This is a genomic window from Pseudonocardia lutea, assembly GCF_042658055.1.
In the GTDB taxonomy this organism is placed as follows: Bacteria; Actinomycetota; Actinomycetes; order Mycobacteriales; family Pseudonocardiaceae; genus Pseudonocardia; species Pseudonocardia lutea.
On record NZ_JBHSQK010000002.1, the window covers coordinates 1 to 56,362 of the forward strand.

52 protein-coding genes, 1 tRNA gene and 2 pseudogenes (1 of these 55 cut by a window edge) are annotated in these 56,362 nt (G+C 74.9%); 28 read left to right on the forward strand and 27 right to left on the reverse strand.

The features are described 5' to 3' along the window. From ACFQH9_RS00610 to ACFQH9_RS00665, 12 genes and pseudogenes are all read right to left on the reverse strand, one after another. A pseudogene (locus ACFQH9_RS00610) lies at positions 1-577 on the reverse strand (hypothetical protein); the annotation flags it as partial. 34 nt (positions 578-611) lie between these two features. After that, positions 612-1,490 carry a LytR/AlgR family response regulator transcription factor gene (locus ACFQH9_RS00615; RefSeq protein ID WP_379562993.1) on the reverse strand — a complete coding sequence of 293 codons (879 nt, stop codon included), beginning with the start codon at positions 1,488-1,490 and terminating at the stop codon, positions 612-614. 192 nt (positions 1,491-1,682) lie between these two features. After that, on the reverse strand, positions 1,683-2,579 hold the full coding sequence (locus tag ACFQH9_RS00620; protein ID WP_379562995.1) for a S49 family peptidase: 897 nt from the start codon (positions 2,577-2,579) through the stop codon (positions 1,683-1,685). A gap of 75 nt (positions 2,580-2,654) precedes the next feature. Then, on the reverse strand, positions 2,655-3,386 hold the full coding sequence (locus tag ACFQH9_RS00625) for an anti-sigma factor (RefSeq protein ID WP_379562997.1): 732 nt from the start codon (positions 3,384-3,386) through the stop codon (positions 2,655-2,657). Beyond that, positions 3,367-4,017 carry an RNA polymerase sigma factor gene (locus ACFQH9_RS00630; protein WP_379562999.1) on the reverse strand — a complete coding sequence of 217 codons (651 nt, stop codon included), beginning with the start codon at positions 4,015-4,017 and terminating at the stop codon, positions 3,367-3,369. Before ACFQH9_RS00630 ends, ACFQH9_RS00625 begins: the two co-directional genes overlap by 20 nt. Before the next feature lie 83 nt (positions 4,018-4,100). After that, positions 4,101-4,814: a class F sortase gene (locus ACFQH9_RS00635; RefSeq protein WP_379563001.1), complete on the reverse strand. Its 714-nt coding sequence runs from the start codon at positions 4,812-4,814 to the stop codon at positions 4,101-4,103. Between the two features lie 2 nt (positions 4,815-4,816). After that, entirely contained in the window at positions 4,817-5,635 is an 819-nt protein-coding gene (locus ACFQH9_RS00640; RefSeq protein WP_379563003.1) for a DUF4397 domain-containing protein, read from the reverse strand. Between the two features lie 172 nt (positions 5,636-5,807). Next, complete coding sequence (locus ACFQH9_RS00645; protein WP_379563005.1) at positions 5,808-7,013, reverse strand: sensor histidine kinase; 1,206 nt, start codon at positions 7,011-7,013, stop codon at positions 5,808-5,810. Between the two features lie 5 nt (positions 7,014-7,018). After that, positions 7,019-7,900 carry an Fpg/Nei family DNA glycosylase gene (locus ACFQH9_RS00650; RefSeq protein WP_379563007.1) on the reverse strand — a complete coding sequence of 294 codons (882 nt, stop codon included), beginning with the start codon at positions 7,898-7,900 and terminating at the stop codon, positions 7,019-7,021. Next, positions 7,900-8,355, reverse strand: coding sequence for a hypothetical protein (locus ACFQH9_RS00655; RefSeq protein WP_379563009.1), 456 nt, complete (start codon positions 8,353-8,355; stop codon positions 7,900-7,902). Before ACFQH9_RS00655 ends, ACFQH9_RS00650 begins: the two co-directional genes overlap by 1 nt. Before the next feature lie 145 nt (positions 8,356-8,500). Then, complete coding sequence (locus ACFQH9_RS00660) at positions 8,501-9,049, reverse strand: cupin domain-containing protein (RefSeq protein WP_379563011.1); 549 nt, start codon at positions 9,047-9,049, stop codon at positions 8,501-8,503. 38 nt (positions 9,050-9,087) lie between these two features. Further along, positions 9,088-10,335, reverse strand: coding sequence for a cytochrome P450 (locus ACFQH9_RS00665; protein ID WP_379563013.1), 1,248 nt, complete (start codon positions 10,333-10,335; stop codon positions 9,088-9,090). 152 nt (positions 10,336-10,487) lie between these two features. On the opposite strand from ACFQH9_RS00665, the gene ACFQH9_RS00670 reads away from it, so the two are divergent. The 4 genes from ACFQH9_RS00670 to ACFQH9_RS00685 all read left to right on the forward strand — a co-directional run bounded on the left by ACFQH9_RS00670 (position 10,488) and on the right by ACFQH9_RS00685 (position 16,017). Next, positions 10,488-11,000 carry a MarR family winged helix-turn-helix transcriptional regulator gene (locus ACFQH9_RS00670; protein ID WP_379563015.1) on the forward strand — a complete coding sequence of 171 codons (513 nt, stop codon included), beginning with the start codon at positions 10,488-10,490 and terminating at the stop codon, positions 10,998-11,000. Beyond that, on the forward strand, positions 10,997-13,864 hold the full coding sequence (locus ACFQH9_RS00675) for an MFS transporter (RefSeq protein WP_379563017.1): 2,868 nt from the start codon (positions 10,997-10,999) through the stop codon (positions 13,862-13,864). Before ACFQH9_RS00670 ends, ACFQH9_RS00675 begins: the two co-directional genes overlap by 4 nt. After that, positions 13,861-14,658: a YceI family protein gene (locus ACFQH9_RS00680; protein ID WP_379563019.1), complete on the forward strand. Its 798-nt coding sequence runs from the start codon at positions 13,861-13,863 to the stop codon at positions 14,656-14,658. Before ACFQH9_RS00675 ends, ACFQH9_RS00680 begins: the two co-directional genes overlap by 4 nt. A 258-nt stretch (positions 14,659-14,916) precedes the next feature. Continuing rightward, a complete protein-coding gene (locus ACFQH9_RS00685; RefSeq protein ID WP_379563021.1) occupies positions 14,917-16,017 on the forward strand; it encodes an IS110 family RNA-guided transposase in 1,101 nt (366 codons plus the stop codon). 164 nt (positions 16,018-16,181) lie between these two features. Here the strand turns inward: ACFQH9_RS00685 and ACFQH9_RS00690 are convergent, their stop codons facing one another. From ACFQH9_RS00690 to ACFQH9_RS00700, 3 genes are all read right to left on the reverse strand, one after another. Then, a complete protein-coding gene (locus tag ACFQH9_RS00690; protein WP_379563023.1) occupies positions 16,182-18,017 on the reverse strand; it encodes a gamma-glutamyltransferase family protein in 1,836 nt (611 codons plus the stop codon). Positions 18,018-18,861: 844 nt separating this feature from the next. Next, complete coding sequence (locus ACFQH9_RS00695) at positions 18,862-19,392, reverse strand: methylated-DNA--[protein]-cysteine S-methyltransferase (RefSeq protein ID WP_379563025.1); 531 nt, start codon at positions 19,390-19,392, stop codon at positions 18,862-18,864. 53 nt (positions 19,393-19,445) lie between these two features. Continuing rightward, on the reverse strand, positions 19,446-21,140 hold the full coding sequence (locus ACFQH9_RS00700) for a TM0106 family RecB-like putative nuclease (protein WP_379563117.1): 1,695 nt from the start codon (positions 21,138-21,140) through the stop codon (positions 19,446-19,448). Positions 21,141-21,339: 199 nt separating this feature from the next. Here ACFQH9_RS00700 and ACFQH9_RS00705 point away from each other — a divergent pair, with 199 nt between their 5' ends. From ACFQH9_RS00705 to ACFQH9_RS00725, 5 genes are all read left to right on the forward strand, one after another. Next, positions 21,340-22,047 (forward strand): DUF6474 family protein, encoded by a 708-nt coding sequence (locus ACFQH9_RS00705; protein WP_379563027.1) that lies wholly within the window; start codon positions 21,340-21,342, stop codon positions 22,045-22,047. An 80-nt stretch (positions 22,048-22,127) separates the two neighbouring features. Then, positions 22,128-22,697, forward strand: coding sequence for a hypothetical protein (locus ACFQH9_RS00710; RefSeq protein WP_379563029.1), 570 nt, complete (start codon positions 22,128-22,130; stop codon positions 22,695-22,697). Positions 22,698-22,770: 73 nt separating this feature from the next. Beyond that, positions 22,771-23,538, forward strand: coding sequence for a YcnI family copper-binding membrane protein (locus tag ACFQH9_RS00715; protein ID WP_379563031.1), 768 nt, complete (start codon positions 22,771-22,773; stop codon positions 23,536-23,538). Continuing rightward, positions 23,535-24,092, forward strand: a complete 558-nt coding sequence (locus ACFQH9_RS00720) for a copper resistance CopC family protein (RefSeq protein WP_379563033.1) — start codon at positions 23,535-23,537, stop codon at positions 24,090-24,092. Before ACFQH9_RS00715 ends, ACFQH9_RS00720 begins: the two co-directional genes overlap by 4 nt. A gap of 25 nt (positions 24,093-24,117) precedes the next feature. Beyond that, the gene (locus ACFQH9_RS00725) at positions 24,118-25,086 is read left to right on the forward strand and encodes a copper resistance D family protein (protein WP_379563035.1); all 969 of its coding nucleotides are present in this window, start codon (positions 24,118-24,120) and stop codon (positions 25,084-25,086) included. 57 nt (positions 25,087-25,143) lie between these two features. Here ACFQH9_RS00725 and ACFQH9_RS00730 read toward each other — a convergent pair whose 3' ends face one another. The 3 genes from ACFQH9_RS00730 to ACFQH9_RS00740 all read right to left on the reverse strand — a co-directional run bounded on the left by ACFQH9_RS00730 (position 25,144) and on the right by ACFQH9_RS00740 (position 28,146). Beyond that, positions 25,144-25,980, reverse strand: a complete 837-nt coding sequence (locus ACFQH9_RS00730) for a pentapeptide repeat-containing protein (protein ID WP_379563037.1) — start codon at positions 25,978-25,980, stop codon at positions 25,144-25,146. Between the two features lie 11 nt (positions 25,981-25,991). After that, entirely contained in the window at positions 25,992-27,395 is a 1,404-nt protein-coding gene (locus tag ACFQH9_RS00735; RefSeq protein ID WP_379563040.1) for a dihydrolipoyl dehydrogenase family protein, read from the reverse strand. Positions 27,396-27,483: 88 nt separating this feature from the next. Continuing rightward, complete coding sequence (locus ACFQH9_RS00740; protein WP_379563042.1) at positions 27,484-28,146, reverse strand: NAD(P)H-binding protein; 663 nt, start codon at positions 28,144-28,146, stop codon at positions 27,484-27,486. Between the two features lie 350 nt (positions 28,147-28,496). On the opposite strand from ACFQH9_RS00740, the gene ACFQH9_RS00745 reads away from it, so the two are divergent. The 5 genes from ACFQH9_RS00745 (at position 28,497) to ACFQH9_RS00765 (ending at position 33,236) form a co-directional block, all read left to right on the forward strand. Continuing rightward, the gene (locus tag ACFQH9_RS00745; protein ID WP_379563044.1) at positions 28,497-29,525 is read left to right on the forward strand and encodes an NAD(P)-dependent alcohol dehydrogenase; all 1,029 of its coding nucleotides are present in this window, start codon (positions 28,497-28,499) and stop codon (positions 29,523-29,525) included. 60 nt (positions 29,526-29,585) lie between these two features. Then, positions 29,586-30,650 (forward strand): amidohydrolase family protein, encoded by a 1,065-nt coding sequence (locus ACFQH9_RS00750; RefSeq protein ID WP_379563046.1) that lies wholly within the window; start codon positions 29,586-29,588, stop codon positions 30,648-30,650. Then, the gene (locus ACFQH9_RS00755) at positions 30,647-31,339 is read left to right on the forward strand and encodes an iron-sulfur cluster assembly protein (RefSeq protein ID WP_379563048.1); all 693 of its coding nucleotides are present in this window, start codon (positions 30,647-30,649) and stop codon (positions 31,337-31,339) included. The genes ACFQH9_RS00750 and ACFQH9_RS00755 overlap by 4 nt, the downstream gene beginning before the upstream one ends. 119 nt (positions 31,340-31,458) lie before the next feature. Next, positions 31,459-32,307: a MaoC family dehydratase gene (locus tag ACFQH9_RS00760; protein ID WP_379563050.1), complete on the forward strand. Its 849-nt coding sequence runs from the start codon at positions 31,459-31,461 to the stop codon at positions 32,305-32,307. Beyond that, positions 32,307-33,236, forward strand: a complete 930-nt coding sequence (locus ACFQH9_RS00765; RefSeq protein ID WP_379563052.1) for an SDR family NAD(P)-dependent oxidoreductase — start codon at positions 32,307-32,309, stop codon at positions 33,234-33,236. The genes ACFQH9_RS00760 and ACFQH9_RS00765 overlap by 1 nt, the downstream gene beginning before the upstream one ends. Before the next feature lie 206 nt (positions 33,237-33,442). Here ACFQH9_RS00765 and ACFQH9_RS00770 read toward each other — a convergent pair whose 3' ends face one another. The 4 genes from ACFQH9_RS00770 to ACFQH9_RS00785 all read right to left on the reverse strand — a co-directional run bounded on the left by ACFQH9_RS00770 (position 33,443) and on the right by ACFQH9_RS00785 (position 38,127). Next, positions 33,443-34,951, reverse strand: coding sequence for an MFS transporter (locus tag ACFQH9_RS00770; protein ID WP_379563054.1), 1,509 nt, complete (start codon positions 34,949-34,951; stop codon positions 33,443-33,445). Between the two features lie 557 nt (positions 34,952-35,508). Then, on the reverse strand, positions 35,509-36,222 hold the full coding sequence (locus tag ACFQH9_RS00775) for a class I SAM-dependent methyltransferase (RefSeq protein ID WP_379563056.1): 714 nt from the start codon (positions 36,220-36,222) through the stop codon (positions 35,509-35,511). A 207-nt stretch (positions 36,223-36,429) separates the two neighbouring features. Continuing rightward, positions 36,430-36,771 carry a TfoX/Sxy family protein gene (locus ACFQH9_RS00780; RefSeq protein WP_379563058.1) on the reverse strand — a complete coding sequence of 114 codons (342 nt, stop codon included), beginning with the start codon at positions 36,769-36,771 and terminating at the stop codon, positions 36,430-36,432. Positions 36,772-37,023: 252 nt separating this feature from the next. Next, positions 37,024-38,127 carry a 5-methyltetrahydropteroyltriglutamate--homocysteine S-methyltransferase gene (locus ACFQH9_RS00785; protein ID WP_379563060.1) on the reverse strand — a complete coding sequence of 368 codons (1,104 nt, stop codon included), beginning with the start codon at positions 38,125-38,127 and terminating at the stop codon, positions 37,024-37,026. Between the two features lie 349 nt (positions 38,128-38,476). Between ACFQH9_RS00785 and ACFQH9_RS00790 the strand changes: the two genes are divergently transcribed. Beyond that, complete coding sequence (locus ACFQH9_RS00790; RefSeq protein WP_379563062.1) at positions 38,477-39,343, forward strand: LLM class F420-dependent oxidoreductase; 867 nt, start codon at positions 38,477-38,479, stop codon at positions 39,341-39,343. Here ACFQH9_RS00790 and ACFQH9_RS00795 read toward each other — a convergent pair. Then, positions 39,333-40,079, reverse strand: a complete 747-nt coding sequence (locus ACFQH9_RS00795) for an IclR family transcriptional regulator (RefSeq protein WP_379563064.1) — start codon at positions 40,077-40,079, stop codon at positions 39,333-39,335. The two genes, ACFQH9_RS00790 and ACFQH9_RS00795, sit on opposite strands and share 11 nt — an antisense overlap. A gap of 59 nt (positions 40,080-40,138) precedes the next feature. On the opposite strand from ACFQH9_RS00795, the gene ACFQH9_RS00800 reads away from it, so the two are divergent. Further along, a complete protein-coding gene (locus tag ACFQH9_RS00800; RefSeq protein ID WP_379563066.1) occupies positions 40,139-40,384 on the forward strand; it encodes a DUF2630 family protein in 246 nt (81 codons plus the stop codon). Continuing rightward, a complete protein-coding gene (locus ACFQH9_RS00805) occupies positions 40,381-41,010 on the forward strand; it encodes a nucleoside/nucleotide kinase family protein (protein ID WP_379563068.1) in 630 nt (209 codons plus the stop codon). Before ACFQH9_RS00800 ends, ACFQH9_RS00805 begins: the two co-directional genes overlap by 4 nt. A 159-nt stretch (positions 41,011-41,169) precedes the next feature. On the opposite strand, the gene ACFQH9_RS00810 is transcribed toward ACFQH9_RS00805, so the two are convergent. Continuing rightward, positions 41,170-41,255 (reverse strand) — tRNA-Leu (locus tag ACFQH9_RS00810). A gap of 196 nt (positions 41,256-41,451) precedes the next feature. On the opposite strand from ACFQH9_RS00810, the gene ACFQH9_RS00815 reads away from it, so the two are divergent. From ACFQH9_RS00815 to ACFQH9_RS00860, 10 genes and pseudogenes are all read left to right on the forward strand, one after another. Then, entirely contained in the window at positions 41,452-42,648 is a 1,197-nt protein-coding gene (locus ACFQH9_RS00815; RefSeq protein WP_379563070.1) for a DUF3662 and FHA domain-containing protein, read from the forward strand. A gap of 103 nt (positions 42,649-42,751) precedes the next feature. Beyond that, positions 42,752-43,210 carry an FHA domain-containing protein FhaB/FipA gene (locus tag ACFQH9_RS00820; RefSeq protein WP_345380624.1) on the forward strand — a complete coding sequence of 153 codons (459 nt, stop codon included), beginning with the start codon at positions 42,752-42,754 and terminating at the stop codon, positions 43,208-43,210. After that, positions 43,207-44,583: a PP2C family protein-serine/threonine phosphatase gene (locus tag ACFQH9_RS00825; protein ID WP_379563073.1), complete on the forward strand. Its 1,377-nt coding sequence runs from the start codon at positions 43,207-43,209 to the stop codon at positions 44,581-44,583. Before ACFQH9_RS00820 ends, ACFQH9_RS00825 begins: the two co-directional genes overlap by 4 nt. Further along, complete coding sequence (locus ACFQH9_RS00830) at positions 44,583-46,073, forward strand: FtsW/RodA/SpoVE family cell cycle protein (RefSeq protein WP_379563075.1); 1,491 nt, start codon at positions 44,583-44,585, stop codon at positions 46,071-46,073. The genes ACFQH9_RS00825 and ACFQH9_RS00830 overlap by 1 nt, the downstream gene beginning before the upstream one ends. Continuing rightward, entirely contained in the window at positions 46,070-47,539 is a 1,470-nt protein-coding gene (locus tag ACFQH9_RS00835) for a peptidoglycan D,D-transpeptidase FtsI family protein (protein ID WP_379563077.1), read from the forward strand. The genes ACFQH9_RS00830 and ACFQH9_RS00835 overlap by 4 nt, the downstream gene beginning before the upstream one ends. Further along, positions 47,536-48,654, forward strand: a pseudogene (locus ACFQH9_RS00840) (serine/threonine-protein kinase); the annotation flags it as partial. The gene ACFQH9_RS00835 and the pseudogene ACFQH9_RS00840, both read left to right, overlap by 4 nt. A 1,081-nt stretch (positions 48,655-49,735) precedes the next feature. Then, entirely contained in the window at positions 49,736-51,661 is a 1,926-nt protein-coding gene (pknB, locus tag ACFQH9_RS00845; protein ID WP_379563079.1) for a Stk1 family PASTA domain-containing Ser/Thr kinase, read from the forward strand. Beyond that, positions 51,661-52,302 (forward strand): aminodeoxychorismate/anthranilate synthase component II, encoded by a 642-nt coding sequence (locus ACFQH9_RS00850; protein WP_379563081.1) that lies wholly within the window; start codon positions 51,661-51,663, stop codon positions 52,300-52,302. The genes pknB and ACFQH9_RS00850 overlap by 1 nt, the downstream gene beginning before the upstream one ends. A 124-nt stretch (positions 52,303-52,426) precedes the next feature. After that, positions 52,427-52,687 carry a cell division protein CrgA gene (locus tag ACFQH9_RS00855; protein ID WP_379563083.1) on the forward strand — a complete coding sequence of 87 codons (261 nt, stop codon included), beginning with the start codon at positions 52,427-52,429 and terminating at the stop codon, positions 52,685-52,687. Positions 52,688-52,815: 128 nt separating this feature from the next. Continuing rightward, entirely contained in the window at positions 52,816-53,250 is a 435-nt protein-coding gene (locus ACFQH9_RS00860; RefSeq protein WP_379563085.1) for a PH domain-containing protein, read from the forward strand. Between the two features lie 363 nt (positions 53,251-53,613). On the opposite strand, the gene ACFQH9_RS00865 is transcribed toward ACFQH9_RS00860, so the two are convergent. After that, positions 53,614-54,498, reverse strand: coding sequence for a rhomboid family intramembrane serine protease (locus tag ACFQH9_RS00865; RefSeq protein WP_379563087.1), 885 nt, complete (start codon positions 54,496-54,498; stop codon positions 53,614-53,616). A gap of 7 nt (positions 54,499-54,505) precedes the next feature. Then, on the reverse strand, positions 54,506-55,045 hold the full coding sequence (locus ACFQH9_RS00870; protein ID WP_379563089.1) for a peptidylprolyl isomerase: 540 nt from the start codon (positions 55,043-55,045) through the stop codon (positions 54,506-54,508). 53 nt (positions 55,046-55,098) lie between these two features. On the opposite strand from ACFQH9_RS00870, the gene ACFQH9_RS00875 reads away from it, so the two are divergent. Beyond that, entirely contained in the window at positions 55,099-55,590 is a 492-nt protein-coding gene (locus tag ACFQH9_RS00875; RefSeq protein ID WP_379563091.1) for a hypothetical protein, read from the forward strand. Here ACFQH9_RS00875 and ACFQH9_RS00880 read toward each other — a convergent pair. Beyond that, positions 55,581-56,362: the 3' portion of an alpha/beta hydrolase family protein gene (locus ACFQH9_RS00880; RefSeq protein WP_379563093.1), read on the reverse strand. It continues 334 nt past the right edge of the window; 782 of the gene's 1,116 nt are visible here — the last part of the coding sequence; the start codon falls outside the window, past its right edge — the gene reads right to left on this strand; it ends in the stop codon at positions 55,581-55,583. The two genes, ACFQH9_RS00875 and ACFQH9_RS00880, sit on opposite strands and share 10 nt — an antisense overlap.

Sequence of the window (56,362 nt, forward strand, 5' to 3'; positions counted from 1 at the left end):
CCAGCGCGGGCCGGCCCGCGCGCGACAGCGGGCTGCCGGGGCCGCCGTTCTGCCGCATGCCGCCGGGCCCGGCCGGTGGGCCCTGCAGATCGCGGTACCCCGACGCACCGGAGCCCGGACCGCCCGCAGGACCGGACGCCGGGTCGGGCCCGCCGCGCCCGTCGTCGTAGGCCTCGGGCGCGGGCACCCGCAGCGGCACGCTGGCCGGGCCCAGGACCCGCTCGAACCGCTCGACCTCCGGGCCGCCGAACGGCTCGTCGTCGTCGTCGGGGTGGTCGTCCTCGTAGTCCGGGTAGGAGGTGTAGTCCGGGCCGGCCGACGGGCCCGCGTCACCGCGGGCCACCCTGGCCCGCAGCTCGCTCACCCCGAACTGCTCGGTGTCCGCCTCGTCCCGCGCGTGCCGGCCCCGACCGGAGCGGGCGTTGGCGTCCATCCGGCGGCGCATCTCCTCCTGCAGCCACAGCGGCCCGGAGTCCTCGACGCCGGCGGGGGCCGCGCGGCGCCGACGAGGGGACCCGTCGTCGTTCCCGGGACCGGGGCTCATCGACGGCGGGGAGCCGTCGACGGCAGCGCTCATGCCTCCTCCGCGGGAAGGAGTGCGTCGTCGGGGCTCATCTCTGGCTCCACGCCTGCTTCGTCGCGCGGACCAGGCGGTCCTTCAGCTCACGGGTGTGCCGGCGGGAGACGGGCAGCTCCGCGGTGTCGGGGCCGGACCCGACCCGCACCACGTAGCCGGACCCGGACAGCCGCAGCTCGGTGACCAGCGGCAGCGCCACCAGGAACGAGCGGTGGATGCGCACGAACCCGGCGTCCCGCCAGCGGTCCTCGAGCACCGACAGCGGGATGCGGACCAGGTGGCTGCCCTCGGTGGTGTGGAGCCGGGCGTAGTCGCCCTGGGCCTCGACGTACCGGACCGCGGAGCGCGGCACCAGCTTGGTGGTGCCGGCGAGCTCGACGGGGATGACCTCGTCCTCGTCCCGCTCCTGCGGGACGGGCTCGACGGGGGTGGCGGTGGCCCGGTTCGCGATGATCCGGTCCAGGGCCGCGGCGAGCCGCTCCTCGCGCAGCGGCTTGAGCAGGTAGTCCTTGGCACCGACCTCGTAGGCGTCGACCGCGCGGTCGTCGTGCGCGGTGACGAACACGACCTCCGGCGGCTGCGCCATGGAGGAGAAGACCCGGGCCAGCTCGAGCCCGTCCAGCCCCGGCATGCGGATGTCGAGGAAGACGACGTCGACGTCCGTCTTCTCGGCCACGCGCGTCCCGGCGGCCGGGTGCGGGGCCCCCGCGGCGCGGGCGGCGTTCGCGGCGTGCACGCTCTCCCGGGAACTGCGGGCGTTGAGGATGCGGAGGGCCTCGGTCGCGTCCGAGGCCTTGAGCACCTCGCCGACCCGCGGGTCCTCGTTCAGCAGGAACGCCAGTTCTTCGAGAGCCGGTTGTTCGTCGTCCACTGCGAGGACGACCAGACCTCCGGAGCTGTCGGTGCTGTCCACGATCTCCTCATCCTGCGTTCCCGGTGCGCGGCCGGGCGCGCACCTCGTCGGTGGCGGCTCCCGGCCCTGCCGACCATGGTGACGGTGATCGGTGCGGGATGCCAGGGCATCCCATCAATCTGCGACCGATCGGCTACGGATCGAACGGGTGAGGACCGGGGGGTCCCTCGGGCTCGCCCACCGCCGGCGAGGCTACAGACCGTAGCGCGCCCACGTCGCCCTGATGTCGGCCGCCTGGACCAGCCCCAGCGCGGCGTCCGTCGCACCGCCGCCGCTGAGAGAGCCGGGCAGGGCCGCGGCGGGGGCGTTGAGGCCGAGCCGCGCGAGCAGCGGCTTGCGTCCCTCGACCGGGGCGAGCTTCGCGTCCGGGAAGCGCTCCGTGAGCACGGACCGGGCCGTGCCCAGCCCGTCGACCAGGCCGAGCTCCACGGCCCGGGCCCCGGTCCACACCTCGCCGGTGAACAGCTCCTCGCCGCCGGTCAGGCGGTCGCCGCGGCGCTCGGTGACCCACTGCCGGAACAGCTCGTGCAGCTCGTCCTGCAGGCCGCGCAGCCAGGCGACGTCCTCCTCCTTCTCCGGGAGGAACGGGTCGAGCCGGGACTTGGACTTCCCGGCGGTGTGCAGCCGGCGCTCGATCCCGAACCGCTGGATGAAGCCCTCCAGCCCGAAGCCGGAGCTGATCACGCCGATCGAGCCGACGATCGAGGTCGGGTGCGCGTAGATCTCGTCCGCCGCGCAGGCCAGCCAGTACCCGCCGGAGGCCGCCACGTCCTCGCAGAACGCCAGCACCGGGACCTCGTGCTCCGCCGCCAGCCCCCGGATCCGGTCCGCGACCAGCGCGGACTGGGTCGGCGAGCCGCCGGGCGAGTTCACCAGCAGCCCCACGGCGACGACCCGCTCGGCGCCGAACGCCCGCTCCAGGACCTTCTCCGTGGACGCCGCGTTGATCACCGCGCGGGGCACCGGGCCGGGCTGCGGCGAGATCACGCCGTGCAGCCGCACGAGCGGGACGACCGGGGTGTCGCCCTTCTCGCCGAGCCGTCCGGGAAGGCGCGAGGTCAGGCTTTCGGGCAGGCGGAGGGCGTCCATGCCGCCAGCCTATGACCACTCGCGGGTCGCCCGCCGCGACGACGGCCGCGGGGGATCCGCGACGGGCGGTGGGGATCACGCGGTGCGGCCCCGGACCAGGCTCTCGCCGGAGTGGCCGGGGTCGCCGTCGAAGTGCTCGACCGACACGTCGACGGTGTCCAGGACGTCGAGCGGGAGGTCCGGGGGCAGCACGAACCGGCCCGTCCAGCGGCCCGGGCCGTCGGCGGTGAGCCCGCCCAGCGCGTAGAGCCGCGTGGCGCCCTCGTCCATCAGCCAGGCCTCCAGGTAGCCGCCGGCCGGGACCGCCCCGCGCTCCAGCGCCACCGTCAGCACCAGGCGCCCGCCGCTCTCGGCGAGGCCGGTGCTGCCGGTCGTCCCCGAGCCGGGGTCCAGCGCGACCAGCGGCACGGCGCCGGACGCGTCGGGGCCCTCCGGGTCGCCGGGGCCCAGCGTCAGCCCGAGGCCCACCCCGCCCGCGAGCCCCACGACCAGCGCGGCCGCGGCGAGGAGCAGGGGACCGCGGCGCCGGAGGGGAAGCATGGTGACGGTGCCGGGCCCGTCCCGGGGCGCCGCGGGGCCGCCGGTCAGCTCGGGGCCGAGCTCGCCGACGACGCGTTCCCACACGGCGGGCGGCGGGTCCTGCAGCGGCCGGTCGGCACCCTCGCGGGCCAGCTGCGCGGTGCCCCGCAGCGCCTCGACCTCGGCACGGCAGGTGGGGCACCCGCGCAGGTGCGCCTCGGTCCCCGGATCCGGCTCCCGGGTCGACAGGGCGGCGTCGACGAGCTCGTCAGGCCCCGGGTGCCGCACCGCCCGCCTCCCATCGTCGTCGCATCCGGTCCACCCCGCGTCGGAGGTGGCTCTTCACCGTGCCCAGCGGGAGTCCGGTCACCGAGGAGATCTGCTGCTGGGTGAGGTCGTCGTAGAAGGCCAGCCGGACCACCCTACGTTGGGTCTCGGGCAGCCGGTCCAGCTCGTCGGCCACGACGACGACGTCGACGACCTGCTCGGGCCGCGGCCCGACCGGGGGTGGCGGCCCCGCTCGCACCGCCCCCTCGGCGGCCGCCCGCTCCCGCGCGCGCAGGGCCAGGCGGTCGGCGATCTGTCGCCGGGTGATCCCGATCAGCCAAGGGCCGAGCCCGCCGCGCTCCGGGTCGAGGCCGCCGCGACCCCGCCAGGCGCGTACGAAGACCTGCTGGGTGACGTCCTCGGCGTCGTGGTGGCTCTGCAGCACCCGCAGCGCGACCGTGTGGACCACCCGCGCGTGCCGGTCGTAGGCCAGGCGCAGCGCCTCCGGGTCCCCGGCGCGCAGGCGCAGGGCGATCTCCCCGTCCGGGCCCTCCGCCGCTGCCGACCCGGTCGCCCCGGTCGCCGGCGGCCGCCCGGGATCCGTGGCGCTGCGCGGTTCCCGCGGGGGGCCCGGCGGCAGGATCTCCGTCATCCCGGAGCCCGTCGGCGTGTCACCGGACGAGCATCGCAGGGCCGGACGAACCGGGCATCCCGACGACGACGCGGCCGGGGTGCTCACGACGTCCCCGCCGGCTGTGCAGGCGGCGCAGGGAGCGGGTCGAGCGGTGCGGCCGTGACCACGACGTTGTCCCGGTACGACCGGGTCCCCCGGTCGAACGGCCCGCCGCACGTCACCAGGGTCAGCCGGGGCGGACCGTCCCGGGCGAACAGCTCGCCCGCCGGGAGCGCCTGCTTGTCCACCGCCCGCACCTCGCGCACCTCGTACCGGACCGCCGGGGCCGCGGAGCGGTGGACCGTGACCACGTCGCCCGGTGTGAGCCCGGCGAGATCGTGGAACGCGCCGGGCCCCTGCTCCCGGTCGTCGACGTGCCCGGCCAGCACCGCCGAGCCGGTGCCGGCGCCCGGGGCCGGGCCGAAGCGGTACCAGCCGACCGTCGCGACCTCCGCCGGCACGCCCATCGCCCCGGTGGCGTCCACCCCGACCGGCCGCACCGGCCCGGCCAGCAGCACCCGCCCGGCCCGGTCGACCGTGAGCCCCACCGGTTCGGCAGCGGCCGGTGCGGCTGCTCCGGGGTCCCCCGCCGGGACCGCGACCGGACCCGGAACGACCGGGCCCGCCGGCGGGGGCACCGGAGCGGGGGCGGCCCGCAGCGCCCGGGCCACCCCCGTCCCGGTGAGCAGCGCGAGCCCCGCGACCAGCGCGAACAGGGCCGCGACCCCTCTCGCGACCCGACCCTCGACCGGACCCGGGGCTCGCGTGCGCGCCACGGTCAGGAGCGCGCGGCGCGCGTGCGGCGCAGGCCGATCGCGCCGGCCCCGACCAGCACCAGGCCGGCCGCCGCGCCGATCGCCGGCCCTCCGCCGTCGTCCGCCGGGGCGCCCGACGGGGCTCCGGCCGGGACGCCGGCCGGAGCGCTGTGCAGGCCGTCGACGGTGAAGGTCACCAGCCGGAGGTTGTTCGCCTGCAGCGAGCCGGTCGCGTGCACGAAGGTCGCCGTGCCCTCGGCCAGGGTCAGGTCGGCCGGCCCGAGCACGGGCTCGGTCGTGCCCGCGGCGGCGACCGCGGCGGACAGGGTGCCCGCCGGGACCTCGGCCGCGGCCTGGTTCGGGTTCGTCAGCCCGGTGAGCGCCGGGGTGCCGTTCGCCAGCACGTCGACGGCCGGCGCGGCGGCCGTGTGCCGGACGACCAGCCGGGCCTGCCCGGCCGGCACGGCCGAGACGTCGTCGACGAACGGGGTGACCGTCGGGGCGCCGTTCGCGTCGAGGTGGGCCGCGAGGGTGACGTCGCCGCCGGCCGGGACCTCCGCCTGCGCGGACAGCAGCGGCGCGCCGGAGCCGTCGGCCGCGTCGGCCGGGAAGAGGGCCACGCTCCTGGTCCCGGCCGGCAGGTCGACCGGGCCCGCCACGGTGCCGGGGGCGAAGTCGTCGAGCGCGCGCTGCCCGTCGACGTAGACGTCCACCGGGGTGTCCGGGATGCCGTGCACGACGTGCACGGTGCCGGTCTCCTGGGCGGTCGCGGTCGGGGCGGTCGCGACGGCGGCGGCGCACGCCGTGAGCAGTCCGCCGAGGGCGAGGGTGAGGCGTCGCATCGGATCTCCTCGTGAGGGGGTCGAACCACGGGCCCTCGTCGACGAGGCCCGGCCGGCTCCTGACACCCCGCACTACCGGTGCACGTCCATCCGCGGATGCACCTCGGTTGAAGAAAGTCTGGCGCGATTCTGTGCGGTGCCGGGAAACGCCCGTCCGGCTCGGGTCGCGGGTTCAGACCCGGATGCCCGCCCGGAACTTCGGCACCCGCAGCGTGATCTTCATGCCCGCGCCGACGGCGGTGTCCACGACCAGGCCGAAGTCGTCCCCGAAGGCCGAGCGCATCCGGTCGTCGACGTTGCCGAGGCCGACGTGCGCGCCGGAGAGGTGGGCGTCGTCGAGGTCCTCGGTGAGCCGGGCGGGATCCATGCCCACGCCGTCGTCCTCCACGATGATCACGCACTCGGCGCCGGCGTTCTCGGCGGTGATCGTGATCGTGCCGCCGTTGGGCTTGCCGGACAGGCCGTGCCGCACCGCGTTCTCCACCAGCGGCTGCAGCGCGAGGAACGGCAGCACCACGTTGAGCACCTCGGGCGCGATCTGCAGCTTGATGTTCAGGCGGTTGCCGAAGCGGGCCTTCTCGAGCGCGATGTAGCGCTCGATGTTGGTCAGCTCGTCCGACAGCGTCGTGTACTCGCCGGCGGTGCGGAAGGAGTACCGGGTGAAGTCGGCGAACTCGATCAGCAGGTCGCGGGCGCGCACCGGGTCCGTGCGGATGAAGCTCGCGATCGTGGTGAGCGCGTTGTAGACGAAGTGCGGCGAGATCTGCGCGCGCAGCGCCCGCACCTCGGCGCGGTTCAGCCGGGCGCGCGACTCGTCGAGCTCGGCCAGCTCGAGCTGGCTGGAGACGTAGCGCGCGACCTCGGCGGTGGCCCGCAGCAGCACCGGGCCCGCGGTCGCGGTGGTGAGCGCGGCGAGCGTGCCGATGATCGCGCCGTCGCTCTCCAGCGGCACGACGACGATGCCGCGGACGTCGCAGCTCGGGTACTGGCAGGCGATGGCCGAGTGCGAGAGCACCTGCTGGCGGCCGGTGGAGATCACCTGGTCGGCGAGGGACACCACGTCCGGCTTGTGCTGGTCCGCCTCCCCGTCCCAGGCCAGGACCTCGCCGCGGGCGTCCGTCATGGTGAGCGCGCAGGTGTCCAACAGGGTGCGCAGGTAGGGCAACGCGTACGCCGCGGAGTTCGGGTTCAGCCCCTCGCGCAGGGCGGGCGCGGCGAGCGCGACCGTGTGCAGCGTGGAGAAGGTGGCCCGCTCGAGCGGGCTCGCGAAGGTGTGCCGGCGGGCGCGGCGCACCAGCAGCACCACGATCACGGCGACGAGCGCCACGATGACCACCCCGAGGACGAGCACCAGCGGCGACGAGAGCACGTCCGCCACGGGTGTCACCTCACCAGTCTGGAGAGCCGCCGGTCGGCCAGGGGTTTGCCGCCGGTCTGGCAGGTCGGACAGTACTGGAACGACCGATCGGCGAACGACACCTCCCGCACGGTGTCGCCGCACACCGGGCACGGCAGCCCGGTGCGCGCGTGCACCCGCAGCCCGGAGCGCTTCTCGCCCTTGAGGGAGGCGGCGCGCTGCCCCACGGAGCGGTCCACCGCGTCCGTGAGCACGGTCCGCATCGCCTCGTACAGGACGTCGACCTTGTCCTCGGTGAGCCGCCCGGAGACGGCGTACGGGGACAGCCGGGCGGTGTGCAGGATCTCGTCGCTGTAGGCGTTGCCGATACCGGCGAGCACCTTCTGGTCGGTGATCAGGTTCTTGATCCGCTCGGAGCGCCCTGCGAGCAGCGCGCCGAACCCGGCCCGGTCGACGTCCAGCGCGTCGGGCCCGAGCTTCGCGATGCCCGGCACCTCCTGCGGGTCGCGCACGAGGTACACCGCGAGCCGTTTCTGGGTGCCGGCCTCGGTGAGGTCGAACCCCGGCCCGCCGACCGTGTCGAGGTGCACCCGGAGGGCCAGCGGGCCGCGCCCGCTGGGCCTGGGCGGGGTGGCGGCGGCCTGGTCGTGCCAGCGCAGCCAGCCGGCCCGGGACAGGTGCGTGACCAGGTGCAGGCCCGGCTCGTCGGGCCGGTCCTCGAAGTCCACCGACAGGAACTTGCCGAACCGGCTCGCGCCCGTGACCACCCGGCCGGCCAGCGCCGACACCGGCGGGTCGAAGGTCTTGAGCACACTCATGCTGGCCACGTCGACGCGCGCGACCGGGCGGTAGAGGGCGTGGTCGCGCAGGTGCTGGGCGAGCGCCTCGACCTCGGGGAGCTCGGGCATCAGTTGACCGGCTGCAGGGGACTGTCGGCGTGGCCGGGGGTGCCGCGCTGGCGCAGCGACAGCACCACCACGCGCATCTCCTCCTGGGCGCGGCCGATCCCGCGGACCTTGCCCACCCAGTGCTCGCGGCCGGCGTCGGAGCCGTAGTGCCCGTCCGTCTCCGCGACGATCTTCCAGGGCCGGCGCAGGTACCAGCGGACCGGGAAGAACCCGAGGATCACGATCGCGGCGAACCAGTAGGCCGCCGGCACGTACACCTGGGAACGGGCGAGCAGCGGCCAGGCCACGATGGCGACGCCGAACACGATCAGCGCGCAGACGACCATCACGACGGCCCCGCGGCCGCCGTCGACGTCGTGCTCGAACTCGTCGCCGACCGCGGGCGGCGACCAGTCGATGCGCCTGCTGACCTCCCACGTCCGCCCGTCGTTGGCGGTCACGGTCTTCCTCGCCATGCACTCCGCCCGGTCGAAAGAAAAGGGTCCCCGACTGGAGGCCATCGTTCCACATCGGCGGGTCCGGGCGCCCCCTCTTCCACCCCGGTGGCGGACTGCGCCGGGCGGCGGCACACCGGAGCTCCGGCCGCCGGTGACGTCGGAGTTACGGCGCCGGCGCGGCGGCCGGGGGCTCCTCGGGGCAGGCCGGCGGCACCTGGGTCGCCTCCGGCACGCCCTGCGCGAGGAAGGTGGTGACGACCAGCCGCGCCGGGGCGGTGCCGGTGTTGCGCACGACGTGCGCCACCCCCTCGCCGACGGCTGCGACCTCCCCCGGCGCGAGGACCCGCGGCGCGCACGCCCCGGCCTCCTGCACGGCGGCCTGCCCGGCCGCGAGCAGGGTCAGCTCGGTGCCCGGGTGGGTCTCCCAGCCCAGGGCCGCGCCCGGGGCGAGGTCGAGGGTGCGCACGGCGTAGTCGGCGGGCGCCGGGGTGCGGAAGCGCAGCGGGACGTCGACGACCCCGCGCCCGACCGTCTGCGGTCCGGCCGGGGCGGAGGCGGCGGTGATCGGCGCGGCGTCCGGCGCGGCGGGGGCGGCCTCCGGGGCCGGCGCGGGATGGCCCAGCTGCCCGGGCTGCGCGCAGCCGGCGAGCGCCAGGACGAACGCGAACCCGGTGACCACACGCCCGACCCGGCCCGTCCGACCCACTGGCACGCCTCCCGTGATCGCGTGCGGCGGAGACTAGCCGGGGGTCACCAGCGCAGCGGCAGCCGGGTGAGGCCGTTGATGAAGTTCGAGGTCAGCCGGCGCGGCTCGCCCGCGAGCTCCACCTGCGGCAGCCGGGTGAGGAACTCCTCCAGGAACTCGCGCATCTGCAGCCGGGCGAACGCGGCGCCCAGGCACAGGTGCGGGCCCTGCCCGAAGGCGAGATGGTCGTTGGGCGTGCGATCGGGGTCGAAGCGGTGCGGATCGGGGAAGCGGCGCTCGTCGTGGTGCGCGGAGACGTGGTAGACGACGACCTTGTCCCCCGCCGCGATCGCCTGCCCGCCGAGCTCGAGGTCCCGGGTCGCGGTGCGGCGGAAGGTCAGCACCGGCGGGTGCCAGCGCAGCATCTCCTCGATCGCCGCGGGCAGCAGGCCGGGATCGGCGCGCAGCCGCGCGTACTCCCCCGGGTGCTCCACCAGCGCGAGCACGCCGCCCGGCAGGGCGCTGCGGACGGTGTCGTTGCCGGCGACCACCAGCAGGAAGAAGAACATCTTCAGCTCGGCGTCGGTGAGCCGCTCGCCGTCGACCTCCGCCTGGACCAGGGCGGTCATCACGTCGTCGCCGGGGTGCCGGCGCTTGGCCTCGGCGAGCTCCTCGGCGTAGCCGAACATGTCGGCGAGCTGCGCGGGCGAGCGCGGGTTGACCGGCCGGCCGTCGGCGTCGAGCACGACCTGGGCGTGCTCGGGGTCCTGGTAGCCGATCACGCGGTTCGTCCAGTGCAGCAGCTGCGCGCGGTCCGCGGCGGGCACGCCGAGCAGGTCGGCGAGGTTCTGCAGCGGGAAGTCGTCCGTGACCTCGGCGGGCAGGTCGCAGCCGCCCCGCTCCGCCACCGCGTCGAGCAGGGTGGCGGCCCGCTCGCGGACGGTCGCGGCGAACCGCTCCAGCCGGCGCCGGGTGAACGCGCCGGTCACGAGCGTGCGCAGCCGGACCTGCTCGGGCGGGTCCATGTTGAGGATCATCCGGCGGATGAAGGGCAGGTCGGCGGGGTCGGGGTCGCGGATCTGCGTGGCCCCGAGCGACGACGAGAAGTCGGCCGGGCTGCGCAGCACGTGCCGGACGTCGTCGTAGCGGGTCACCGCCCAGTAGCCGGGGCCGGCGGGCCAGATGCCGACCTCGTGCTCCTCCTGCCAGGACACCGGGTTCTCGTCCCGCAGCCGGCGCAGCGCCTCGTGCGGCACGCCGCGGGCGAACACCCGGGGATCGAAGACGTTCTCCACCACCGTCGGCCGGGCCACGGGGGCACCGTATCCCGCCGAGGTGGTGGGGATCACCGTCCTCGAGGGGGTAATCGCTTTGCGCGCGTCCCCGGGACGGGTTCATGCTTGCGTACAGCAACTCGTTGCGTGATACACGCAAAGTACAGGTAAAGAGACCACCAGGAGCATGCATGACCGCCGAGATCGAGGGCGCGCCCGCGCTCCCCGACGGCGTCCTCGACCCCCGGGCCCTCGACGACCGGGACATCGACGTCGCCGACCGGCTGGTGCACCAGATCGTCATGCTGATGCGTCTGGTCAAGCGGGTGGGCCCGACCTACCGCGCGGAGCTCGAGACGGCGGCGTTCCCGCTGCTCGCGAAGCTCGCGACGGAGGGCCCGCAGCGCTCGGGGGAGATCGCGGCCGCGATGTGCGCGGACCCGTCGACCATCAGCCGGCAGGTCGCCGGCCTGGTCCGGGCCGGGCTCGTCGAGCGGCGCGCCGACCCCGAGGACGGGCGGGCGAGCCTGCTCGCCGCCACCGCCGAGGGCCACCGGGTCCTCGACTCCGAACGACGGCGCCGGGCCGCCCAGCTCGTCGACGCCCTGGCCGACTGGACCCCCGAGGCCCGCGGCCAGTTCGCCGACCTGCTCGGCCGCTTCGTCGCCGATCTCCACCGCACGACCGAGGGGGACCCCCGATGACCAGCCCAGCCGCCGCCGCGCCCGCGCGGCCGGCCCCGCCGATCGACCGGGGCGGTGAGCTGTCGCACAAGCAAATCGTGACCATCCTGGTCGGGCTCATGCTCGGGATGTTCCTGGCGGCGCTCGACCAGACCGTCGTCTCGACCGCGATCCGCACCATCGCCGACGACCTGGGCGGACTGTCCCAGCAGGCCTGGGCCACCACCGCGTTCCTGATCACCGGCACGATCAGCACGCCGCTCTACGGCAAGCTGTCGGACATCTTCGGCCGCAAGCCGCTGTTCCTCACCGCGATCTCGATCTTCGTCGTGGGGTCGGTGCTGTGCACCTTCGCCACGTCGATGTACATGCTGGCAGGCTTCCGCGCGGTGCAGGGCCTCGGCGCCGGCGGCCTGTTCTCGCTGGCCCTGACGATCCTCGGCGACATCGTGCCGCCGCGGGAGCGGGCCCGGTACCAGGGCTACATGCTCGCCGTGTTCGGCACGTCGAGCGTGCTCGGCCCGGTCATCGGCGGCGTGCTCTCCGGGCAGGCCTCCATCGCGGGGATCGACGGCTGGCGGTGGATCTTCCTGGTCAACGTGCCGCTCGGGCTGCTCGCCCTGGTCGTCGTGGCCAAGGTCCTCAACGTGCCGCACACGCCGCGGCCGCACCGCATCGACTGGCCCGGCGCGCTCACGCTCGCCGTCGGCCTGGTCCCGCTGCTCATCGTGGCCGAGCAGGGCCGCGAGTGGGGCTGGGGCTCCACCTCGGCGATCGTCTGCTACGTCATCGGCGTCGTCGGCCTGGTCGCGTTCGTGTTCTGCGAGCGCGGCTACGGCGACGACGCGCTGCTCCCGCTGCGGCTGTTCCGCAACGGCGTGTTCAGCCTGACCAGTGTCGTCGGCATCGTGATCGGTCTCGGCATGTTCGGCGGCATCGCACTGCTGCCGCAGTTCCTGCAGATCGTGCACGGGGCCAGCCCGACCGAGTCCGGCTTCCTCATGCTGCCGATGGTCGCCGGGATCATGACGGCCTCCGTCGTCTCCGGCCAGGTCACGGCCCGCACGGGCCGGTACAAGATCTTCCCGATCGTCGGCACCGCGCTGATGGTCGGCGCGATGCTGCTGCTGCACTTCCGGGTCACCGTCGACATCCCGCTGTGGGAGCTCGACCTCTACATGGCGATGTTCGGCCTCGGCCTCGGCAGCTGCATGCAGACCCTGGTCCTCGCGGTGCAGAACGCGGTCCCCGCGCGGGACATGGGTGTGGCGACGGCGTCGGCGACCTTCTTCCGGCAGATGGGCGGCACGCTCGGCACGGCGATCGTGCTCTCGATCGTCTTCTCCACGGTCGGGGAGAGGATCACCAGCGCCTTCCGGGGGGACGCGGGCCAGACCTTCCGTGCCGCGCTCGCCGATCCCTCGGTCGTCGCGAACCCGGTGAACCAGCAGATCGTGCAGGGCGCACGGTCCGGCGACCTGTCCGCCGCCTCCGGCGTGCTGAACGACTCGGCCTTCCTCCAGCAGATCGACCCCCGGCTGGCCCGGCCCTTCCTGGTCGGCTTCACCGACTCGATGACGCTGGCCTTCCTGATCGTCGCGTTCGTGATCTTCGTGGCGTTCGTCCTGCTGCTGTTCCTGAAGGAGCTGCCGTTGCGCACCATGTCCGGCGCCCAGGCCCGGCTGGCCGAGGAGGCGGGCACCCCGCCCGCCCCCGCGGCCGTGACCGCGGCCGTGGAGCCGATCGAGGAGTACCGGGCCACCCACCCCGCGCCCCAGCCCGGCAACGGGCACCTCGGCAACGGGCACGCCGTGCGCCCGGGCACGGTCGCCGCGGCCGTGGCCGCGCGCGACGGTGCCGGACCGGCGGGCGACGCGCCGGGGGACGGCGGCCGGCACCACCTCGCCGGCGAGCCCGGCCCGGCACCGACCGGGCCGTCCACGCCGACCGCGCCGCAGGAGGCCGCGGGGCCGGCCGGGTACGGCCCGGGCCCCGAGGTCAACGGCATCGTGCACCGCGCCGACGGTGCCGGGCTGCCCGACGCGGTCGTCACCGTGACCGACCCGGGCGGCCGCCAGGAGGGCCGCGCCATGACCGGGCCGGACGGCGGGTACCGGATCCCGCTGGCCCACGGCGGCACCTATCTCGTCGTCGCCACCTCCGGCGCCTTCCAGCCCCACGCGGCGATGGTGGCGGTGGCGGACGGACCCCGCCGGCACGCCGTCCCGCTCGCCGGCACCTGCGCGGTGCGCGGCGCGGTGCGGGACGCCGAGGGCACGCCGGTCGACGACGCCACGATCACCCTGATCGACGCGCGGGGCGACGTCGCCGCGACCGGCCGGCCCGACGCCGCCGGGCGCTACCGGCTCGACGGCGTGCCCGAGGGGCGGTACACGCTGACCGTGACCGGGTCGTCCTTCGCGCCGGTCGCCGCGGCGGTCGAGCTGCGGACCGGCATGGTGACCGACCACGACGTCGAGCTGCCCCGGCGGGCCCGGCTCGTCGGCACCGTCGTGGCCGCCAGCGACGGCCGCGGGGTCGCCGAGGCGCTCGCCACCCTGATCGACGGACGGGGCACCGTGGTCGCGTCGACCGTGACCGGCCCGGACGGCTCGTTCGTCTTCGAGAACCTGCCCGGCGGGACCTACACGCTCACGGCCAGCGGCTACGCGCCGGTGGCGACGGTGGTGCAGGTGGGCTCCGGCGGGGTGACCACGACCGACGTCGAGTTCCCGGCCCCCGCGCAGCACGGCACCGCTAACGGCACCGCGAACGGCGCTCCGAACGGCACCGCGCAGTTCGGAGCCGCCCGCAACGGCCTCGGGCAGAACGGGACGGTGGGGACCGGCGCGGCACACAACGGAACGACGGAGGGACTCCGATGAGCGACGTGACCGGACGGCTGATGACCCCGGACGGCTGGCCCGTCACCGGGGGCACGCTGACGGCCGTCGACGCGACGGGCGTGCAGCGCGGCCGGGCGGCCAGCCGCGAGGACGGCGGGTTCGTGATCGAGGGCCTCGAGACGGGCCCGTACACGGTGATCGCCGCCGCGGCCGGGCACGAGCCCGCCGCGCGCACGGTCCAGGTGGCCGGCGAGCGCTCCACGATGGGCGTGCTGGAGCTGGCCAAGGTGGGCGGGGACGTCCTGCCCGCCCCCGGGACCTGGACGATCGACCCGCACCACTCGAGCATCCGCGCCACCGCCCTGCACCTGGGCATGAGCCGGATCCACGGGCGGCTGCGCGGCTTCGGCGGCCGGATCCAGGTCGCCGACCCCCTGGAGAACAGCTCGGTGGAGGTCTCCATCGACCCGGCCAGCGTCGACTCCGACGACGCCGACCGGGACGCGCACCTGCGCAGCGCCGACTTCCTCGACGTCGACGTCCACCCGGAGATCGGCTACAAGTCCGACGGGCTCGTCCGGATCGACACCCGGCACTGGCGGGTCGACGGGCTGCTCACGCTCAAGGGCGTGAGCGCGCCGGTCGCGCTCGACGTCCGGTACCGCGGCACGGGCCCCGACCTGTGGGGCGGCACCCGGGCGGCCTTCTCGGCCACCACCGAGATCTCCCGGGACGACTTCGCGATCTCCTGGAACCAGAGCGTCCTCGCGGGCGTGCTGGCGATCGGGCGCACCCTGCGCATCGACATCGACATCCAGGCCGTCCTGGGCTGACTGTGAGGCTGGCGGTACCGGCCCGGTGATGATGGGGTTGGTGTACGGCGGCAGTGGGTGTGGCCCTTGGTCTGACTGGCCCTTCGGGTGTCTTTGACCGGACTTGCCCGCCTGCTGTCGTCGGCGCCGGCCCCGGCCGGAGCAGCTGGCCTGATCAGGAGCATGACCGCCGGTAGCCCCCGGCGTGTCCCGTCACAGTCTTGCCGGCTCCGAACCGGGACCGGGACCTTCCACGTCCCTCCCGGCAAGGAGAACGCGATGCCCATGCTGACAGAGCCGGCCGAGAAATCCAGGCCGGACGACTCGAGGCTGGCCGAGGTGGTTGATGTCGTGATCGGCGTCGACACCCACACCGCCACCCACACCGCCGCCGCGGTCACCGCGAGCACCGGAGCGGTCCTGGCCACGGTGACGGTGTCCGCGGACGCCGAGGGCTACGGCGAGCTCGTCGAGTTCGCCGACGCCCACGCCGGGCTGCGGGCGTGGGCGATCGAGGGCACCGGTGGCTACGGCGCCGGGCTGGCGCGGCACCTCGGTGACCTTGACGAGCTGGTCGTCGAGCTCGACCGTCCCGGCCGCCCGGCTCGCCGCGGTGGGCGCAAGTCCGATCCGCTCGACGCCGCCCGCGCAGCCCGCGAAGCCTTGTCCCGCACCCGGCTGGCCCAACCCAAGACCGGCGAGGACCGGGCCGCGTTGCAGAACCTGCTGACCGTGCGCCGCGGCGCAGTGGAGGCGGGCGCGGATGCTCAACGACAGCTACGCGCCCTGGTGATCACCGCACCGGAGCCGGTTCGGGACCGCTTCCGCGGGCAGAGCATCGTCGTGATGGTCTCCACCGCCGCCCGGCTACGCCCGCACACCGCGGCCGCAGACATCCACGTGTTCACCGCGATGAGCGCCCTGCGCAGCCTCGCGCGACGCATCCGCAACCTGGAGACCGAGGCCGCCGAGCACGAGAAGGCGATCCGGGCGATCGTGCGGTCCTGGCGTCCGGACCTGCTTCCCCTGCGCGGGGTCGGCCCGATCACCGCCGCGGTCGTGCTCGCCGCCTGGTCACACGCGGGCCGCTGCCGCGACGACGGCGCGTTCGCCATGCTCGCCGGCACCGCACCCATCCCTGCGTCCTCGGGCAAGACGGTGCGCTATCGGCTCAACCGCTCCGGAGACCGCCAACTCAACCGGGCCATCCACACCATCGCCGTCTCGCGGCTGCGCTACGACCCCGACACCCGCGCCTACGCCGAACGCCGGCGCGCCCAGGGCAAGACCGACCCTGAGATCCGCCGCTGCCTCAAGCGCTACATCAGCCGCCAGCTCTACCGACAGCTCGAACACCCACCCGCCGACTCAGGGGCTTGACCAACCATAGGAGCGTCCCGCCCCTGGACGAATGGCTCCATGGCGCACTGTCGGAGTGCGTTATGGAGCCATGACGCGTTCTCGGCGGCCGAGTTCACGCATCATGGAACCATAACGCGCTTTCCCGGCCCCGGAATCTGCGTCGTGGGACCACAATGCGGTTCTCACAGGGCGGCGGCGGAGCCCACGCCGCTGCGGCGGTCGGCGGCGGCGGCGAGCAGGCCGTCGTCCCCCCGCCCGACGGCGGAGAGCCGGCCCAGCGCCCAGGGGCCCGCGTCCGTGACCCGGTGCCCGCGGCGGGCCAGCTCGTCGATCGTCTCCGCGCCCAGCCGGGACTCGACGACCAGGCCCGCCGGTTCCCAGCCCCGCGGCGCGAACGAGGCGGGGAAGGAGGTCGTGTTCCAGGCCGGGGCGTCGATCGCGGCCTGCAGGTCCAGCCCCGCCCGGGTGTGCGCGAGCACGAAGCAGAGCTGCCACTGGTCCTGCTGGTCACCGCCGGGGGTGCCGAACGCGATCCGGGGCTCGCCGTTCCGCAGGCCGAGGCTTGGCGAGAGGGTCGTGCGGGGGCGCCGCCCCGGCATCAGCGAGCTGGGCAGACCCTCCTCCAGCCAGAACATCTGCGCCCGCGTGCCCAGGCAGAACCCCAGCTCGGGGATCGTCGGCGAGGACTGCAGCCAGCCGCCCGACGGCGTCGCGGAGACCATGTTCCCGGCCGCATCGACCACGTCGATGTGCACCGTGTCGCCCCGGGCCACGCCCTGCCGGGTGAGCGTGGGCTCGCTCGGTGCCGGCTCGCCCGTCGCGGCGCCCTCCTCGAGTCGCGCCACCGTCGGCTCCCCGGTGCCGGGACCCTCCGTGCCCTTGCCGATCGGCCGGTCGGGGTCCGTCGCGAGCGCACCCAGCCGCGGGTCGCGGCCCCCGGGCGAGCCGGGACGCAGCTCGCGGGAGGCCAACTCGCCGATCAGCGTACGGCGGGCGGCGGTGTAGTCGTCGGCGAGCAGGTCGTCCATCGGCACCGGGGCGCTGTCGCCGTACCAGGCCTCGCGGTCGGCGAAGGCGAGCTTCGCGGCCTCGGCGGCGGTGTGCACGGTGTCCGCGGTCGCGATCCCGTCCTCGTACGCCAGCTCGACGCCGTCGAGCAGGCGCAGCGTCTGCGCCAGGACCGGGCCCTGCGACCACGGCCCGCACTTCGCGACCTGCCAGCCCGCGCCGGCGTCGACGACCAGGGCGTCCTCGTACGTCGCGGACCAGCCGGCGAGGTCGTCGGCGGTGAGCAGGCCGGCGTGGTCCCGGCCGGTCTCGTCGCGCACCGGCGTGCGGCAGAAGCGGTCGACGGCCTCCGCGACGAACCCGCGGTACCAGGCGGCCCGCGCCGCGTCGATGCGCGCCTCCCGGGTGGTGCCCTGCGCCTCGTCGAGCAGCCGCTGCCAGGTCGCCGCGAGTGTCGGCAACCGGTGTGCGCGGCGGGGGACGTCGCCCGCCGGCAGCCACTGCTCGGCCGAGGTCGGCCAGTGCCGGCGGAAGTGCTCCTCGACCGTGGCGATCGTGTCCGGGATCCGCGGGACCAGCGGGAACCCGTTCGCGGCGTAGCCGATCGCGGGGGCCAGGACGTCGGCCAGCTCCCACGTGCCGTGGTCGCGCAGCAGCATCAGCCACGCGTCCCACGCGCCGGGGACGGTCGCGGCGAGCAGGCCGGTGCCGGGCACGAGCGTGCAGCCCTCGGCGCGGTAGCGGTCGATCGTCGCGGCGGCGGGGGCGACGCCCTGCCCGCACAGCACCCGAGGCTGCGGGTCGGCGGCTGTGGTGAACACGATCGGGACCTCGCCGCCGGGACCACACAGGTGCGGCTCCACGACCTGGAGGACGAACCCGGCCGCGACGGCCGCGTCGAAGGCGTTGCCACCCCGGGCCAGCACGGTCAGGGCGGTGGAGGTGCCGAGGTGGTGGGTGCTCGCGGCCGCTCCGGTGGGGCCGAGCTTCTCGTACGTGCGGGGTGCCACGGCCCCACCCTCGCACCACACCGACCCGGACGCCGACCGGAGGCCCGATCCGACCTCGGGCGAGCTCGCGTGCGCCGCGGATCTGCACGAGCGCCGTATGCGGGATACGCAAGCCGTGCCGGCCCGGATCCGTAAGCAGGGGCGTAGGCCTGCCGACGTCGCACTCCGGCCCGTCCTCCGGCCCAAAATCGGTGTTCGGGACCGCTGCCCGCCAGATCCGGCGCTTCTCGGTCCCGAGCGGCGATCACGACGGGCGCCACGGCGGATCGCCGGCGATCCTGCCTGCGCGGCAGGCAGGTCGCCCGTAGCCGCGAACATCGCGAGGGCAGCTCCGACGCGGACCGGTGAGCAGTGCGAGCGAGCGACCGTCCACGGGCCCGCGAGCAGTGCAGAGGAGCAAGTCCACCGGCCCGCGAGCAGTGCCGAGGAGCAAGTCCACCGGCCCGCGAGCAGTGCCGAGGAGCAAGTCCACCGGCCCGCGAGCAGGGACGTGAGCCTACGAGGGCCCAAGATCACTGCTCAAGGCCGCCGCCCCACCGAATTCGACGCTTTCCGGTCTCGAGCGGCGATCTTGACGGGGTGCGCGGTCGGTCGGGCGATGAATGCGCCTGCATCGTCAGCGGGCCGCGGCGGAAGCGCGCGCACGGGCAGCCCGGGCGCGGATCCGCACGCTCCGGCAGGTACGCGCACCCCCGGACCGGTGCGCCGGAGCGTGCCGACCGACCCCGTGGTCCGTGATCGTCGCGTGGGACCGTCGAGCGCCGGAGGCGACGCATTCCGGTCCCGAACGGTGATCAGGCCGGGCCCGGGCCGGGACGGCCGGAGCCATGCCCCGGTGCAGCGCTCAGAACAGGGTCGGGGCCAGCACGCCCTCGTGCGCGAGCAGCCACTCCTTGGTGGCGCGGCCGCCGCCGAACCCGCCGAGCCCGCCCGCGGCCGTCACCCGGTGGCAGGGCACGACGACCGGGAGCGGGTTCGAGCCCATGATCGCGCCGACCCCGCGGGCCGCCGTGTACCCGTGACCCTCGTAGGCCCCGCTGAGCGCGGCGAGCTCGGCGTAGGTGGTGGTCGCCCCGTACGGGACGTGCGCGAACAGGGCCTGCAGCACGGTGCGCTGGGTGCCGTGGGTGAGCCGCCAGTCCAGCGGCAGGTCGAAGACGCGGCGCACCCCCGCCAGGTACTCCTCGAGCTGCGCGGCCGCGGCGCGGGTGCCGGCCGCGTCCTCGACCGGCTCGACCCCCAGCCGCACGGCGGCCGCCGCCGCGCGCTCCGGCGACGCCCCGAACCCGACCAGGCACAGGCCGGCCTCGCTCACGGCGACGGTGAGGGCGCCGATCGGCTCCGGCGCCGGAACGATCCCCCAGTTCAGCTGCACCTGCACAGCATGCTCCGGGTCCTCCGGCCCGCGCTGGCGGTTTCCGGACACGGTCACAGCTCCGACGCGAGCGGCACCTCGTCGACCGCGCGCGAGGTCATCCACTCGCGCAGCGCCTGGGTGGCCAGCACGTCGTCCGTGTTGTAGCCGAGCAGGCGCTCGCGCTGCGCGGGGTCCGGCGGGGCACCGTCCATGCCGACCGCGTCCCGGTACCAGCGCATCGAGTTCTCCCCGCCGGCCTCCGGATCGCGCCAGCGGAACCCGGCGACCGGGGCGATCTTCTTGAGCCCCTTGCCCTGAGCACACAGGAACCACTCGTTGACCACGGCGAACAGGTCCACCCACCAGTCCGCGGCGATGAACTCGCGGACCTCCGCGAGCGTCGGCACGCCCGGCATGCCCGCGAACCGGGTGGCCGAGGACAGCAGCCAGCGGTTCTCGGCCTGCTCGTTGTAGCAGTAGGCGGCGAAGGTGCGGCCGGTCCGCTCGGCGGCGGCCCGCACACCCGAGAGCCAGGTCCAGAACTCGGCGAAGGACCGCCCCTCGTCCGGGGTGGGCACCGGTTCCCAGGTGGCGAACGCGCGGTAGCCCTGCGGCTCGTCCCCCTCGCGCGCCCCGCCCGGGTAGGACAGCGCCGCGCCCCACAGGTAGGCGCCGGACTCGCCGAAGCTCTCCATGTCGACGTCGACCTCGACGTCCGCACGGCGCACCGGCACGCGCTCCACCCGCCGGGCCACGGCCAGCCCGCGCCGCCAGCCCCGGGCCAGCGCCACCACGTCCGGGAACGGGGTACCCGGCAGCGGCACCGGCGGCTCGGCCAGTGGATCGAGGTCGGCGAGCTCGTCGACCGTGCGGATGCCGACCTCCCGCAGCGCCCCCGCCATGTCGCCCCGCACCACCAGGCTCACGTCCCGCTCCGCCGTGAGCCGGGCCTCGCAGGTCGGCCACCACGGGCACCGCCGACACTCGAGCACGCGGGACGGCTCGGCCAGCGGCTCGGCCCCGGTGGCCGCCGCCAGGGCGACGGCCGCGCGGTCGGCGAACCGCTCGTCGTACTCCTCGAGGGTGCTGCGGTCGCCCGGCCAGTGCCCGGCCCGCAGGTCGTGCCACACCACGACGTCCGCGTCCAGCCCGACGACGCCGCCGCGGTCGGCGCCCTCGACCTCGCCCGGCGGGGCCCAGCCCGCCGTCTGCAGCATCCGGGTGAGGTGCGCCAGCCGCAGCAGGTCCCGCGGCTGCGAACGCACCTTCCGCTCCTCGTCCACGACCGCGAGCTGCGGGAACGGCGCGGTGAGCGGGGTGGTGGCCGCACCGGCGCCGGGATCGGTGATCCGGTGCCGCACGACGATCACGGGCACGTACCCGCCGCCGGGCACCCGGACCAGCAGCTCGGCCGATCCGCGGCGACCCGCCGGGTCGACCGGCAGCACCGCCCCGCTGATCAGCCCGACACCCGCGGCGACCAGCTCGCCCGTCAGCCGGGCGCGCTCGGCGGCCGGCAGACCCTCGGGCACCGCCCGCCACACCCCGGCCTGCGCCCCGCCGACGGTCTCGGCGATCCGCGCACGGTGCTCCCGCACGTCCGCCCGGCGCTGCTCGAGCGCCGGATCGGGCAGGGCCCGCGGCGCGCCGGCCGCGGACGGGTCGTGGTCCAGGTGCACCCGGCGGCGGCACCGGGAGGTCGCCGCCGCGTCGAGCAGCGGGACCGGGTGGCCGTTCGTCGAGGCCGGTGGCGCCGCTGCGGGCACCGCGGGCGCCGATCCCTCGCCGCGCCCGGGCACGGACCCTCCGGGGCCCGCCTGCCCGCCCGCACCGCTGATCGTCGCCGTCACACCCCCGAGGGTAGAGACCGCCACCGACAACTCCGCGCCTGCCACGGCGCGCCACGCCCTCTAGGCTGCCGCTGATCACCGGGAACGGGTACGCGACGCGGGAGGCACGGGACACATGGCACTGCGACGAGGTGGGTCGCCTGCCGCCGCGACGGTCGGGAAGAAGGCCGCGAGGATCGAGAGGAAGACGGCGAAGGCGGCCGACAAGGCCGAGCGGAAGGCACGCAAGGCCGCCGAGCAGGCCGGCGACGCCGTGAGCCGGGCCGCCGGGACCGCGCTGGCCGCTGTCGAGGCCGTCGCGACGGACAAGCCCGGTCGCCGGGCCGCGAAGAAGGCCCGCAAGGAGGCGGGGAAGGCGCAGAAGGCGCTGGCCAAGGAGGCCGGCACGGCCGCGCCCAAGGACCTGACCCCCGCCAGCACCAAGCGGCTGATCGCGGTCGGCAAGGCCGTCGCGCCGCTGCTCGCGCCCTACGCGATCGCGGCCGGTGCGGTCGCCCGGGACCGCTGGGACGCCTACCGCGCCCGGCAGCTCGGCGTGCCCGCCGACCAGCTCGGCCGCTACACCGGCCGCGGCGGCGCGCTGCACGCGCGCATCTCCCGCGCGGGCGAGGCGCTCACCGAGCTCGAGAGCGCGCCGGACGCGACCCCGGCCGCCACCGCGTTCGTCCGGGAGATGCGGCCCCGGCTCGCGGACCTGGCCGTGGCCGTCCGGGCCGCCGAGCAGATGCCCGCGGCCCGCCGCCGCACCGCGTTCCGCGCCGTCGCCGGCGAGCTCGACCGGGTCGAGGACCGGCTGCTCGACCTCCTCGGCATCCGGTCCTGACCGGCTCCCGGCCCGGCCCCTGGTCCCGCCCCTGACCCGCCCCTCGGCGACCGGGTCCCCCTCGGCTACCGTCTGTGCCCATGCAGCCCCGGACCGGCCCGTTCGGGGCCGGCCCGCCGACCGGACCGGCCCACGCGCGGGCACTGCGCGGCGCCGTGCTGGCCTCGCTGAGCACCCTCCTGACCGGCCTCGGGCACCTGGCGGGTGGCGGCACGCTGCCCGACCTCGGCCTGCTCGTCGTGCTGCTGCCCCTGCTCGCGCTGGCGGTCACCTCGGCCGCCGAGCGGGCCCGCGGGCCGGTGGGCACCGTCCTGGTGCTCGGCGCCGGGCAGTTCGTGCTGCACGAGCTGCTCGAGTTCCTCGGGCACGACCACGGCGGCGCCACCTCCGGCACGCAGATGCTGGTGATGCACGCCGTCGCCACGGTGCTCTCCGGGCTCCTGCTGCGGGACGCCGACCGGCTGCTCTCGGCCCTGGCGCGCGCGCTGCGCCGGGTGCTGCCCCGCCGGTCCGCGCCGCTCCCCGCCGACGCCCCGCTGCGCACCCTCGCGGTGCCCGCGGCCGGGATCGTCGGGCACGTCCGCCGCGCCGCCGTCGGCGCCGTCCTCCGCCGGGGTCCGCCGGCACCGGGTCCGATCGCCGCTTCCTGATCGCACCCGCCGGTCCCCGGGGACCGGTCCGCACCCCGCGCGCCGACGACCGGCGCGCCGAGAGGACATCGAAGTGCTCACCCGCACCCGCCGTACCGCGCTGCGCGCGACGGCCGTCACCGCCGCCGCCGGCGGCCTCCTCCTCGCCGGGACGGTCCCGGCGTTCGCGCACGTCACCGCCCAGCCGAGCACCGCCGAACAGGGCGGCTACGCCGTCATCTCGATGCGCGTGCCCAACGAGTCCGACACCGCGGGCACCACCAAGCTCGAGGTCACCTTCCCGACCGACCACCCGGTCACCTCCGCCCGCACCACCCCGCAGCCCGGGTGGACCGCCGAGGTCACGAAGGGGAACCTGCCCGCACCCGTCGACGTCGACGGCCGGCAGGTCACCCAGGCCGTCACCAAGGTCACCTGGACCGCGCAGCCGGGTACCCGCATCGGACCCGGTCAGTTCGTGGACTTCCCGCTCTCGCTCGGCCCGCTGCCGACCGGCACCGACCAGCTGGTCCTGCCCGCCGTCCAGACCTACGACGACGGCCGCGTCGTCGCCTGGGACGAGCCGACCACCCCCGGCGCACCGGAGCCGGAGCACCCGGCCCCGACCGTCACGCTGACGGCCGCCACCGGCGACGGGCACGGCGGCCACGACGGCGCCGCGGCCGCCGGGACCGAGCAGACCGCGTCGAGCACCGACACGACCGCCCGCTGGCTGGGCGGCGTCGGGCTGCTGCTCGGCGCGCTCGGGCTCGGCCTGGGCGGCGGCGCGCTGCTGCGCAGCCGCCGTCCGGCCCCGACGCCCTCGCCGCGGAGCGAGCACAAGGTGGGGAGCGACACATGAGCCGCCTGGCCCGTCTCGCCGCCGCCGGCCTGCTCGCCGGGCTCGCGCTGCTGCTCGGCGCCACCCCGGCGCTCGCGCACGCCGAGTTCGAGGGCAGCGACCCGGCCGACGGCGCCACCCTGGACACCGGTCCGCAGAAGGTCACGCTGACCTTCAGCGACACCATGCAGCAGGGCTTCAACACGATCACCGTGATCGGCCCGGACGGCAAGGACTACGTCACCGGCGAGGTCCGGGCCCAGGGCGACTCGGTGAGCGCGACGGTCGGGCCGCTCGGCCCGGCCGGCCGCTACGAGATCGGCTACCGCGTGCTCTCCGACGACGGCCACCCCGTCTCGGGCAAGGTCGGGTTCACCCTGACCACGGCCGGGACGGGCACCGGCAGCTCCGCCCCGCCGATCCCGTCGGCCGAGGCCGCACCCAGTGCCGCCCCGGCCGCACAGACCGCGCCCGCCGAGGAGTCCGGCGGGATGCCGGTCTGGCCGTGGATCGTGGGCGCCGTGGTGCTCGTGGGGGCCGGGGTGGCCGTCGCGATGCGGCTGGGGCGGTCGTGACCGCGCCGGGCCGGGGGCGGGCCTGATGGGGGCGCCGACCGCGAGCCGGGGACCGTCCGCCGAGCGGGCGGCCCCGCTCGTGTGGACCGGGCTCGCGGGCGACGCCGCCCTCCTCGCCGGGGTCCTGGCGCAGGCCGCCGGGATCACCCTCGTCGCCACCGGCCTCCGGGGCCTGACGGACGCGGCCGCGGTCGCGTGCGTCGGGCTCGGCCTGGTCACCGTGCTGGTCCCGACCTCGGCGCGCGACGCCCGCGGTACCACGGTGATCCGCCGTGGCGACCGCGCGACGGTCGTCGTGGCGGGGGTCTGGCTCGCCGCGGTGCTGGTGTCGGTCGCGGCGCGCACCGCGGAGGCCGTCGGTCGTCCGCTCGGTGCGCTCACCGGGGCGGACGTCGGTGCCTTCGTCACCCGGGTCGCGGCGGGCCGCGGGATCGTCCTGACGGCGTTGTGCGCGGCCGCCGTGCTCGGCTGCGCGATCGCCCGGCTGCGCAGCCCGGACTCGGTGCCGGGCCGGGTCGTGCTGGTCGCGGCCCTGCTCGGCGCGCTGACCCCGGCCGTCACCGGGCACACCGGCTCGTCCCCCGAGCACTCGCTCGCGGTGGTCACCGTGGCGTTCCACGTGGGTGCCGCGGCTCTGTGGGTGGGCGGGCTCGGCGTGCTGCTCCTGCTCGTGGCGCCGCACCGCGCGCTGCTCGACCGGGGCCTCCCGCGCTTCTCCCGGATCGCCACGGTGTGCCTGGTGGGCACGGCGGTGACCGGGGTGGCCAACGCGCTGCTCCGGCTGCCGTCCCTCGGGGACCTGCTCACCAGCAGCTACGGCGCGCTGATCCTCGCCAAGACCGGGCTGATCGTCGTGCTCGCCCTGCTCGGCGGCCTCGCCCGCCGACGGCTGCAGCGCGGCACGCTGCCCGTGCTGCGCTGGGCGGGGGTGGAGGTCACGGTCATGGCGGTGACCATCGGGGTCGCCGCCGCCCTGAGCCAGACCGCCCCCTGACCGCGTGGTGGCGCCCGGGCGGGTCGACGGCGGCGCTCGGGGGTGCGACCCGAGGGCTCAGCGGCGCTTCGACCGCCGCCGGCCCTGGCTGCGCGGGCGGGCGGGTGCGGAGTCGCGCGGTGCCGCGGTCCAGTGGTCCGGGCGCTCGAACCCCTCGGGCAGGCGCGTGGTCGCGTCGCCCCGGGCCGCGGTGAGCTGCGGCGGCACCAGGAACATCACCTCGCGGAGGTCGGCACCCTCCAGCCGCGCACCGCGGAGGTCGGCGCCCGTGACGTCGGCGCCGCGCAGGTCCGCCCCACGCAGGTCGGCGCCCAGCAGCAGCGCGCCGCGCAGGCTCGCCCGCCGCAGGTCCGCGCCCCGCAGCCGCGCACCGACCAGGTCCGCACCGCGGTGGTCCGGCCCTTCTCCGCGTGCCGCCTCGCTCGCCGCGACCAGCAGCGGGTTGACGGCGCGGCGGTGGGCCTCGACGTCCAGCGTCGCCAGCTCCGCAGGGTCCAGGCCCGCGAGCTCCTCGGTCCGGGCGATCGCCGCGCCGAGGTCGTCGGCCAGGACACCGCCACTCAACGAGCGCGCCTCCAGCAGGTACCGCAGCAGCTCGTGCAGTGTTTTGAGCTGCGGGAACGCCGCGAACACCGTCGTGTCGCCGGCGCGTCGGTCCGTCCGCGCCGACAGTGCCTGCCCCGCCCCGAAGCAGTCGAAGACCGTGCAGCCGACCATGCCCCGCGGCCGCAGCTCGGCGTGCACGCCGCAGCGGGCGTCGGCCTGCAGGTGCCGGCAGGGCGTGCCCGCGGGCTTGGCGAAGGCGAAGTCGGCGGAGCGGGCGAAGGCCGGCGCCACGCAGCACAGCCCGGTGCAGCGGCGGCAGTCGGCGCGCAGGTCGATCAGGTCGAGCACGTCCTCCGAGGCTACGCCTGCGGCTCCGACCGGTACGTCTCCAGCAGCCGGAGCCAGACCTCGCTGATCGTCGGGAAGGACGGGACCGCGTGCCACAGCCGCCCGATCGGCACCTCACCGGCGATCGCGACGGTCGCGGAGTGCAGCAGCTCGGAGACGTCCTGGCCGACGAACGTCGCCCCGACCGGCACCTCCCGCGCGGTGTCGACGACGAGCACCGCGGCGCCGTCGTAACCGTCGGCGTGCAGCAAGGAGCCCGCGACGGCGATCGGGATCTCCACGGTCCGCACGGGGATCCCGGCTGCGCGCGCCCCGTCGGCCGTCCTGCCGACGTGCCCGACCTCCGGGTCGGTGAACACGACCTGTGGCACGGCGTGGTGGTCGGCGGTCATCGCGTGCTCGCCCCAGGGCGCGGTGTCGAGGGCCGCGCCGTGCGCCCGGGCGACGATCGCGTTCCCGGCGATCCGCGCCTGGTACTTGCCCATGTGCGTGAGCGGCGACCGGCCGGTGACGTCGCCGGTCGCGTACAGCCACCCGCCGTCGACGCCCCGCACCAGCCCGGAGTCGTCGATCACGAGTGGTCGCCCCGGCTCCAGGCCGACCGTCTCGACCCCGGCGTCGCCGGTGCGCGGGCGCCGGCCGGTGGCGAGCAGCAGCTCGTCGACCTCGATCGTCTCGCCGCCGGTGGTCAGCGCGATCGCGTCGCCGGACTTCGCCACGCCGTCGAGCCCCTGGCCGAGGCGCAGGTCGATCCCGTCGGCACGCAGCGCCGCGGCGACCTTCTCCCCCGCGACGGGCTCGGCGGAGGTGAGCAGCCGATCGCCCCGCACGAGCATGGTGACCTGCGAGCCCAGCCGCGCGTAGGCCTGCGCCATCTCGCAGGCGACCACGCCGCCGCCCAGCACCCCGAGCCGGCGCGGTGCCTCGTCCGCCGCGGTCGCCTCGCGGGACCCCCAGGTCCGGACGGTGTCGATGCCGTCGACCGGCGGGGTGACCGGCGTGCTCCCGGTGGCGACGACGACGGCGTGCCGGGCCCGGTAGACGTCGTCGCCGACCGTCACGGCCTTCTCCCCGGCGAGCCGCCCGTGCCCCCGGACCAGCGTGATCCCGGCCGACCCGACCCACTCGGCCTGGCCCGAGTCGTCGCCGCGGGAGGTGAAGGAGTCCCGACGGGCGAACACCGCCCCGGGGTCGAGGTCCGCGGTCACGCCCGGCAGCCGGCGCGCGGCGGCGACCGCGCTCGGCGTGCGCAGCAGCGCCTTCGACGGGATGCACGCCCAGTACGAGCACTCCCCGCCGACCTTCTCGGCCTCGACCAGCGCCACCGACAGGCCGCCGCGGTGGGCGTAGTCGGCGGCGTTCTCCCCGACCGGGCCCGCGCCGATCACGACGACGTCGAACTCGTGCTCGCTCACCCGCACTCCTCCCGTGGCGACACCGCGCCACCCCGCCGATCGTTCCCGCGCGCCCGCACCGGGTCCGCCCTTCCCCGATCCTGGCCGGTCAGGGCCGGACGGCCGCCACGGCCTCCAGGATGTCGTCGTCGCCGCCCATCAGCTCGAGCGTCAGCCCCGCCGTGTCGGGGGCCTCGAGGAGGGCGGCCAGCACGGCCGCGGTGTCGTCCCGGGCGATCGGCGTGCGCTCGAGCGGACCCGCGGACAGCCGCACGCGACCGACGCCCGGGTCGTCCGTGAGGGGGCCCGGGCGCACGACCGTGAGGTCGAGGTCGGACCGGTCGCGCAGGGCGTCCTCGGCGGCCTTCTTGGCGCGGACGTAGGCCACCCACACCTCGCCGCGGTCCGGGTCCGGCTCCTGGTCCACCCCGGTCGAGGAGACCAGCAGGTAGCGGCGGACCCCCGCCTCCTTCGCGGCGTCGGCCAGCAGCTCGGCGGCGGCCCGGTCCACGGTGTCCTTGCGTTCGGCGGTGCTGCCCGGGCCCGCGCCGGCGGCGAACACCACGGCGTCGGCCCCCTCGAGGTGCGCCGCGAGCTCGGTCGACGACGCCTGCTCCAGGTCCAGCACGGCCACGGACGCACCGGTGGCCTCGACGTCCGCCCGGTGCTCCGGGTTGCGCACCACGCCCACCACCTCGTCGCCGCGGTTCGCCAGCAGCGTGGCGAGCCGGAGCGCGATCTTGCCGTGTCCTCCCGCGATGACGGTCCGCATGAGGGCGACGCTAGCGGCGCCCGGGCGACGCCGCCGGTCGACGGGCGCTCGTGTTCCACGTGGAACACGAGCGGGTGAGGCCGGGCCCCCCTCCCTCCCCCGAAGGGCAGGCCGTCGCAGGATGAGACACCCGGCCTGGCGGACCTCACGTCGCCCGCGCCGATACCGTCCTCGCAGGTCAGAGACGAATCCGCGGGCGTTCCACGACCGCCGCAGCGCACCGGTCGAACGCAGTACGTGCCCGATTCGCCCTTTTTCTCACATGGCGGAATTTGCTGCCTTGTGACGCCACACACCGTGATCGACGGTGATCGGGACCACAACGGCAGCGACTCCGAGGAGGTACGGGCGTGAAAGCCGTCCGGGTGCACGAGTACCACTCCGATCCGAAGATCGACGACATCCCGGAGCCCGAGATCCAGGGCCCGCTCGACGTGATCGTCAAGATCGGGGGCGCCGGCGTCTGTCGCACGGACCTGCACATCATCAACGGGGACTGGGCGGAGGCGCAGAACCCCACGCTGCCGTACGTGATCGGCCACGAGAACGCGGGCTGGATCGAGGCGGTCGGCGACGGAGTCACCAACGTCGCCGTCGGGGACACGGTGATCCTGCACCCGCAGCCGTCGTGCGGGCTCTGCCTGGCCTGCCGCCGCGGCCGGGACATGCAGTGCGAGAACGCGTTCTTCCCCGGCCTGTCGAACAACGACGGCGGCATGGCCGAGTACCTGCGGACCACCGCGCGCGCCTGCATCAAGCTCGACCCGAACACCAACCCCGCCGACGTCGCCGCGCTGGCCGACGCGGGCATCACGGCCTACCACGCGGTGCGCAAGGCGGTCCCGGAGCTCTTCCCGGGCACCACCGCCGTGGTCCAGGGCGCGGGCGGGCTGGGCCACATCGCGATCCAGACGCTCGCGGCGATCACCGGGACCCGGATCGTCGTCGTCGACAAGAACCCGGACGCGCTCGCGCTCGCCAAGCAGATCGGTGCCGACGAGACCGTCCAGGCCGACGGCAACCACGTCGAGGCCGTCAAGGACCTCACGAACGGCCGCGGCGGCGACGTGGTGTTCGACTTCGTCGCCGAGCAGGGCGCCGAACTGGACGCCTGGCAGATGACCGCCCCGGCGGGATCCCAGTACATCCTCGGTTACGGCGGTGAGTTCAAGGCCCCGACGCTCGACTTCGTCGGCGGCGAGAAGAACGTCATCGGCAACATCGTCGGCACCTACGCCGACCTCACCGAGCTCATGGTCCTGGCGCAGGCGGGGAAGGTCACCCTGCACACCAAGCAGTACCCGCTCGACGCGGCGCTCGACGCGCTGCACGACCTCGACGCCGGCCGGGTCCGCGGCCGCGCGATCTTGGTCCCCTGATCCACCACCCCCAGCAGTGCCTCTCTGACCAGCACCGACGCTGACGGAAGGAACCACCACATGTACGAGAAAGACGGAGAGAAGTACTTCGTCGTCGACTCCCACAGTCACTTCTGGGACGCGTCCAAGGAGAACTGGGTCGAGGGCAAGGAGCAGTTCGCCAAGGGCTGGATCGACTGCTTCTACGGCTACCACCAGCTCGGCCCGCCCGAGACCCACTGGGACTGGGAGAAGTACCTCAAGGTCACGCCCGAGGACTTCGAGCGCGACATGTTCATCGAGGGCCACGTCGACCACGCGATCTTCCAGTCGACCTACCTCAAGGAGTGGTACAAGGAGGGCTTCAACACGATCGAGCAGAACGCCCAGCTCCTGGAGCGCTGGGGCGACAAGCTCATCGTGAACGGCCGCTTCGACCCGCGTGAGGGCGACGCCGGGATGAAGCAGCTCGAGGCCGACGCGAAGAAGTACAACCTCAAGGGCGTGAAGCTCTACACCGCGGAGTGGAACGGCGCCTCCCGCGGCTACAAGCTGACCGACCCCGAGGCGTACGAGTTCCTGCAGGCCGCCCAGGAGCTGGGGATCAAGAACATCCACGTCCACAAGGGCCCGACGATCTGGCCGCTGGACAAGGACGCGTTCGACGTGGCGGACGTCGACCACGCCGCGACGGACTTCCAGGGGCTCAACTTCATCGTCGAGCACGTGGGTCTGCCGCGCATCGAGGACTTCTGCTTCATGGCGGTGCAGGAGCCCAACGTCTACGCCGGCCTCTCGGTGGTCATCGGCGGCCTCATGCACGCCCGCCCGAAGTTCTTCGCCAAGGTCATGGGCGAGCTGCTGTTCTGGGTCGGCGAGGACAAGATGACCTTCGGCTCCGACTACAACATCTGGGTGCCGAAGTGGCAGGTCGAGGGCTTCGTCGACTGGCAGATGCCCGACGACGACCAGTTCGCCGACTACCCGCGGCTCACCACCGCCTCGAAGAAGAAGATCCTCGGCCTCAACGCCGCGAAGCTCTACGACATCCCGGTGCCGGCGGAGTGCCAGCTGCCGACCTCGGCCGACGAGCCGATGCAGCCGGGCGAGGAGCTCGTCGAGGACAAGGCGGGTGCCCAGGCATGACCGATCTGCCCGCCGAGGTCTGGCGGGCGCTGGGGACGGTGCTCGACCCGGAGCTGGACGAGCCCATCACGGATCTCGACTTCGTCGAGTCGTGCACCGTCTCCCCCTCGGGGGAAGTCACCGTGGGGCTGCGCCTGCCGACGTTCTTCTGCGCCCCCAACTTCTCCTTCCTCATGGTCGCGGACGCCTACGACGCCGTGTCGGCGGTCCCCGGGGTCACCCGTGCGGTGGTCTCGCTGGCCGACCACCACGCGTCGGAGGAGATCAACGGCGGGGTGGCCGCGCACGCCGGGTTCGTCGGCTCGTTCGAGGGCGAGGCGACGGCGGAGCTCGACGAGCTGCGGCACATCTTCCTGTCCAAGGCGGCGCTGGCCGGGCAGGACCGCCTGGCGCGGCCGCTGGTCGACGAGGGGGTGGGGCCGGACGAGCTCGCCGAGCTCACCCTGGCCGACATCCCCGACTCCATGGAGCTGCGCAGGCTCCGGGACCGGCGGATGGCGATCGGGCTGCCCTACGAGAACGACGCGCCGCTGCTGATCCACTCCGACGGCAGCCGGGTCACGGCCGCCCAGGTGCCGCTGCACCTGCGGCGGGCGCGGCTGCAGCGGGTCGGGATCGAGACCAACGGCGAGTACTGCAAGTCCCTGCTCAAGACGCGCTACTCGGAGGAGGCGAAGGCCAGGGCGTGAGCCGCTGAGCGACGACCGGGGTCCCGCGGGGGTGGTGGGCCCCGGTCCAGTCGTTCTCGGGGGTGGTCGCGGGCGGATCATCGGGCTAACTTTGATGCAGCTGGATCAAAGGAGATCTGATGCCCCTCGCGCCCGACCTGCTCGGCACCCGCGGCGAGCCCGCGGAGTTCGCCTGGACCCGCGACGACGTGCTGCTCTACGCGCTCGCCGTCGGCGCGGGACAGGAGGACCCGCTCACGGAGCTGGCCTTCACCACGGACAACACCGAGGGCCTCACGGCCCTCGCCCTGCCGACCTACGCCGCGATCGTCACCCGGGTCGGCGCGGTGCCGCTCGGCGACATCGACCACACGAAGCTCGTGCACGCCGAACAGGCCGTGCGGCTGCACGCGCCCCTGCCCGTCGAGGGTCGCGCGCGGGTCACCGCGCAGGTCACCGGGGTGTACGACAAGGGCAGCGGGGCGCTCGTGGAGACCACGTGCGAGGCCGTCGACGCCGCGACCGGCGCGCCGCTCGCCACCACGGTCGGCTCGGCGTTCATCCGCGGCGAGGGCGGCTTCGGCGGCCCGCGCGGCGGTGCGCAGGCCCCGCCGGCGCCCGACGGCCCGCCCGACCACGAGGTCCCGCTCGCCACCGCGCCGAACCAGGCCCTGCTGTACCGGCTGACCGGCGACCGCAACCCGCTGCACACCGATCCGGCCTTCGCGGCCCGCGGCGGGTTCGACCGGCCGATCCTGCACGGCATGTGCACGTACGGCTTCACCGCGCGGGCGTTGCTGCACACCGTCTGCGACGGCGACCCGGCCCGCTTCGGCTCGATCGAGGGCCGGTTCACCGCCCCCGTCTACCCCGGCGACCGGCTGACGGTGTCGATCTGGCGGGACGAGACCGGCGGAGCGGTCTTCCGCACCACCCGCGACGGCGACGGTGCCGTGGTCCTCGACCGCGGCCGGCTGCGGGTGGCGTGATGGGGGTGCTCGAGGGACGGGTCGCGATCGTCACGGGCGGGGCGAACGGGATCGGGGCCGCGATCTGCCGGCGCTTCGCCGCCGAGGGCGCGGCGGTCGTCGTCAACGACCTGGGCGGCGGCACGGACGGCAGCGGGGTCGACGAGGGCCGGGCCGAGGCCGTCGCCGCGGAGATCCGGGCCGCGGGCGGCCGGGCGGTCGCCGACGGCGGCGACGTCTCCGACACCGCGACCGGGACCCGGCTGGTGGAGACCGCCGTGCGCGAGTTCGGCGGGCTGCACGTGCTGGTGAACGCGGCCGGCATCCTCCGCGACCGGATGATCTTCAACATGTCCGACCAGGAGTGGGACGACGTGATCCGCGTGCACCTGCGCGGGCACTTCTCCACCTCCCGCGCGGCGGCCGCGCACTTCCGGGCCCAGCGCCGCCCCGACGGCCACTTCCGGATCGTGAACTTCACCTCGCACTCCGGGCTGGAGGGCTCCCCCGGACAGGCCAACTACGCGGCCGCGAAGATGGGCATCGTCGGGCTGACGTACTCGCTGGCCCAGGGGCTGTCCCGGTACGGCGTGACGGCCAACGCGATCGCGCCGGCCGCCGCGACCCGGCTCGTCGCCACCGTGGCGGAGAAGGACCGGGCGGTCGCCGAGCGCCCGGAGGACGGCGACCCGGTCCGGTCCCCGGACAACGTCGCCGAGCTCGCGCTCTACCTGGCGAGCGAGCGGTCCGACTGGCTGACCGGGCGGGTGCTGAGCTCGGTGGGCTTCGGCGTGGGGGTCTACGAGAACCCGACGCTCGCGGCCGAGGCGCAGTCGGACGGGCCCTGGTCCTTCGACGACCTGGCCGCCGCGCTGGAGAAGGACGTCCGGGCGGTCGCCGACGGGCTGCCGCCCAGCCTCTTCGCGGACCAGATCGCGCGGCGCTCCTGACGTCGCATCAGGGAACCGTGACGCGCTCTCGATCCCGGGAACTGTGCGTCATGGTTCCCTGATGCGTGCACGGAGCCTCATTGGCTCTTCTGTCTTGTTGCGCGCACTGTGGTTCCACAACGCGCGCAGGGAGCCTCATCGCCCGCACCGTGGTTCCACATTGCGCACACGCGGCCTGATTGCGCGCATCCTGGTTCCCTGGTGGATCACGGAGTCGTCGGCGCCGGAACGGGCTGCGCGACCGGGACCGCGAGGGGCGCGGGCCGGCGGGGACGGAGCAGGAACGCGGCGACGAGGGCGCCGAGGAGGGCCAGGACCGCCGAGACCTCCAGGGCCAGCCGGACGCCCGTCGTCTGGGCGACCGCATAGGCGGCCTGCACGGCGTCGGCCGAGGTCAGGGCGGCAGCGCCGCGCAGGTCACCGGCGGCGAGCAGGTCGGCGCCGACCGGGAGCTCGTGACGGGCCGAGGCCAGCGCTCCGGCGTGGATGATGGCGCCCAGCACGGCGATGCCGAGGGCGTTGCCGAGCTGGCGTGCGGTGTTGGCCGCGCCCGCGGCGACCCCGCTGCGCTCCGGCGCCACCCCGACCACCGCCGCGGCGCCGAGCGCCGGGTTGGCCAGGCCCATGCCGAGCCCGGCGAGCACGAACCCTGGCAGCAGGAGCGGGAAGGTCCAGGAGGGCTGCACGAAGGCCAGCGCCGCGAGCCCGGCCCCGGACAGCGCGAGGCCGGCCGTGAGCCGGATGCGCAGCGAGTACCGCGCGCCGATCCGGGCCCCGAGGAGGGCGACGAGGGTGGACAGCAGGGTCGCCGGGAGGTACCAGAGCCCGGCCTCCAGCGCCGAGAGCCCGAACACCACCTGCAGGTACGGGCCGAGCAGCACCAGCATCGACAGGATCGACAGCGCCATGGCCATGCCGGCAACCAGCCCGCCGGCGTAGGTGGGCAGGCGGAGCAGCCCGACGTCGATCATCGGCACCGCGCGCCGGCGCTGCTGCAGCACGAACACGGGCAGCAGGAGCACGGCGAGTCCGAAGGCGATCCAGACCCGCGGGGCCGAGGCGTCGGCGCCCACCCAGCTCACGCCGAGGATCAGTCCGCCGATCCCCACCGTGAGCAGCACGGTGCCGAGCAGGTCGAACCGGCCGCGGGCCACCCCGCGAGGTGTGGGCAGCGCGAGCACGCCGACCAGCGCCGCCGCCGCCGCGACCGCGGCCAGCACGGCGAAGGCGGGACGCCAGCGGCCGAACTCCAGCGCCAGCCCCGCCCCGAGCGGGCCGGCGGAGAGGCCCGCACCGATCGCCGCGCCCCACAGCGCGACCGCGCCCGCACGCCGCTGCGGCTCGACCGCCGCCGCGACCAGGCTGAGCGACGACGCCATCAGCGCCGCCCCCGCCCCGCCCTGCGCGATCCGGGCGGCGACGAGGAGCGGCACGGTCGTCGCGAGCGCGCAGCCGGCGGAGAAGACCGCGAAGCCGACCATCGCCCCGATCCACACCCGGGCCGCGCCGAAGCGGTCGGCGAGCGAGCCGCCGGTGAGCAGGAACGCGCCGAGACCCAGGGCGTAGCCGCTGACCAACAGGTTCAGCTCCGCGATCCCGACGCCCAGGTCCGCCCCGATCGCCGGCAGCGCCACGATCGGCAGCGGGAAGCTCGCGAACACCACGAACGGGGCGAGCGCCGCGGCGCCGATCGTGACGGGCTGAGTTTTTGCCACGAACTCAGGCTACGGACGTGAACGGTGGGGCGTCAACGGCTTCCGGGTTCGTGGTGGGCGGTGGTCGGTCGGCTGAGAGTGCCGCCGCCACGAGGATGGTGCCGGGCCGGCGGTCATGATCGACGGTGAAGTGCAGGCGGACCGAGCGCGGAACCTCTGCTGCACGGAATCGGAGATCAGCTCGGGTCGGCGGCGCAGTCATGATCGGTAGTGGTGTGCGGGAAGGGCCGAGTGCCGAACAGCAAGCGCACGGAACCGACGATCGGCTGCGCCCGTGACCCCACGATCGGCGGTGGTGTGCAGGGAGGACCGAGCGCGGAGCCGCTGCTGCACGGAACCGGAGATCAGCTCAGACGGGCTGCGCTCATGATCGGCCGTGGCGGGCAGGGAGGACCGTTTTGCGGAACCGCCGGCGCACCGAACCGGCGATCGGTGACGGCCGCTGACGGGTGCGCCAACGGCGCCGGCCGCGGCCGGATCAGCGGCGATGTGCGACGACGAGCGTGAGCCGGACCGCCGGAGCCGGGGACCAGCCGAAGGCGGTTGGTGGTCGGGGGTCAGGCGGGGCGGGCGTCGAGGACCCGGAAGAGGTTCCAGAGCCGGTAGCCCTCGCCCTGCCTGCGCGACGCGAAGGTGGTGAGGACCGCCGCCCGTACTGCGGCCGGACCTGCGGCGTTGACGGCGTACCGCCCGATGTCGGAGGTGAGCAACGGCCCGACCAGCGCGTCCTCGTCGGGATAGTCGAAGGGGCAGCGCACCTCGTCCAGCGCGAGGACCTCGAGGCCTGCGGTCCTGGCGATCTTGCGGAAGCGGTCCGGTTCGGTCAGCGGGGGCGGCCCGGCGGGGGTGCGGCGCGCTCCACGGGGCGGGAGGAACGGGGAGAGGGCCTCGCCGAAGAGCCGGACGTCGGACTCCTCCTCGCGACCCCAGACCGTCGCGCGCACCAGCCCGCCGACCCGCGCCGCCTCCTTGAGCACCTTGAGCGGGTTGGTGACGTGCGCGAGCACCTGCACGAGCGCGACGAGGTCGAAGGACCCGTCGAGCTGGTGGGCGTCGCCGACCTCGAACTCCGCGGCCGGCACCTCCCGCCGCGCCGCCGCGACGGCCGAGCGGTCCGCATCGATGCCGGTGACCGTGAAGCCCCGCCTGCTCGCGAAGGCCGCGAACACGCCCGGCCCGCACCCGACGTCGAGCACCGACGCACCCTCCGGGACGCCGGCCAGCACCCGCTCGTACAGCGGCTCGCCCCAGCCGGTGGCCCCGTCGCTCACCTGCCCGAGCCTAGCCGGACGTCTCGCCGCTCACGGCTGCGGTGACACACCCATCCGGATCACCTCGCACACCCCGCCACAGTGCGACACACCTGTTCGACGACGTGTGGGGCGACTCGGCGGGGTGTGCGCCGCCGGATGGCGAGGGAACCACGGAGCCCGAGCCGTGACGTCGAGCAGCGCCGTTGCCGAGCAGCCGTCGCGGCGTCATTTCGGCGGGAGGGTCTTCACGAAATCGACGCCCTCGGTGACCCAGGCGGCGAGGTCGGTGTCGGGGAGGTCGTCGATCTCCGGGTGGCCGAAGACCCGGAGCCAGCCGTCCATCTCCCGGCCCTGCATCACCATCCGCTCCACGCCGGGACGGGTGACCAACTCCGGGGTGCGGTCCGGGTCGACCCGGACCATCAGCCCGCCCCGCCCGCTGGCGGCGACGGCCATGTGTCCGCCGAGCAGGAAGGCGAGCCCACCGAACATCCGCTTCTCGGTCAGCCCGGGTTCCTCCGCGAGCAGGGTGCGGATGCGCGCGGCGAGAGCTTCGTCATAGGCCACGCGGGCACGGTAGCGCCGGACCCCGACAGGACCCTCGAAATTTCGCCGGCCCCAAGGACACCAGCCGACACCAGCCCACCCACGCCGACGCCAGCTCCCCCGACGCCAGCTCAACTGACGCCGGCCCACCGACACCGGCCCACCAACACGGCCCACCAACACGGCCCACCGATGCGGCCACGCCGGTCGGTCGGCGACGGATAGTCAGCGCAGGCCGGTCGGGCGCGGGCCGGTCGGGCGCCGCACCCGCCGTCAGCCCCAGACGTCCTCCGCGACCTGCACGATCAGCCGGAGCTTGGCGATCTCCTCGTCCACGGTGAGCGTGTTGCCCTCCACGGTCGAGGAGAAGCCGCACTGCGGGGACAGGCAGAGCTGGTCGAGCGGGACGTACTTCGCCGCCTCGTCGATCCTGCGCTTGAGGGTGTCCGCCTCCTCGAGCCGGCCGTTCTTGGTGGTCACCAGCCCGAGCACCACCTGCTTGCCCGGCGGGACGAACCGCAGCGGGGCGAAGCCTCCGGAGCGCTCGTCGTCGAACTCGCAGAAGAAGCCGTCGACGGCGAGCTCGCCGAACAGCGCCTCGGCCACGAAGTCGTAGCCGCCCTCCGCCGCCCACGAGGAGCGGTAGTTGCCGCGGCACATGTGCGTGGTGATCCGCATGCCCTCGGGCTTGTCCGCGATCGCGGCGTTGATCTGCCGGATGTAGCGCTCGTGCAGGTGGTCGGCGTCGTCGGCGGCGTGTTCGGCCCGCTGGGCGGGGTCGTTGAGGTAGGCGAGGCTGGTGTCGTCGAGCTGCAGGTAGCGGCAGCCGAGCTCACCGAGCGCCCGGACCTCGTCGGCGTACGCGGCCGACAGGTCCGCCCAGAACTCCTCGATGTCCGGGTAGACGGAGCGGTCGATCGCCGCCGTGCCGCCGCGGTAGTGGACCATGCTCGGCGACGGGATGGTCAGCTTCGGGACCGCGGTGGTGGTGCACGAGGCGAGGAACCGGAAGGCGTCGGCGAAGATCGGCTCGCGCAGCCGGACCTTCTCCGTGATGGCCAGCCCGGCCGAGGTGAAGGCGCCCTCTCCCTCGGCGTTGATCATCCGGACGCGGATCTGCTCGTCGGTCTTCGTGACGCCGCCGAGCTGGTAGATGAAGTCCATGTGCCAGGAGGTGCGGCGGAACTCGCCGTCCGTGGCGGACCGCAGCCCGATCTCCTCCTGCAGCCGGACGACGTCGCGGATCGCCTCGTCCTCCGCCGCCTTCAGCTCGGGGGAGCCGGGCTCGTGCCGCGCGCGGGCGTCGAGCAGGGCCTTGGGTCGCAGCAGACTGCCGACGTGGTCGGCGCGGAAGGGGGGTTCGGTGCGCAGCGCCATGGGCAGAACCTAGTCCGCGTCACGACCCTGCGCCGCGCGTGAACGCCGGTCGATCCACGGAGCGCAGACCGTGCCGCCGCACGGGCCGGCGGATCTCGGACGGGAGAGTGCCGGCCGACAACGTCGCGGCCCCGTTCCACGGCGCCGGCGAGCCGTGCGCGACCCCTTCCTCCGTCGACCGCGGGCATGATCAGCAGTCTTGGACGCGGAGGGTCGGATTCCGACCGTCCCCGTCCACAGGCGGTGATCATGGCGGGTCGGGTGGGCGCCGACCGTCCCGGTCCACAGACTGTGATCATGGCGGGGCACGGCCCGCTCGCCGTGACGGGGCTCGTCGTCGGGTCAGGGGATGGCAAGGTCCGTGGTCATGGACCTCGGCGTCACCACCTTCCTGACCGACTACGGCATCGACCCGCTCGCCCTCGCGCGGGGCGTCGAGGAGCGCGGCTTCTCGGCGCTGTTCCTCACCGAGCACACCCACATCCCGACCAGCCGGCGCTCCCCCTGGCCGGGCGGCGCCGAGCTGCCGCGGCAGTACAGCCACACCTTCGACCCGTTCGTCGCGCTCGGCGCGATGGCGGCCGTGACCGAGCGGATCGCGCTCGGCACGGGCGTGACGCTGGTGAACCAGCACCACCCGATCAACCTCGCCAAGCAGGTGGCCAGCGTGGAGCGGCTCGCGCCCGGGCGCGTCGAGCTCGGCGTGGGCGTGGGCTGGAACGAGGAGGAGATGGCCCACCACGGCATCGACCCGCGGCAGCGGACCGCCCAGATGCTCGAGCGGATCGAGGCGCTGCGCGCGATCTGGACGCAGGAGGAGGCCGAGTACCACGGCCGCTTCGTGGACTTCGACCCGATCTGGTCCTGGCCCAAGCCGACGGCGGTGCCCCCGGTGCTGATCGGCGGCGGCGGGCCGACCGTGCTCGACCGGGTCCTCTCGCACGGCGACGGCTGGATCCCGCTGCGGATCCGGCTGAAGGAGCTCGACGCCTTCGCCGAGCGGGTCACCGAGCTGCGCCGGCGCGCGGAGGAGGCCGGCCGCGGCCACCTCCCCGTGACGATCTTCGGCGGCGCCCCGAAGCCCGACGCGCTGGAGTCCTACGCGAAGGCGGGCGTCGACCGGGTGCTGTTCACCCTGACGGACCGGGAGGGCCCCGACGCCGAGGCGCAGACCCTGGCCGAGCTCGACACGCTCGCGGAGCTGCTCACGCGGTGAGCACCCGGGCCACGCGGTCCGCCGCCTCGCGGACCGCGTGCTCGAGCTCCCACCGCCGGGCGGTGAACTCGGCCCGGCTCACCGCGACCCCGACCGCCGCCGTCGCGCCGCGCAGCGCGACGGCCACGCCGGCGACCCCGCGGTGGAACTCCTCGACCTCCACCGCCGCCCCGGCGGCCCGGATCCGCTGCAGCTCCCGGTCCAGGCCGCGCCGGTCCGAGAGGGTGCGCGGGGTGTAGGCCGTGAGCGGCGTGCGCTCCAGCACCTCGCCCAGCTCGGCGGGTCCGAGGCCGGCGAGCAGCACCTTGCCCAGGGCGGTGGCGTGCACCGGCGCGGGCTCGCCGACGCGCAGGCCGAGCGGACCGGGGTGCTCCGCGCAGCGGTCGACGTGCGCGACCACGACGTCGACGTCCCGCCGGACGGCCAGGTACGCGGCCGCACCCACGCCGTCGTGCACCTCGTGGAGCAGCCCGCGCACCGCCGCCGACGGCCGGACCTGCGTGGTGAGCCCGCGGTGCAGCTCGGCGACCTTGTAGCCGAGCCCGTAGCCCCGCACCGCGTTGAGCCGGACCAGGTAGCCCTCCTCGACCAGCGTGCCGAGGGCCCGGTACACCGTGGGCAGCGGGCAGCCGAGGCGGCGGGCGATGGCCTTGGCGGTCACCCCGTCGCCCAGCGCGGAGACCGCCTCGAGCACCCGCAACGCCCGGACCAGCGAGCCACCCTGCCCCGAGGTCACGCGACTAGTGTCTCAGGGTGCAGTGATCGTGCAGCAAGCACTTCAGCGGAGGATCCCCAATGACCGACGACGCCGAACTGCGGCAACGGATCACCGAGCTCGTCGAGGAGGAGCACCGGCTCGAGCGCTCGCACGTCGGCATGCCCCTGAGCGACGAGGAGCGAGCGCGGCTGGACCGGATCGGGGTGGACCTGGACCGGTGCTGGGACCTGCTGCGCCAGCGCGACGCCCGGCGCGCCGCCGGCCAGGACCCCGACGGGGCGCAGACCCGCGACGCGTCGACGGTGGAGAACTACCGCCAGTGACCTCGACGCGCCCGATCCGCCCGGTGAGCCGCGAGGCGCTCGCGGACCACCTGGTCGAGCGGGCCGCGGCGCTGCCCGGGCGGGCCCGGGTCGCGGTCGACGGGCCGCCGCCGACCGGGACCGCGGAGCTGGCCGAGGCGGTGGCCGAGGGGCTGCGGCTGCGTGGCCGGGACGCCGTCGTCGTGCGGGCCGCGGACTTCCTGCGGCCCGCCTCGCTGCGGCTCGAGTACGGCCACCACGACGAGGACATGTACCTCGACGGCTGGCTCGACGTGGGTGCGCTGCGCCGCGAGGTCCTCGACCCGGCCGGGCCGGGCGGCGCCGGGCGGGTGCTGCCCCGGCTCTGGGACGCCGAGCGCGACCGGGCCTACCGCGAGGACTACCGGGAGCTGGGCCCCGCCGGGGTGGTGGTGGTCGCGGGCGCCCTGCTGCTGGGCCGGGGACTGCCCTTCGAGCTCGTGGCCCACCTGCACATGGGCCGCGCCGCGCTGGCCCGCCGGACGCCGCAGGCCGAGCGCTGGACCCTGCCGGTGTTCGAGCGGTACGAGCGCGAGCGGGACCCCGCGGCGAGCGCCGACGTGCTGGTGATGGCCGACCACCCGGAGCGCCCGGCCATGCGCGCATGACGGCGGTGATCGACCGGTGATCGACCGGTGATCGACCGGTGATCGACCGGTGATCGACCGGTGATCGACCGGTGATCGACCGGTCGTCGCAGCGGGCCGGCGGCTCGGCGACCCGGGAACGGACGAAGGCCCGCCGGGATCCGGCAGGCCTTCGGGGGGTGGTGGGCGAGGAGGGAGTTGAACCCTCACGTCCTTTCGGACACACGGACCTGAACCGTGCGCGTCTGCCATTCCGCCACTCGCCCGAGCGACGAGAGAAAAGCTAGCACGGCCCCCCGGGGGCCCGTGCGAGGGGGTCCCCTACCCGATCGTCACCCGTCGATCCGGCGCGCGCGGGCGGACGGTCACCGCACCACCGGGTCGGGTGTCACCGGACGCGGGCCTACCACGGATACCATCGGACACGCCGGTAACACGCCGAGCGGACGAAAGGAAGATCGAGTGGGCCGTGTCGATCGCTTCGAACGCCGTCTCCAGGGGATGGTGGACGACGCCTTCGCGCGGGTCTTCGGAGGCAGCGTCGTTCCCCAGGAGGTCGCCCAAGCGCTGCTCAGGGAAGCCGAGGACCATCTCCGGCAGCTCGCGGGGGGTCGGGTGCTCGCACCCAACGCCTACACCGTGCAGCTCAGCCCCGCCGATCTTGACCGCATGGCGGGCGACACCGCGGGGGTCACCGACTCGCTCTCCGCGCACGTCGCCGCGCAACTCGCCGACCAGGGATGGGACACCTACGGCGAGGTCGTAGTCTTCCTGGAGCGCTCCGAGGCGCTGCACACGGGACAGTTCCGCACCCGCTCGGCCGTGGACCCCGACGCTTCCCGTCGGTCCGCCGGACGAGCACGCAACGCAGGAGAAGCACCCATGAGCCAGCAACCGGGCCACCCCGAGGAGAACGGGCAGTACGGCTACGACCGTGGTGCCCCGTACGGCCAGCAGACCTACGCCCCGCCGCAGGACCAGCACGGTCAGCAGGGCCAGCAGGGCTACGGCCAGCAGGGTTACGGCCAGCAGGGCGGGTACGACCAGCAGGGCGGGTACGACCAGCAGGGCTACGGCCAGCAGGGCGGCTACGGCCAGCAGGGCTACGGCCAGCAGGGCGGCTACCCGCAGCAGGGCTACGACCAGGGCTACGAGGGCGGCCAGCAGTACGGCGGCCAGCAGTACGGCGGCCAGCAGGCCTACGCCCAGCCCGGCTACGGCCAGCCCCAGTACGGCGGCCAGCAGGGCTACGCGCAGCCCGGGTACGACGGCTACGGCCAGCAGTACGACCAGGGCTACGACGGCGGCTACGACCAGCAGGGCTACGGCCAGCAGCAGGGCTGGGGCGGCCAGCCTGGCTACGGCCAGCAGCTGCAGGCCACGCTGACCCTGGACGACGGCTCCGGCCGCAGCTACCCGCTGACCGAGGGCACGCACGTCATCGGCCGCGGGCAGGACTCGAACTTCCGGCTCCCGGACACCGGCGTGTCGCGCCGGCACCTGGAGATCAGCTGGGACGGGCACACCGCCACGCTGTCGGACCTCGGCTCCACCAACGGCACCACGGTGAACGGCAACCCGGTGCAGCAGTGGCAGCTGACGGACGGCGACGTGATCCGGGTCGGGCACTCCAGCCTGGTCTTCCGAACCCAGGGCTGAGCCGACCCCGCGTCCGGGCGGGAGGCCGTGCGGGCGGGGTCGGTACGCTGCACCGTCCCTGCCGTGTCCCCTGCCCACCTCACGAGATCGGAGTGCCCGGCGAGTGCCCGAATTGGTGCTGCAGCTGACCAGAGCGGGTTTCCTCGCCCTGCTCTGGCTGTTCGTGCTGGTCGCGCTGCGGGTGGTGCGGTCGGACCTGTACGCGGCCTCCGGGCTGCGGGCGATCATGCCCGGCGGCGGCCGGGTGGCCGCCAAGGCGGGCCGCAGCCGGACCGCCCGGCAGCTGCTGGTCACCCAGGGGCCGCTGGCGGGCACCCGGATCACGCTGGACTCGCGGCCGATCCTGGTCGGCCGCGCGGACGACTCGACCCTCAAGCTCGACGACGACTACGCCTCGACCCGGCACGCGCGGATCAGCCAGCAGGGCGAGGAGTGGTACGTCGAGGACCTCGGGTCGACGAACGGGACCTACCTGGACCGGGCTAAGGTCACCGGACCCACCCGGGTCCCCCTGGGGGTCCCTGTCCGTATCGGCAAGACGGTGATCGAGCTGCGCTCATGACGCTGGTCCTGCGCTACTCCGCCCGCAGCGATCGCGGGCTCGTCCGGCAGAACAACCAGGACGCGGTCTACGCCGGGCCGCGGCTGCTGGCCCTGGCGGACGGGATGGGTGGACACGCCGCCGGCGAGGTGGCGTCGTCCCTGGTCATCTCCGCGCTGGCCCCGCTCGACGAGGACCAGCCCGGCGACGACCTGCTGGCCGAGCTGCGCGAGGCCACCTTCGAGGGCAACGCGGCGATCACCCGGCACGTCGCGGAGTCCCCCGACCTCGAGGGCATGGGCACCACGCTGACCGCGATCCTGTTCGCGGGCAACCGGCTCGGCCTGGTGCACGTCGGCGACTCGCGCTGCTACCAGCTGCGCGACGGCGCGTTCACGCAGATCACGAAGGACGACACGTTCGTCCAGTCGCTGATCGACGAGGGCCGGATCAGCGAGGACGAGGCGCACACCCACCCGCAGCGCTCGCTGCTCCTGCGGGCGATCACCGGGGCCGAGGTCGAGCCGTCGCTGACCATCCGCGAGGCGCGCGCCGGCGACCGCTACCTGCTCTGCTCGGACGGGCTGTCCGGCCCGGTGAGCGACGAGACGCTGGCCGAGACGCTGCGCCAGTACGCCGACCCGCGCGAGTGCGCCGACCGGCTCATCGAGCTCGCGCTGCGCGGCGGCGGCCCGGACAACATCACCTGCATCGTCGCGGACGTCCTCGACGTCGACTACGGCGACGACGCCCCGATCATCGGGGGCGCGGCGGGCGACGGCAGCGACGACGGGATCGCCGGCGCCGACACGGCCGCCTCCCGGGCCTCGGCGACGACGCTCCCCCGGGCCCTGCCCCGCCGCGTCGAGCCGGCGGCGCCCACGCAGCCGGACCGCCCGAACCGCCGCACGGCGGTGCGCGTCGGGATCGCCGTCGCCGGGCTGCTCGTGCTCCTCGCCCTGGGCGGCTGGCTGGCGCGCAGCTGGGTGATGCAGCAGTACTACGTCGGGACCGAGGCCGAGCAGGTCGTGATCTACCAGGGGGTGCGCGGGAGCGTGCTGGGCGTGCCGTTGCAGACCGTCGCCGAGCGGACGGACATCACGCTGTCCGACCTGCCCGAGGACGCGCGCAGCACGGTCGCCGCCGGCATCCCCGCCTCGAACGGGCTCGACGGCGCCCGCGGCACCGTCGCCCGGCTCCACTCCCGGATGCTGCCGGTCTGTCCCACCGAGCAACCCGCCCCGGCCACGCCGACCGCACCGGCCCCCGCGGCCGCGGGCGCCGCACAGCCCGATCCCAACGTCCCGCCGGACCCGAACGCGCCGCCGACGGACACCACTCCGCTGCCGACCGTCACCCCCGAGCCGGGCTTGACCTGCCGGCCGGCGAGCTGATGGCGGCCCCGGAGTCGACGGCGGCCCGGCCGGGCGGGGCGAACGGCCGGGAGGGCGCCCCCGCGCTGCCCACCGGACGCACCATCGAGCTGCTGCTGCTGGTGTTCGCCGCGATCATCGTGACCGGCGCGCTGGTGCTGGTGGAGGCGAACCAGGAGCAGGAGCTCACCCCGACGCTGCTCTACGTGGGCCTGGCGTACCTGGTGGTGCTCACGCTCGCGCACCTCGCGGTGCGGCGCTTCGCGCCCTACGCGGACCCGCTGATCCTGCCCTCGGTGGCCCTGCTCAACGGGCTGGGCCTGGTGATGATCCACCGGCTCGACCTGGCCGACCAGGACCGTGCGGCGCTGCTCGGCCAGCCCGTCCCGGACTCGCTGGTGTTCAAGCAGATCCTGTGGACGGCCGTCGGGCTGGCGCTGTTCATCGCCGTGCTGTGGTGGGTCTCCGACCACCGCACGCTGGCGCGCTACGGCTTCACCTGCGGCCTGGTCGGCCTGGTCCTGCTGGCCCTGCCCGGCCTGCTGCCGTCGTCGATCTCCGAGGTCAACGGCGCGAAGCTGTGGATCCGGGTCGGCGGCGCCGGCATCCAGCCCGGCGAGTTCGCCAAGATCCTGCTGATCATCTTCTTCTCCGCGTTCCTGGTGCAGAAGCGGGACCTGTTCTCCACCGCCGGCCGCCGGTTCCTCGGCATGGAGCTGCCGCGCGCCCGGGACCTCGCGCCGCTGCTCGTCGCGTGGGGGCTGTCGGTCGGCGTCCTCGTGGTCGAGCGGGACCTCGGGTCCTCCCTGCTGATCTTCGGGATCCTGCTCGTGCTGCTGTACGCGGCCACCGAGCGCGTGTCCTGGATGCTCATCGGCCTCGGGTTCTTCGTGGTCGGCGCACTGATCGCCTACCAGCTGTTCGGGCACGTGCAGGTCCGCGTGCAGGTGTGGCTGGACCCCTTCTCGGACTACGAGAACCGCGGCTACCAGATCGCGCAGGCGCTGTTCGGGCTCGGCACCGGCGGCGTCGGCGGGACGGGCCTCGGGGCGGGGCGGCCGGACCTGGTGCCCTTCGCCGAGAGCGACTTCATCTGGTCCTCGCTCGGCGAGGAGCTCGGGCTGATCGGGCTGGCGTCGATCCTCGTCGTCTACCTGGTGCTGATCACCCGCGGCCTGCGCAGCGCGCTCGCGGTGCGGGACAGCTTCGGGAAGCTGCTGGCCACCGGCCTGTCCTTCGCGGTCGCGCTGCAGATCTTCGTGGTCATCGGCGGCGTCACCAAGCTGATCCCGCTGACCGGCCTGACCCTGCCGTTCCTGTCCTACGGCGGGTCGTCGCTCGTGGCGAACTACGCTCTCGTCGCGATGCTCCTGCGGATCTCGAACGCGGCGCGGGCCCCGCTCACGCGCCGGCCCGCCGCCCCCGCCGTCCCGATCGCCGACGCCGGCACCGAACTCGTCCAGCGGCCCACCACCGGGCCGATCCCCGGCCCGACCGGGGGCCGCCCGTGAACACCCCGATCCGCCGGATCGCCATCGCCGTGATGGCGCTGATCCTGCTGCTGCTCGGCAACCTGACCTACGTGCAGGTCGTCAAGGCCGGGGACTACCGCGAGGACCCGCGCAACCAGCGCGTGCTGCTCGCCGAGTACGCCCGCAAGCGCGGGCAGATCTCCGCGGACGGGCAGGTGCTGGCGCAGAGCGTGGAGACGGACGACCGGCTCAAGTACCAACGCCAGTACACGGACGGCCCGGCCTACTCCCCGCTGACCGGCTACTACTCGGTGATCTACAGCTCGAGCGGCATCGAGCGCTACGCCGACCCCGTGCTCAACGGCACGGACGACCGGCTGTTCGCCCGCCGGCTCTCCGACCTGATCACCGGCCGGGACCCGAGCGGCGGCAACGTCGTGCTCACGGTCAAGCCGTCCGTGCAGGAGCGGGCGTACGCGGAGATGAGCGAGAAGGGCTACGAGGGCGCGGTCGTGGCCCTGCAGCCCAGGACCGGCGAGATCCTGGCGATGGTGTCCACGCCGTCGTTCGACCCGAACCCGCTGGCCAGCCACAACTCCGCGACCCAGCAGCAGGCGTGGAAGGCCGACAACGCCGCGGACCCGGCGACCCTGCCGAACCGCGCGATCGACCAGACCTTCCCGCCCGGCTCGACGTTCAAGCTGGTCGACGTGGCCGCCGCGCTGCAGAACGGCTACACCCCGGACAGCCAGCTCACCGCGGCCCCGAACATCAGGCTGACCGGGACGAACACCACGCTGGAGAACTACGCCGGCACCCAGTGCGGCACGGGCCAGACCGCGTCGCTGCGCGAGGCGTTGGCCCGCTCGTGCAACACGGCGTTCGCCCAGCTCGGCGGTGAGCTCGGGGCGGACAAGCTGCGCGCCCAGGCGGACGCGTTCGGCATCGGCCGCTCCGACCTGTCCATCCCGATGCCGGTCACGGCCTCGGGCGTCGGCGACCTGCCGGACACCGCGGCGGTGCAGCAGTCCTCGATCGGCCAGCGGGACGTGCGGCTGACCCCGCTGCAGAACGCCATGATCGTCGCGTCGATCGCGAACGGCGGGCAGACCATGGCCCCGCACCTCGTCAAGGAGGTGCAGGGGCCGGACCTCGACGTCATCGACACCACCGAACCGGACCGGCTCGGCCGCTCGATGCCGGCCAACGTGGCGGCCACCCTCACCGACATGATGCTCGGCTCGGAGGCCCGCACCTCGGGCGGCGGCAAGATCACCGGCGTCCAGATCGCGTCGAAGACCGGGACCGCGGAGCACGGCACCGACCCCAAGAACACCCCGCCGCACGCCTGGTACGTCGCCTTCGCCCCGGCCAACGACCCCCAGGTCGCGGTGGCCGTGCTCGTGGAGAACGGCGGCGACCGGGCCCTCGAGGCGACCGGCGGGTCCGTCGCCGCACCCATCGGCCGGGCCGTGATCGCGGAGGCGTTGCGGGGCGGCCAGTGACGGCGGGCAACGGCCCCCTCCCGGTCCCCGGCACCCTCGCCGCGGGCCGGCTCATCGCCGACCGCTACAAGCTGGAGCGGCGGATCGCCGTCGGCGGCATGGGCGAGGTCTGGGAGGCGCTCGACGAGCGGCTGGGCCGGCACGTGGCCGTCAAGGTGCTGCGCGGCGAGCTCTCGGACGACGACGAGTTCCTCCACCGCTTCCGCATCGAGGCCCGCACGGTGGCCTCGCTCAACCACTCCGGCGTCGCCTCCATCCACGACTACGGCGAGGACGAGGTCACCGAGGACGGCCGGCGCACGGCCTACCTGGTGATGGAGCTGGTCCGCGGCGAGCCGCTGTCCGCCGTGATCGCGCGTGGCCCGATGGAGCCCGCCGAGACGCTGCGGATCATGGAGCAGGCCGCGCACTCGCTCTACGCGGCGCACGAGCGCGGGTTCGTGCACCGGGACGTCAAGCCGGGCAACATCCTCATCCGCGTCGACGGCACCGTGAAGCTCACGGACTTCGGCATCGCCAAGGCCGCCAACGCCGTCCCGGTCACCCGCACCGGCATGGTCATGGGCACGGCCCACTACATCGCGCCCGAGCAGGCCAGCGGCGGCGAGGCCGGGCCGGAGGGCGACGTCTACTCGCTCGGCATCGTCGGCTACGAGTGCCTGGCGGGCCACCGGCCCTTCCGCGCGGAGAACGCCGTCGCGGTCGCGATGATGCAGGTCCGGGACGAGCCGCCGCCGCTGCCGGACTCGGTGCCGTGGCGGGTCCGGCAGCTGATCGAGACGATCCTGGTCAAGGACCCCAACCGGCGCTACGCCGACGGCGCCGAGCTGGCCGCCGCGGTCGCCGCCGTCCGCCGGGGCGAGGCGTTGCCGACCCCGGCGCGCCTGGCCGCGCAGGGGCTGCGGCTGCCCTCCGCCGGACCGGAGGGCGGCGCGGACGCCGGGACCGACCCGCCGACCAGCCATCGCCGGCGCAGCAAGCGGGACCGGCGTGCGGCGCGGGGCCGGGACCGGAGCCGCAGCGCCCCGGCGACGCCGTCCTCCCCGTCGGCGACGCCGTCCGGGCCGTCCTCGGCGCCCTCCCTGCCTCCGGTGTCGCCCGCCTCCCCCGTCTCCTCCCCCGTCTCCTCCCCCGTCTCGTCCTCGGGCGGCCCCGGGGCGCCCGGCTCCGGGGCGCAGCGCACCGCGGACCGGAGCGGCCCGAACCGAACCGACTCGGTGCGGAGCGGAACGGACCGGAGCAGCACCGACCGGAACGGCCCGAACCGGACCGACTCGGACCGACACGGCACGGACCGGAACGGCAGCAGCCGAGCGATGCCGGACACGGGCTCGGACCGGGCGGCGGCGGCCTCGCGCACCGCCGGCCCGAAGCGGGACCGCCCGGCCCCGGAACGGGCGGGATCGGACCGGGCGGGATCGGACCGGGCGGGATCGGACCGGGGCGCGTCCACCCGCGGGCCGGACCGTGGCGGGGCGGACCGCGGCACGCCCGACCGTGCCGCCGCGGACGTGCGCTCGGGACCGGGCACCGCCGTGCCGGGCACGCTGCGTTCGCCGGCCCGGGGCGTCGAGCCCGCCCGGCCGACCCCGACGCCCACCCGTTCCCCGGGGACGGCCCGCACCGCCACGCCGCCGGGTACACCGACCCCCTCCCCGACGTCCGGCGGCACGCCGCGCCCCACGGCCGACCGCCCCTCGCCCCGTCCCTCTGCCGGAGCGTCCCTCGGCCCGGCGACCCCGGGAGCCGCGGCCCGCACGCCCCCGCCGCGCCCGCCGGTCGCGCCCGCGCCACCCACCGAGCCGCTGAAGCTGGTCGCCCGGCAGCAGCCGAACCGCACCGGCACGGTGCTGCTCGTGGCGTTCGTGCTGCTGATCGTCGCCGCCGTCGTCGTGGCGGTGCTCACGGTGCCGAAGCTGTTCGCCGACGCCCCGGCACCGTCCACCGGGACCGTCCCGACCGCGGGGCAGCCGGGAACCGGTACAGGTAGCGTGTCGGGCCAGGTGGCCGTCCTCGCCCGTCCGGCGGCACCGGCCGGGTCCCCGGGACCCGCGGCCGCCCCGACCCGCACGGAGGAGGTCCGGTGAGCCCTCGCAGTCGCCGGGTCGGCGCACGCCCGGGGTGGCCGGGGGCCGCGACGGCACCCGGCCCGGGCATGATGAGACCCGCCCCCCACCCCCTCAGGAACCGGACCCGATGACCACCCCCAAGCTGCTCTCCGAGCGCTACCAGCTGGGCGACACGCTCGGCTACGGCGGCATGTCCGAGGTCCACCGCGGGACGGACACCCGGCTCGGCCGGGACGTCGCGATCAAGGTGCTGCGCGCCGACCTCGCGCGCGACCCCCAGTTCCAGCTGCGCTTCCGCCGGGAGGCGCAGAACGCCGCGGCGCTGAACCACCCCGCGATCGTCGCGGTGTACGACACCGGCGAGACCCAGACCGAGTTCGGCCCGCTGCCGTACATCGTCATGGAGTACGTCGACGGCCAGACGCTGCGCGAGATCGTCAAGACCACCGGGCCGCTGTCCCAGCAGCGGGTCATCGAGGTCATGGCGGACGTCTGCGCCGCGCTCGACTTCAGCCACCGGCACCACATCATCCACCGGGACGTCAAGCCCGCGAACGTCATGATCACCCGCAACGGCGCGGTGAAGGTGATGGACTTCGGCATCGCCCGCGCGCTCGGCGAGGGGCAGAACGTCACGCAGACCGCGGCCGTCATCGGCACCGCGCAGTACCTGTCCCCCGAGCAGGCGCGCGGCGAGCAGGTCGACGCGCGGTCGGACGTCTACGCCGCCGGCTGCGTACTGTTCGAGCTGCTCACCGGCGAGCCGCCGTTCACCGGCGACACCCCGGTCGCGGTGGCCTACCAGCACGTGCGGGAGGACCCGCGGCGCCCGTCGGAGGTCAACCCGCAGGTCCCGCCGGCACTCGACGCCGTCGTGCTCAAGGCGCTGTCGAAGAACCCGGCCAACCGGTACCAGTCGGCCGCCGAGATGCGCGCGGACCTGATCCGGGTGCGCAACGGCCAGCAGCCGCTCGCGCCGATGGTGATGAGCGAGGACGAGCGCACCGCGCTGCTCGCCGAGCAGACCGCCGCCACCCGGCGGATCTCCGGCGGCGGCCGGCACGCCCCGCCGCCGCCCCCGCAGGCCTGGGAGGACGAGGAGCCGCGCCGACGCACGGGGCGCACGGTCGGGATCGTCGTCGCGGTGCTCGCCGCGCTCGGGCTCATCGGCTTCTTCGGCTACCAGGTGCTGGGCGGGCCGGCCCAGCCCGACCAGATCGCCGTGCCGAACGTCGTCGGCCAGGATCCCGACGCCGCGCGCACCGCGGTGGTCAACGCCGGGCTGCTCGTGGACCTCAAGCAGGAGCCCTCGGACGTCGCGCTCACGAACAAGGTCACGCGCACCGACCCGGGTTCCGGGGTCCAGGTCGCCGAGCGCAGCCGCGTCACGATCTTCGTGGGCAGCGGGCCCGCCTCGGCCACGGTGCCGGCGCTGACCGGCAAGACCCCGGAGGAGGCCGCCGCGCTGCTCGAGCAGCGGGGTCTCAAGCTGGGCGAGCAGTCCACCCAGGAGACCTCGGACTCCAGCCGGGTCGGCACGATCCTCTCGTCGTCGCCGGCGGCCGGGGTGGACGCGCCGGGCGGCAGCGCCGTGTCCGTCGTGGTCGGCACGAAGCAGACCACGGTCGCGGTGCCCGACGTCAGCGGCCAGAGCGAGGACCAGGCCAAGCAGGCCCTGGCCAACGCCGGGTTCAGCTCCGTGCAGACCCAGAACGTCGACGGCGGCGGCCGTGAGGGCACCGTCGTGGGCACCAACCCCTCGGCCGGCACCCGCGTCGCCCCGGGGACCACGATCACGCTGCAGGTCTCCCGCGGCAACCAGGTGCAGATGCCCGACGTCGTCGGCCGCTCCGCCGACGACGCGGTCGACCAGCTGCGCGCGGCCGGCATCCGCAACTACCAGCTGCAGGCCACGCAGGTGTCCGACCAGTCGCAGAACAACCGGGTCGTCAAGTCGGACCCGTCGGCCGGGCAGTCCGTCGACCCGGACGAGACCGTGACCCTGACCGTCGGCCAGGCCTCCGGCGGCGGATTCTTCGGAGGCGGGAACTGATGCGCGTCCTGGTCGTCGACAACTACGACAGCTTCGTCTACAACCTCGTGCAGTACCTGGCGCAGCTCGGCGTCGAGCCGGTCGTCGTGCGCAACGACGAGCTGTCGGCCGGGCTGGACGAGCTCGGCGAGGTGGGCGCGGTCCTGGTCAGCCCCGGGCCCGGCATCCCCGAGGAGGCCGGCCGCAGCATCGACGTCATCACGGCCGCCGGGGACCGCAACCTCCCGCTGCTCGGGGTGTGCCTCGGCCACCAGGCGATCGGCGTGGCCTGGGGCGGCGTGGTCGAGCGGGCGCCGGAGCTGCTGCACGGCAAGACCTCGCAGGTGTTCCACGAGGGTGTCGGGGTGCTGCGCGGGCTGCCGGAGCCGTTCACCGCCACCCGGTACCACTCGCTGGCGATCCGCCCGGACACGCTGCCGGTCGAGCTCGAGGTCACCGGCCGTACCGAGACCGGGCTGATCATGGCGGTGCGGCACAAGGACCTGCCGATCGAGGGCGTCCAGTTCCACCCCGAGTCCGTGCTCACCGAGAGCGGGCACCGGATGCTGGCCAACTGGCTGGCGAGCGCCGGGCACGAGGTGCCGGAGGAGCTCGTCCGCCGGCTCGGCGACGAGGTCGCCGCCCTCACCGCCCAGGTCTGAGCTCCGCCGCGGCGCTCTCGTCGGGCCCACGTCGTCGGCTCGTCCGATACGGTGGTCACGAGCGGTGCGCCCGACGGGCGCGCACCACGCCGCGTCACCCGTAGAAAGCTCCACGAGGTCCCCGATGCCGAAGTCCAAGGTCCGCAAGAAGGCCGCCTACACCCCGCCGGCGAGCGACCGGAAGCCGGTGAAGCTCCAGGGCCCGACCCATCCCGCGTACGTCGCCATCATGCTGGGTGTCGGCCTGCTCGGGCTGGCCTGGCTGATCACCGACTACCTGGCGCGGGACGCGATCCCCTTCCTGCAGGCGCTGGGCGGCGCGAACTTCCTCGTCGGCTTCGGGCTGATCGTCATCGCCCTGCTGATGTCGATGCGCTGGCGCTAACCGTTCACCCGGTCACGCTGCGTGATCCAGGCCATATGGCTTCTCGCACGCCTGTGACCAAGGGAAACTACAAGTGTGTGATTCATCCCCACTGTGGACAAGCCCTGTGGACAACTCTCACAGCTACCATGCGTGAGCATCGCTGGGCCCCGGCTCCGGGGCTCGTCGCGCTCGCCTGGGTCCTCACGGCGGCCGCCCTCGGCTGGCTCGTGGCCCTGCTGCTGAGCGACACGGACCCGGCCGGGCGGATCATCGCCGGGGTCGCCGCGCTCGGGCTCGGGTACGCCGCGCTGGTCGGCACGATCGCCCGGCCGCGGCTCGCCCTGCACCACCACGGGCTCGAGGTGCGCAGCCTCACCCGCACGCGCTCGGTCGACTGGCCCGCCGTACAGCGGGTGCGCGTGCTGCGGACCCGGCGGTTCGGCCGCGAAACGAGCCTGCTCGAGCTGGACCTGCTGGTCGGCGGCGAGGAGCGGCTCGTCGTCCTGGGCCGGCTGGACCTCGGGGCGGACCCCGAGGACGTCGCCGAGGTCGTGCGGCCCTACCTCCCCAGCCGCTCCTGACCGCGACGGTCCTGTGCACGATCGACGATCGGGGGGTTGATCGGCCGTCAGGGAGCGGTCTCCCGTCCTGATCACCCCGACGGCCCAGTGGTCCTCACCCTCCGCCGAGCCCGCGCGGGCGCGCGTGCCACCTCCGGAGGCTCGCCCCGGCGGCGACCGCCTTCCTACGCTCGACGTGCCGACGAGGAAGGGGAGATCACCCATGATCGCCAGGACGCCGATGCGCGGGACCGACGGCTGCCCCACCGGCTGCGGGTGCAGCAAGCCGGAGTGAGTCCGGCGGCCGGGGACCGACGACGTTCCCCGGCCCACCCGGCGCGTCCGGTCGGGCCGTCCTCGCGGTCAGGGCGGAGCCCCTCGCGGTCACACGAAGGCGACCGCCGCGGCCCGCCCGGCGATGACCGTGAGCACCACGACCGTGAGCACCACGAGGGCCCCGGCCTGCAGCCCGGTGCGGTTGCGCACGGGCGGCACGTGCACCAGTGCGGCCGTCGCGGCGGCCCCGAGCACCAGCCCGCCCAGGTGGCCGACCAGCGAGATCCCGGGCACGACCACGCTCAGCACGAGGTTCACCACGACCAGGCCCACGACCTGGCCCGTCGGGACCCGCAACCGCCGGGCGACCACGAACAGCGAACCCATCAGCCCGAACACGGCGCCCGAGGCACCCGCCACCAGCGACGCGGGCGAGGAGAAGAGCATCACGGCCGCCGCGCCGCCGAGCAGCGCCACCAGGTAGACCGCGAGGAAGCGGACCCGCCCCAGCACGGGCTCGAGCTCCCGCCCGATCACCCACAGCGCCAGCATGTTGAAGACCAGGTGCAGCGGCCCGTAGTGCAGGAAGCCGGCCGTGAGGGGCCGCCACCAGTCGCCGGTAGCCACCAGGCCCGGCACGAGCACCCACTCGCGGAAGAGCGGCGCGGCGTCGTTGGACCCGATGCTGCGGGCCTGGGCCGCGGTCAGCACGAACAGCGCCACGTTGAGCGCCACGAGCACCGGCACGACGACCGGGCGGCCGCCGGGTTCGGCACCCGCCACCGTCCTTCCCCGCCGGACGCCCCGGCTGCCCTGGTACACGCAGTCGACGCACTGCTGCCCGACCGCCGCGTCCCGCAGGCACTCCGGGCAGGCGGGCCGGCCGCAGCGCGTGCACCGCAGTCCCGTCGGACGGTCCGGGTGCCGGGCGCAGGCCGGCAGCGCGGCCGTGGGTTCCGGCGGGGGGTCGGGCGGTCCGGCGGGGTACGTCACTCGGGTCCTACTCGACGTCGATGTGCTGGATCACGACGTCCGTGAGCGGCCGGTCGGCCCGGTCGGTGGCGGTGTTCGCGATCGCGTCGACGACGGCGCGCGACTCCGCGTCGGCCACCTCGCCGAAGATGGTGTGCCGGCGGTTGAGGTGCGGCGTCGGGCCCACGGTGATGAAGAACTGCGAGCCGTTGGTGCCGGGGCCCGCGTTCGCCATCGCCAGCAGGTACGGCCGGTCGAACTTCAGCTCGGGGTGGAACTCGTCCCCGAACTGGTAGCCCGGCCCGCCGCGGCCGGTGCCGGTCGGGTCGCCGCCCTGGATCATGAAGCCGCTGATCACGCGGTGGAAGACCGAGCCGTCGTAGAACGGCCCGCTGTCGCCACCCCCCGCGTTCGGCTGCGAGTAGTCCTTCTTGCCGGTCGCGAGGCCGACGAAGTTCTCCACGGTCTTGGGGGCGTGGTCCGGGAAGAGGATGATCCGGATGTCGCCCTCGGACGTCCGCAGCGTCGCGGTCTGCTTCGAGTTGGCTGGTGCAGTCACGTCGTCCATCGTGCCAGGGTCGGTGGGGCACGCCACCCCGGCACACCACGAGCGGAGGCCGTATGAACGCCCCGAGCATTCCCACCGGCACGCGCGAGTCGCTCGACCGCGCCCGCGACCGGGCGGAGGCCGCCCTGTCGTCGTCGTTGTCCCAGCTGGGCGGGACGGTCGAGGAGCTCGCGCACGAGGTCGTCGACACGGTGGAGGAGAACCTGCCGGTCCTGGCCGAGAAGGCGGGCCGGCTCGCCGGCCGGGCCGAGGCGGTCGTCGGGGCCGCCGCGGCGACGGCCCGCGAACGGCTCGACGAGGGCGTGCTCCGGGCCCGGCGCGAGCTGGCCGCCCGGATCGACCCCGGCACCCCGTCCCCGCGCCGCTGGTGGTGGATCGTCGCGGGCCTGCTCGTCACGGCGCTGTCCGTCGCCGGCTGGGTCGTGCTGTCCCGCCGGCCGCAGCCCGTCGAGCCGGTCACCGAGCCGCCGGCCACGACCCCGCCCGGCGACGTCGGCCTCGAGGCGGAGTCCCCGGCCGCGGCCGCCCGCAACGGTCACTCCTGAGCCAGGACCTCCGCGAGGAACGCCGCGACCGCGCGCTCGTAGCGCTCGGGGTCGGCGTTCCACGCGGCGGTGTGCTCCACCCCGCCGACCTCGACGTACCGGATGGGCCAGCCCAGGTCCCGGCCGGCGGCGGCCAGCGCGCGGCTGGGCCCGACCGGCACCGCCGTGTCCGGGGTGCTGTGCACGAGCAGGGTGGGCGGCCGGCGCGCCGGCGGGTGGCGCAGCAGGTCGAAGTCGTCGAAGTCGATGCCGATCCGCCGGCGGGTGATCGCCGTCGCGACCGGGATCAGCTGCGGCGGCAGCAGCCGGTTGCGGGCCTGCCGGCGCAGGGTCGCCCGCCAGTCGACCAGCGGGGCGTCCCACACCACGGCGTCGACCAGCTCGGCGGCGGGCGAGCGGTCGAGGAAGGCCCCGCCGATCGCGGCGCCCATCGACCAGCCGACGAGCACGATCCGCCGCGCCCCGCGCCCGACCGCGTACCCGACCGCGGCCTCGAGGTCCTCCCACTCGGTGTCGCCGAGGTGGAAGCGGCCGTCCGGGCTGGGCGGGGCCTCGTCGTCGTTGCGGTAGCTGATCACCAGGGTCGGCAGGCCGAGCCGGTGCAGAACCGGGAGGATCCGCAGGGCCTCGCGCCGGCGGCCGCCGCGGCCGTGCACCGCGACCGCCCAGACGTCCCGCGGTCCGGGGACCTCCCAGGCGGGTGCGGGGCCGAGCGGGGTCGCCACCTGCACCTCGCCGAACGCCAGGCCCCGCGCCCCCGGGTCCGGGTCGA

Bases quoted from the DNA above. Each gene is read 5' to 3' on its own strand.
- ACFQH9_RS00725 (WP_379563035.1), top strand. From the start codon at position 24,118: ATGGGGGCGCCGACCGCGAGCCGGGGACCGTCCGCCGAGCGGGCGGCC.
- ACFQH9_RS00675 (WP_379563017.1), top strand. From the start codon at position 10,997: ATGACCAGCCCAGCCGCCGCCGCGCCCGCGCGGCCGGCCCCGCCGATC.
- ACFQH9_RS00640 (WP_379563003.1), bottom strand. From the start codon at position 5,635: ATGCGACGCCTCACCCTCGCCCTCGGCGGACTGCTCACGGCGTGCGCC.
- ACFQH9_RS00825 (WP_379563073.1), top strand. From the start codon at position 43,207: ATGACGCTGGTCCTGCGCTACTCCGCCCGCAGCGATCGCGGGCTCGTC.
- ACFQH9_RS00670 (WP_379563015.1), top strand. From the start codon at position 10,488: ATGACCGCCGAGATCGAGGGCGCGCCCGCGCTCCCCGACGGCGTCCTC.
- ACFQH9_RS00850 (WP_379563081.1), top strand. From the start codon at position 51,661: ATGCGCGTCCTGGTCGTCGACAACTACGACAGCTTCGTCTACAACCTC.
- ACFQH9_RS00650 (WP_379563007.1), bottom strand. From the start codon at position 7,900: ATGCCCGAGCTCCCCGAGGTCGAGGCGCTCGCCCAGCACCTGCGCGAC.
- ACFQH9_RS00620 (WP_379562995.1), bottom strand. From the start codon at position 2,579: ATGGACGCCCTCCGCCTGCCCGAAAGCCTGACCTCGCGCCTTCCCGGA.
- pknB (WP_379563079.1), top strand. From the start codon at position 49,736: ATGACCACCCCCAAGCTGCTCTCCGAGCGCTACCAGCTGGGCGACACG.
- ACFQH9_RS00875 (WP_379563091.1), top strand. From the start codon at position 55,099: ATGAACGCCCCGAGCATTCCCACCGGCACGCGCGAGTCGCTCGACCGC.
- ACFQH9_RS00830 (WP_379563075.1), top strand. From the start codon at position 44,583: ATGGCGGCCCCGGAGTCGACGGCGGCCCGGCCGGGCGGGGCGAACGGC.
- ACFQH9_RS00860 (WP_379563085.1), top strand. From the start codon at position 52,816: ATGCGTGAGCATCGCTGGGCCCCGGCTCCGGGGCTCGTCGCGCTCGCC.
- ACFQH9_RS00750 (WP_379563046.1), top strand. From the start codon at position 29,586: ATGTACGAGAAAGACGGAGAGAAGTACTTCGTCGTCGACTCCCACAGT.
- ACFQH9_RS00800 (WP_379563066.1), top strand. From the start codon at position 40,139: ATGACCGACGACGCCGAACTGCGGCAACGGATCACCGAGCTCGTCGAG.
- ACFQH9_RS00705 (WP_379563027.1), top strand. From the start codon at position 21,340: ATGGCACTGCGACGAGGTGGGTCGCCTGCCGCCGCGACGGTCGGGAAG.
- ACFQH9_RS00870 (WP_379563089.1), bottom strand. From the start codon at position 55,045: ATGGACGACGTGACTGCACCAGCCAACTCGAAGCAGACCGCGACGCTG.
- ACFQH9_RS00630 (WP_379562999.1), bottom strand. From the start codon at position 4,017: ATGACGGAGATCCTGCCGCCGGGCCCCCCGCGGGAACCGCGCAGCGCC.
- ACFQH9_RS00855 (WP_379563083.1), top strand. From the start codon at position 52,427: ATGCCGAAGTCCAAGGTCCGCAAGAAGGCCGCCTACACCCCGCCGGCG.
- ACFQH9_RS00785 (WP_379563060.1), bottom strand. From the start codon at position 38,127: ATGGCGCTGCGCACCGAACCCCCCTTCCGCGCCGACCACGTCGGCAGT.
- ACFQH9_RS00760 (WP_379563050.1), top strand. From the start codon at position 31,459: ATGCCCCTCGCGCCCGACCTGCTCGGCACCCGCGGCGAGCCCGCGGAG.
- ACFQH9_RS00740 (WP_379563042.1), bottom strand. From the start codon at position 28,146: ATGCGGACCGTCATCGCGGGAGGACACGGCAAGATCGCGCTCCGGCTC.
- ACFQH9_RS00710 (WP_379563029.1), top strand. From the start codon at position 22,128: ATGCAGCCCCGGACCGGCCCGTTCGGGGCCGGCCCGCCGACCGGACCG.
- ACFQH9_RS00790 (WP_379563062.1), top strand. From the start codon at position 38,477: ATGGCAAGGTCCGTGGTCATGGACCTCGGCGTCACCACCTTCCTGACC.
- ACFQH9_RS00680 (WP_379563019.1), top strand. From the start codon at position 13,861: ATGAGCGACGTGACCGGACGGCTGATGACCCCGGACGGCTGGCCCGTC.
- ACFQH9_RS00720 (WP_379563033.1), top strand. From the start codon at position 23,535: ATGAGCCGCCTGGCCCGTCTCGCCGCCGCCGGCCTGCTCGCCGGGCTC.
- ACFQH9_RS00655 (WP_379563009.1), bottom strand. From the start codon at position 8,355: ATGGCGAGGAAGACCGTGACCGCCAACGACGGGCGGACGTGGGAGGTC.
- ACFQH9_RS00755 (WP_379563048.1), top strand. From the start codon at position 30,647: ATGACCGATCTGCCCGCCGAGGTCTGGCGGGCGCTGGGGACGGTGCTC.
- ACFQH9_RS00765 (WP_379563052.1), top strand. From the start codon at position 32,307: ATGGGGGTGCTCGAGGGACGGGTCGCGATCGTCACGGGCGGGGCGAAC.
- ACFQH9_RS00685 (WP_379563021.1), top strand. From the start codon at position 14,917: ATGCCCATGCTGACAGAGCCGGCCGAGAAATCCAGGCCGGACGACTCG.